The sequence below is a fragment of the Micromonospora sp. I033 genome, from assembly GCF_053890995.1.
The window spans coordinates 1-47,528 of sequence record NZ_JBSSLX010000023.1 but is presented as its reverse complement, the minus strand read 5'-3'; the positions used below and the strand labels follow the sequence as shown (position 1 = coordinate 47,528).

The 47,528-nt window shown below is 73.8% G+C and carries 46 protein-coding genes; 30 read left to right on the top strand and 16 right to left on the bottom strand.

Going from position 1 to position 47,528, the window contains the following annotated elements; genetic code table 11:
• Positions 1-212 (bottom strand): helix-turn-helix domain-containing protein (locus tag ACW0Q9_RS06800; protein WP_456179074.1); only part of this gene is annotated, 212 nt, incomplete at its 3' end.
• A 264-nt stretch (positions 213-476) separates the two neighbouring features.
• Between ACW0Q9_RS06800 and ACW0Q9_RS06795 the strand changes: the two genes are divergently transcribed.
• The 6 genes from ACW0Q9_RS06795 (at position 477) to ACW0Q9_RS06770 (ending at position 5,787) form a co-directional block, all read left to right on the top strand.
• Positions 477-818 carry a hypothetical protein gene (locus ACW0Q9_RS06795; RefSeq protein WP_456179073.1) on the top strand — a complete coding sequence of 114 codons (342 nt, stop codon included), beginning with the start codon at positions 477-479 and terminating at the stop codon, positions 816-818.
• Positions 815-1,240, top strand: a complete 426-nt coding sequence (locus ACW0Q9_RS06790) for a hypothetical protein (RefSeq protein WP_456179072.1) — start codon at positions 815-817, stop codon at positions 1,238-1,240. The genes ACW0Q9_RS06795 and ACW0Q9_RS06790 overlap by 4 nt, the downstream gene beginning before the upstream one ends.
• Positions 1,241-1,581: 341 nt before the next feature.
• Positions 1,582-2,994 (top strand): PhoH family protein, encoded by a 1,413-nt coding sequence (locus ACW0Q9_RS06785; protein WP_456179071.1) that lies wholly within the window; start codon positions 1,582-1,584, stop codon positions 2,992-2,994.
• A 276-nt stretch (positions 2,995-3,270) separates the two neighbouring features.
• Positions 3,271-3,951, top strand: a complete 681-nt coding sequence (locus ACW0Q9_RS06780; protein WP_456179070.1) for an aggregation-promoting factor C-terminal-like domain-containing protein — start codon at positions 3,271-3,273, stop codon at positions 3,949-3,951.
• A gap of 100 nt (positions 3,952-4,051) precedes the next feature.
• Positions 4,052-4,711: a rhomboid family intramembrane serine protease gene (locus ACW0Q9_RS06775; RefSeq protein ID WP_456179069.1), complete on the top strand. Its 660-nt coding sequence runs from the start codon at positions 4,052-4,054 to the stop codon at positions 4,709-4,711.
• Positions 4,712-4,818: 107 nt separating this feature from the next.
• A complete protein-coding gene (locus tag ACW0Q9_RS06770) occupies positions 4,819-5,787 on the top strand; it encodes an NAD(P)/FAD-dependent oxidoreductase (RefSeq protein WP_456179078.1) in 969 nt (322 codons plus the stop codon).
• Positions 5,788-5,802: 15 nt separating this feature from the next.
• On the opposite strand, the gene ACW0Q9_RS06765 is transcribed toward ACW0Q9_RS06770, so the two are convergent.
• Positions 5,803-6,495: a TetR/AcrR family transcriptional regulator gene (locus tag ACW0Q9_RS06765; RefSeq protein WP_456179068.1), complete on the bottom strand. Its 693-nt coding sequence runs from the start codon at positions 6,493-6,495 to the stop codon at positions 5,803-5,805.
• Between the two features lie 135 nt (positions 6,496-6,630).
• Here ACW0Q9_RS06765 and ACW0Q9_RS06760 point away from each other — a divergent pair, with 135 nt between their 5' ends.
• The gene (locus ACW0Q9_RS06760; RefSeq protein WP_456179067.1) at positions 6,631-7,548 is read left to right on the top strand and encodes an NAD-dependent epimerase/dehydratase family protein; all 918 of its coding nucleotides are present in this window, start codon (positions 6,631-6,633) and stop codon (positions 7,546-7,548) included.
• Here the strand turns inward: ACW0Q9_RS06760 and ACW0Q9_RS06755 are convergent.
• Positions 7,517-8,518 (bottom strand): DMT family transporter, encoded by a 1,002-nt coding sequence (locus ACW0Q9_RS06755; RefSeq protein ID WP_456179066.1) that lies wholly within the window; start codon positions 8,516-8,518, stop codon positions 7,517-7,519. The two genes, ACW0Q9_RS06760 and ACW0Q9_RS06755, sit on opposite strands and share 32 nt — an antisense overlap.
• A complete protein-coding gene (gene glpX, locus ACW0Q9_RS06750) occupies positions 8,515-9,546 on the bottom strand; it encodes a class II fructose-bisphosphatase (RefSeq protein ID WP_456179065.1) in 1,032 nt (343 codons plus the stop codon). Before glpX ends, ACW0Q9_RS06755 begins: the two co-directional genes overlap by 4 nt.
• A 159-nt stretch (positions 9,547-9,705) precedes the next feature.
• Between glpX and ACW0Q9_RS06745 the strand changes: the two genes are divergently transcribed.
• The 3 genes from ACW0Q9_RS06745 (at position 9,706) to ACW0Q9_RS06735 (ending at position 12,402) form a co-directional block, all read left to right on the top strand.
• Positions 9,706-10,401, top strand: coding sequence for a DUF4245 family protein (locus ACW0Q9_RS06745; protein ID WP_456179064.1), 696 nt, complete (start codon positions 9,706-9,708; stop codon positions 10,399-10,401).
• A 112-nt stretch (positions 10,402-10,513) separates the two neighbouring features.
• Positions 10,514-11,332, top strand: coding sequence for a hypothetical protein (locus ACW0Q9_RS06740; protein ID WP_456179063.1), 819 nt, complete (start codon positions 10,514-10,516; stop codon positions 11,330-11,332).
• Positions 11,333-11,562: 230 nt separating this feature from the next.
• The gene (locus ACW0Q9_RS06735) at positions 11,563-12,402 is read left to right on the top strand and encodes a hypothetical protein (RefSeq protein ID WP_456179062.1); all 840 of its coding nucleotides are present in this window, start codon (positions 11,563-11,565) and stop codon (positions 12,400-12,402) included.
• Between the two features lie 35 nt (positions 12,403-12,437).
• On the opposite strand, the gene ACW0Q9_RS06730 is transcribed toward ACW0Q9_RS06735, so the two are convergent.
• Together ACW0Q9_RS06730 and xseA are read right to left on the bottom strand one after the other, a co-directional pair.
• The gene (locus ACW0Q9_RS06730) at positions 12,438-12,650 is read right to left on the bottom strand and encodes an exodeoxyribonuclease VII small subunit (RefSeq protein WP_357335205.1); all 213 of its coding nucleotides are present in this window, start codon (positions 12,648-12,650) and stop codon (positions 12,438-12,440) included.
• A 14-nt stretch (positions 12,651-12,664) separates the two neighbouring features.
• Positions 12,665-13,831 carry an exodeoxyribonuclease VII large subunit gene (gene xseA, locus ACW0Q9_RS06725; protein WP_456179077.1) on the bottom strand — a complete coding sequence of 389 codons (1,167 nt, stop codon included), beginning with the start codon at positions 13,829-13,831 and terminating at the stop codon, positions 12,665-12,667.
• Positions 13,832-14,069: 238 nt separating this feature from the next.
• On the opposite strand from xseA, the gene ACW0Q9_RS06720 reads away from it, so the two are divergent.
• Both ACW0Q9_RS06720 and ACW0Q9_RS06715 read left to right on the top strand, forming a co-directional pair.
• Positions 14,070-15,056, top strand: coding sequence for a 4-hydroxy-3-methylbut-2-enyl diphosphate reductase (locus ACW0Q9_RS06720; protein ID WP_456179061.1), 987 nt, complete (start codon positions 14,070-14,072; stop codon positions 15,054-15,056).
• A 41-nt stretch (positions 15,057-15,097) separates the two neighbouring features.
• Positions 15,098-15,502: a hypothetical protein gene (locus tag ACW0Q9_RS06715; RefSeq protein ID WP_456179060.1), complete on the top strand. Its 405-nt coding sequence runs from the start codon at positions 15,098-15,100 to the stop codon at positions 15,500-15,502.
• 82 nt (positions 15,503-15,584) lie between these two features.
• On the opposite strand, the gene ACW0Q9_RS06710 is transcribed toward ACW0Q9_RS06715, so the two are convergent.
• Together ACW0Q9_RS06710 and rmuC are read right to left on the bottom strand one after the other, a co-directional pair.
• Positions 15,585-18,887: a S8 family serine peptidase gene (locus ACW0Q9_RS06710; protein ID WP_456179059.1), complete on the bottom strand. Its 3,303-nt coding sequence runs from the start codon at positions 18,885-18,887 to the stop codon at positions 15,585-15,587.
• Positions 18,888-19,037: 150 nt separating this feature from the next.
• Positions 19,038-20,216 (bottom strand): DNA recombination protein RmuC, encoded by a 1,179-nt coding sequence (gene rmuC / locus ACW0Q9_RS06705; RefSeq protein ID WP_456179058.1) that lies wholly within the window; start codon positions 20,214-20,216, stop codon positions 19,038-19,040.
• Positions 20,217-20,271: 55 nt separating this feature from the next.
• On the opposite strand from rmuC, the gene ACW0Q9_RS06700 reads away from it, so the two are divergent.
• Complete coding sequence (locus ACW0Q9_RS06700) at positions 20,272-21,105, top strand: hypothetical protein (RefSeq protein ID WP_456179057.1); 834 nt, start codon at positions 20,272-20,274, stop codon at positions 21,103-21,105.
• A gap of 63 nt (positions 21,106-21,168) precedes the next feature.
• On the opposite strand, the gene ppc is transcribed toward ACW0Q9_RS06700, so the two are convergent.
• Together ppc and ACW0Q9_RS06690 are read right to left on the bottom strand one after the other, a co-directional pair.
• Entirely contained in the window at positions 21,169-23,955 is a 2,787-nt protein-coding gene (gene ppc / locus ACW0Q9_RS06695; protein WP_456179056.1) for a phosphoenolpyruvate carboxylase, read from the bottom strand.
• 123 nt (positions 23,956-24,078) lie between these two features.
• Entirely contained in the window at positions 24,079-25,116 is a 1,038-nt protein-coding gene (locus ACW0Q9_RS06690) for a hypothetical protein (protein WP_456179055.1), read from the bottom strand.
• Positions 25,117-25,200: 84 nt separating this feature from the next.
• Here ACW0Q9_RS06690 and ACW0Q9_RS06685 point away from each other — a divergent pair, with 84 nt between their 5' ends.
• Positions 25,201-26,241, top strand: a complete 1,041-nt coding sequence (locus tag ACW0Q9_RS06685; RefSeq protein ID WP_456179054.1) for a S66 family peptidase — start codon at positions 25,201-25,203, stop codon at positions 26,239-26,241.
• 12 nt (positions 26,242-26,253) lie between these two features.
• Here the strand turns inward: ACW0Q9_RS06685 and ACW0Q9_RS06680 are convergent, their stop codons facing one another.
• Entirely contained in the window at positions 26,254-27,165 is a 912-nt protein-coding gene (locus tag ACW0Q9_RS06680) for a cyclase family protein (protein WP_456179053.1), read from the bottom strand.
• Positions 27,166-27,332: 167 nt separating this feature from the next.
• Here ACW0Q9_RS06680 and mfd point away from each other — a divergent pair, with 167 nt between their 5' ends.
• From mfd to ACW0Q9_RS06660, 4 genes are all read left to right on the top strand, one after another.
• A complete protein-coding gene (gene mfd / locus ACW0Q9_RS06675) occupies positions 27,333-30,977 on the top strand; it encodes a transcription-repair coupling factor (protein ID WP_456179052.1) in 3,645 nt (1,214 codons plus the stop codon).
• 47 nt (positions 30,978-31,024) lie between these two features.
• Positions 31,025-31,774 carry a hypothetical protein gene (locus ACW0Q9_RS06670; protein WP_456179051.1) on the top strand — a complete coding sequence of 250 codons (750 nt, stop codon included), beginning with the start codon at positions 31,025-31,027 and terminating at the stop codon, positions 31,772-31,774.
• A gap of 2 nt (positions 31,775-31,776) precedes the next feature.
• On the top strand, positions 31,777-32,760 hold the full coding sequence (locus ACW0Q9_RS06665) for a nucleoside triphosphate pyrophosphohydrolase (protein WP_456179050.1): 984 nt from the start codon (positions 31,777-31,779) through the stop codon (positions 32,758-32,760).
• Positions 32,761-32,853: 93 nt separating this feature from the next.
• Positions 32,854-34,473: a DUF885 domain-containing protein gene (locus ACW0Q9_RS06660; protein WP_456179049.1), complete on the top strand. Its 1,620-nt coding sequence runs from the start codon at positions 32,854-32,856 to the stop codon at positions 34,471-34,473.
• 3 nt (positions 34,474-34,476) lie between these two features.
• Here ACW0Q9_RS06660 and ACW0Q9_RS06655 read toward each other — a convergent pair whose 3' ends face one another.
• Both ACW0Q9_RS06655 and ACW0Q9_RS06650 read right to left on the bottom strand, forming a co-directional pair.
• A complete protein-coding gene (locus ACW0Q9_RS06655; RefSeq protein WP_456179048.1) occupies positions 34,477-35,313 on the bottom strand; it encodes an NAD(+) diphosphatase in 837 nt (278 codons plus the stop codon).
• A 41-nt stretch (positions 35,314-35,354) separates the two neighbouring features.
• Positions 35,355-36,047 carry a hypothetical protein gene (locus ACW0Q9_RS06650; protein ID WP_456179047.1) on the bottom strand — a complete coding sequence of 231 codons (693 nt, stop codon included), beginning with the start codon at positions 36,045-36,047 and terminating at the stop codon, positions 35,355-35,357.
• Between the two features lie 267 nt (positions 36,048-36,314).
• On the opposite strand from ACW0Q9_RS06650, the gene eno reads away from it, so the two are divergent.
• Genes eno through ACW0Q9_RS06630 form a run of 4 tightly spaced genes read left to right on the top strand, consistent with a single transcriptional unit; the run spans position 36,315 to position 39,358 of the window.
• Positions 36,315-37,598, top strand: coding sequence for a phosphopyruvate hydratase (eno, locus tag ACW0Q9_RS06645; RefSeq protein WP_456179046.1), 1,284 nt, complete (start codon positions 36,315-36,317; stop codon positions 37,596-37,598).
• A gap of 29 nt (positions 37,599-37,627) precedes the next feature.
• Positions 37,628-38,263, top strand: a complete 636-nt coding sequence (locus tag ACW0Q9_RS06640) for an FtsB family cell division protein (protein ID WP_456179045.1) — start codon at positions 37,628-37,630, stop codon at positions 38,261-38,263.
• Between the two features lie 23 nt (positions 38,264-38,286).
• On the top strand, positions 38,287-38,844 hold the full coding sequence (locus ACW0Q9_RS06635) for a DUF501 domain-containing protein (protein ID WP_456179044.1): 558 nt from the start codon (positions 38,287-38,289) through the stop codon (positions 38,842-38,844).
• Position 38,845: 1 nt separating this feature from the next.
• On the top strand, positions 38,846-39,358 hold the full coding sequence (locus tag ACW0Q9_RS06630) for an amino-acid N-acetyltransferase (RefSeq protein ID WP_456179043.1): 513 nt from the start codon (positions 38,846-38,848) through the stop codon (positions 39,356-39,358).
• A 6-nt stretch (positions 39,359-39,364) separates the two neighbouring features.
• Here the strand turns inward: ACW0Q9_RS06630 and ACW0Q9_RS06625 are convergent, their stop codons facing one another.
• The gene (locus ACW0Q9_RS06625; RefSeq protein WP_456179042.1) at positions 39,365-40,246 is read right to left on the bottom strand and encodes an alpha/beta hydrolase family esterase; all 882 of its coding nucleotides are present in this window, start codon (positions 40,244-40,246) and stop codon (positions 39,365-39,367) included.
• Between the two features lie 99 nt (positions 40,247-40,345).
• Here ACW0Q9_RS06625 and ACW0Q9_RS06620 point away from each other — a divergent pair, with 99 nt between their 5' ends.
• The 4 genes from ACW0Q9_RS06620 (at position 40,346) to ACW0Q9_RS06605 (ending at position 42,949) form a co-directional block, all read left to right on the top strand.
• Positions 40,346-41,332 (top strand): ArsR/SmtB family transcription factor, encoded by a 987-nt coding sequence (locus ACW0Q9_RS06620; RefSeq protein ID WP_456179041.1) that lies wholly within the window; start codon positions 40,346-40,348, stop codon positions 41,330-41,332.
• Between the two features lie 61 nt (positions 41,333-41,393).
• On the top strand, positions 41,394-42,335 hold the full coding sequence (locus ACW0Q9_RS06615; protein ID WP_456179076.1) for a Ppx/GppA phosphatase family protein: 942 nt from the start codon (positions 41,394-41,396) through the stop codon (positions 42,333-42,335).
• A gap of 36 nt (positions 42,336-42,371) precedes the next feature.
• Positions 42,372-42,575: a ribbon-helix-helix domain-containing protein gene (locus ACW0Q9_RS06610; protein WP_456179040.1), complete on the top strand. Its 204-nt coding sequence runs from the start codon at positions 42,372-42,374 to the stop codon at positions 42,573-42,575.
• A complete protein-coding gene (locus ACW0Q9_RS06605) occupies positions 42,572-42,949 on the top strand; it encodes a type II toxin-antitoxin system death-on-curing family toxin (RefSeq protein WP_456179039.1) in 378 nt (125 codons plus the stop codon). The genes ACW0Q9_RS06610 and ACW0Q9_RS06605 overlap by 4 nt, the downstream gene beginning before the upstream one ends.
• An 81-nt stretch (positions 42,950-43,030) precedes the next feature.
• Here ACW0Q9_RS06605 and ACW0Q9_RS06600 read toward each other — a convergent pair whose 3' ends face one another.
• Both ACW0Q9_RS06600 and ACW0Q9_RS06595 read right to left on the bottom strand, forming a co-directional pair.
• The gene (locus tag ACW0Q9_RS06600; protein ID WP_456179038.1) at positions 43,031-43,720 is read right to left on the bottom strand and encodes a hypothetical protein; all 690 of its coding nucleotides are present in this window, start codon (positions 43,718-43,720) and stop codon (positions 43,031-43,033) included.
• 126 nt (positions 43,721-43,846) lie between these two features.
• Positions 43,847-44,476: a LysE family translocator gene (locus tag ACW0Q9_RS06595; protein ID WP_456179037.1), complete on the bottom strand. Its 630-nt coding sequence runs from the start codon at positions 44,474-44,476 to the stop codon at positions 43,847-43,849.
• A gap of 65 nt (positions 44,477-44,541) precedes the next feature.
• On the opposite strand from ACW0Q9_RS06595, the gene ACW0Q9_RS06590 reads away from it, so the two are divergent.
• The 4 genes from ACW0Q9_RS06590 to ACW0Q9_RS06575 form a co-directional block, all read left to right on the top strand.
• Entirely contained in the window at positions 44,542-44,874 is a 333-nt protein-coding gene (locus ACW0Q9_RS06590; protein ID WP_254332588.1) for a PadR family transcriptional regulator, read from the top strand.
• Positions 44,871-45,890, top strand: a complete 1,020-nt coding sequence (locus ACW0Q9_RS06585) for an HAAS signaling domain-containing protein (RefSeq protein ID WP_456179036.1) — start codon at positions 44,871-44,873, stop codon at positions 45,888-45,890. The genes ACW0Q9_RS06590 and ACW0Q9_RS06585 overlap by 4 nt, the downstream gene beginning before the upstream one ends.
• 235 nt (positions 45,891-46,125) lie before the next feature.
• Positions 46,126-46,812, top strand: coding sequence for a dienelactone hydrolase family protein (locus ACW0Q9_RS06580; RefSeq protein ID WP_456179035.1), 687 nt, complete (start codon positions 46,126-46,128; stop codon positions 46,810-46,812).
• 19 nt (positions 46,813-46,831) lie between these two features.
• Positions 46,832-47,528, top strand: a 697-nt coding sequence (locus tag ACW0Q9_RS06575; RefSeq protein ID WP_456179075.1) for a uracil-DNA glycosylase, incomplete at its 3' end; no start/stop codon positions are given.

Here is a 47,528-nt window from a genome sequence, read left to right as displayed (position 1 = left end):
AGCCCCAGCCCCTCGCAGAAGGCGACCACCCGCTCGGCCTCCGGGTCGCTGGCCCAGTCGCCGCGTACCCAGCGGTTGATGGTCTGGCGGGAGACGCCGGTGCGCCGGGAGACCTCGGTGCCGCTCCAGGCCCGCATGGCGCGGGCGTCCTCCAGCGCGCGGCGGACGAAGGTGGCGAAGGCGATCTTCCGTGCGTTGGCGGTCTCGGTCACCCCGTGACGGTACGGCCAGTCGGTCTCGGCGTCGCGTCCCGGCACGCTGCTGTCACGCCGACGTGACGGTGATCCACGATTCTCGGTAAACGATCCAGAGCTGTTCCTGAGGGGTGTCACCCGGGCAGAATAGATGGACGCCAGTACGGCGGTAAACAGACGAAAAGCTGATACTGTCACGCTCATGAGACAACTTACGGTGTGTCACGTGCATGAGACGACGAGTGCTCACATGCGTCACTCCGCGGGTGTCGAGGGGGTCTCGTGACCGAGCTCGCGACCCGTGCGCAGGCCTTCGGCCTGATCGCGGAGGGGGTGACCGCCGGGCTGAGCGCCCCGTGGCGGCTCTACCTCGCCCGGGGCTGCCGCTACCTCTCCCTCAGCGTCGGCGACCGCGACGAGTGGGACGCCTGGCGGACCCACCTCGGCTGTCCCGAGCTGAGCGTCCGGGTCTACGACGCCGGCGGCGAGATCCGCCGTGCCTCGGTGGCCGAGGTGATCGTCGACGGCTGCCGGATCAGCGTCGAGCTGGTCGAGGAGGTCAGCACCGCCGACCTGGAGCGGCTGCTGGTCGTCGACCCCCTGCCCGGGACGGACGAGCGATGAGCCCGTTCCTCGCCGTCGTGCTGGTTCTCGTGCTCGGCTCGACCTGCTACGCGGCGGGCCGCCTGCACGGCCAGCTCAGCTACCGGATCGGCTACCGGTTCGGCTACCGCCAGGGCTACTTCGACGGCGATCGGGGCGCCTGGAACCGACGCCGCCGGGACGCGCAGGCCGCGATCGCCTCGGCGCTGGCCGGGCCGGCCCCGGCCGTGGTGACCGGCCCGGCCGGGCGCGGCACGCCGTTCGCCGGCACCGCCGTCCCCGCCGCGGTCACCGCCCGGGCCACGTCCGCCCCGGCCCTGCGGGCCACCACGACCACCCAGCTCGGGGGGCTGGCCACCCGGCAGGGCACCACCTACACCGGCTCCTCGTTCGGCGCGGCCGGCGGGCCGCGGACCGGGACCCTGGTCCGGCGTCAGGGCTGAGGTCCCCCCAGGCACGGTGTGCCGTCCGCGGCGGACGCGCACCGTCGGAGCCGCCGTCAGACCGGTGACGGCGGCTCCGCCGGCCGGGATGCGCGCAGGGGGCATGCATCCCGGCCGGTTCCGCCGCCGTTCATCCCTCCTTCCGGTGTGATCCACTCGCGCCACTAGCCGACCGCGCCTCCGGCCATTAGCGTCTAGGCATGGCACGGGGTTTTCCCGGGCCAGCCGGACAGCCCGGACCTGCGACCTCGCGCACGGGGCCCGCATCCGACCCCGTGTCCCACCGGGCACCGGAAGAGGCGGAACTCGGGTGGCCGGGTGCCCATCCGCGGAGCAGGCCTGTGACCACTCGCCGTACCCCCGCCGGTGCCGACCAGACCCCGGCCGCGACCGCCACGACCCGCCGGACCACCCGCAGCCGTCGCACGGCCGCCGCGTCCGCCGGCACCGAGGAGCCCCGACCAGCCGGCCCAGCCTTCGTCCTGGACACGTCGGTCCTCCTCTCCGACCCCGCGGCCTTCCACCGCTTCGCCGAGCACGAGGTGGTGCTGCCGCTGGTGGTCATCTCCGAGCTGGAGGGCAAGCGCCACCACCCCGAGCTGGGCTGGTTCGCCCGGCAGTCGCTGCGCATGCTGGACGAGCTGCGGGTGCGGCACGGCCGGCTGGACCGGCCGGTGCCCGCCAACGACCAGGGCGGCACCCTCCGGGTGGAGCTGAACCACACCGACGACGGGGTGCTGCCGCCCGGGTTCCGGAACGAGTCGAACGACGCGCGGATCCTCTCCGTGGCGCTCAACCTCGCCGCCGAGGGGCGCGAGGTCACCCTGGTCAGCAAGGACATGCCGCTGCGGGTGAAGGCGGCCTCGGTCGGCCTGCGGGCCGACGAGTACCGGCACGGCCAGGCCAGCGACCCGACCTGGACCGGGATGGCCGAGCTGGAGCTGGCCGAGGAGGAGATCGGCCGGCTCTACGCGGGGGAGACCCTCGACCTCGACGCCGCCGCCGGCCTGCCCTGCCACACCGGCCTGGTGCTGCACTCGGCGCGGGGCTCGGCCCTCGGCCGGGTGCTGCCGGACAAGACCGTCCGGCTGGTCCGCGGCGACCGGGAGGCGTTCGGCGTGCACGGCCGCTCGGCGGAGCAGCGGGTCGCGCTCGACCTGCTGCTGGACGAGTCGATCGGCATCGTCTCGCTCGGCGGCCGGGCCGGCACCGGCAAGTCCGCGCTGGCGCTCTGCGCCGGCCTGGAGGCGGTGATGGAGCGCCGCCGGCACAAGAAGGTCGTCGTGTTCCGCCCGCTGTACGCGGTCGGTGGCCAGGAGCTGGGCTACCTGCCCGGCTCGGAGTCGGAGAAGATGTCGCCCTGGGCCCAGGCCGTCTTCGACACCCTCGGCTCCGTGGTGCACGAGAACGTGCTGGAGGAGGTCACCTCCCGGGGCCTGCTGGAGGTCCTGCCGCTGACCCACATCCGCGGCCGGAGCCTGCACGACGCCTACGTCATCGTCGACGAGGCGCAGTCGCTGGAGCGCGGCGTCCTGCTCACCGTGCTGTCCCGGATCGGTCAGGGCTCCCGGGTGGTGCTCACGCACGACGTGGCCCAGCGGGACAACCTCCGCGTCGGGCGGCACGACGGGGTGACCGCGGTGATCGAGGCGCTGAAGGGTCATCACCTCTTCGCGCACGTCACCCTCAGCCGTTCGGAGCGTTCTCCCATCGCCGCGATGGTTACCGATCTGCTGGAGGACATCCCGCTCTGAGGCTGGCCTTTGCCCTGATTTGCGGGCATTAATTGTGTGGCGCAGATCACAATTGGCGTCCTTGGTTTCCCATCGGTCTCACTGTGCGCAATGGTGTCCATCGAGCGCCTCAGCACCACCAAGATCGTCGAGCATCATTCGCCACGGCACGGCGGAGGGCCACGAACACCGGTGCGTCGGCTGCGACCGCGAGGGTCGGGGCGCTCACGGCGCCGCCGCGGCCGCTCCTGGGCCACGCGTCGCGCCGTGTCCTTGCCCCCGACGAAGGGACACTTCGTGAGTCGGCTGTGGAGCCGGTTCGGTGCCCGTACGGCCGCTGTCGCGCTGCTCTCCGTGGGCGTCGCCGGCGGCTTCTATCTGGGCGAAGACCGACAGACCCAGCAACAGGGCCTGACCGCGCAGGTCGGCCTGGAGGTCGACCGGACGGAGTACGCGTACCAGCGCGACCTCCAGGCCGAGCACCGCCTGGAGTCGGCCAAGCAGCGGGCCGCCGAGTACCAGGCGAAGCTGCGGGCCGCGGCGGCGGCCAAGGAGGCCGCCGAGCGGGCCAAGCAGGCCGAGGCGGCGGCCGCGTCGCGCAAGAAGGAGCGCGAGGCCGCGGCGAAGGCGGAGGCCAAGCCGTACGACGGGCCGATCCCGGCCTCCTGCGAGGAGTTCAGCGGCAACCGCAAGATCGGTTGCGCACTCATGATCGACGAGGGTTTCGGCATCGACCAGTTCCCCTGTCTGGACAAGCTCTGGACCAAGGAGAGCGGCTGGAACCACAAGGCCTACAACGAGGGGTCCGGCGCGTACGGCATCCCGCAGGCCCTGCCGGGCAGCAAGATGGGCTCGGTGGCGGACGACTGGAAGACCAACCCGGCCACCCAGATCAAGTGGGGCCTCGGCTACATCGAGGGCCGGTACGACAACCCGTGCGGCGCCTGGCAGCACTCGCAGAGCACCGGCTGGTACTGATCGGACACTGACGGCGGGGCGTGCGGAGATTCGCACGCCCCGCCGTCGTCATCTCCCGCTCGGGTGGCAATGCGCGGCGATTGCTGATAGCTGTTGACGGGTGACCTGGCATGACGGCCCGACGGGCGGCGACCCGCACCGGTTCGGCACCGAGGCGTTCTACGCCGCGCTCGGCCGCGCCTTCGTCGCCATGTGCGCGGTCGTGCCGGTGCTCTTCCTCGTCGAGGCCGTCGACGTCGGCCTGCGCGCCGACCTCGACGTCACCGCCGGCATCATCCCGCACCACATCCAGGGGCTGGACGGCGTGTTCTTCTCGCCGTTCCTGCACGCCGGCTGGAACCACCTCTACAGCAACAGCATCCCGCTGATCCTGCTCGGCACCTTCGTGCTGGCCGCCGGCACCCGCCGGTTCCTCTGGTCGACGCTTGTCATCATCCTGGTCAGCGGCCTCGGGGTGTGGTTCACCGGCTCGCCCAACTCGGTGGTGGTCGGCGCGAGCGGGGTGATCTTCGGCTACCTCGGCATCCTGCTCACCCGCGGCATCGTCGAGCGGAGCTGGTGGAACTTCGCCGTGGTGCTCCTGGTCGGCCTGCTCTACGGCTGGCAGTTGCTCGGCATCCTTCCCACCGACGAGCGCATCTCCTGGCAGGGGCACCTGTTCGGGCTGCTCGGCGGTGCCGTCGCGGCGATCCTGTTCCGCCGCCGGGCCGAGAGCGCGGGGCGGGACCCGCTCGGGACACCGCCCGTCACGCTGCCCTGACGGCACGTCCACCGGCCGGCGGGACGTGCTTGCCCGCGGCCACCGGCCCGCCTACCGTCGGGATCAGCACGCGTTGATCCCCTGGCGAAGTGACGGGACGGTACGCCATGCGCGAGGTCGATGTCGCCGTGATCGGGGCCGGCCCCGCCGGGCTGTTCGCCGCCTACTACGCCGGGTTCCGCGGGCTCTCCGTGGCGGTGATCGACGCGCTGCCCGAGCCGGGCGGTCAGGTCACCGCCATGTACCCGGAGAAGCTGATCCTCGACGTCGCCGGGTTTCCCGCCATCAAGGGGCGGGAGCTGGTGGCCAACCTGGTCGCCCAGGCCGCGCCGTTCCGCCCGGAGTACCTGCTCGGGGTGCGTGCGGAGAAGCTGTCGTACCTGGACGGGCGGCCGGTGCTCGGGCTGGCCGGCGGTGACCAGCTGCGCTGCGGCGCGGTGCTGGTGACCGGCGGGCTGGGCAGCTTCACCCCCCGGCCGCTGCCGGTGGCGGACAGCTTCGTGGGCGCCGGGATCGTCTACTTCGTACCGCAGCCGACCGAGCTGACCGGCCGGGACGTGCTCATCGTGGGCGGCGGCGACTCCGCCTTCGACTGGGCGGTGACGCTGGCCCCGATCGCCCGCTCGGTGACCCTGGTGCACCGGCGGGACCGGTTCCGGGCGCACGCCTCGACCGTCGACCGGGTGCGCGCCCTGCCGGTGCGGATCGTGGTCAACGCCGAGGTGAGCCGGCTGCACGGCGAGGACCGCGTCACCGGCGCCGAGCTGACCGTGCGCGGCGGCGCGGTGGAGACGCTGCCGGTGGACACCGTGGTGGCCGCGCTCGGGTTCACCGCCGACCTGGGCCCGCTCGCCGAGTGGGGCCTGAACCTGGACCGGCGGCACATCGTGGTCGACAGCGCGATGGCCACGAATCTGCCCCGGGTCTTCGCGGCCGGGGACATCACCGAATATCCGGGGAAGGTCCGGCTGATCGCCACCGGCTTCGGCGAGGCGGCCACCGCGATCAACAACGCGGCGGTCGTCATCGACCCGACGGCGCACCTCTTCCCGGGCCACTCCTCAGACGGCACCTGACCGGCGACGCCGGGCTCAGGCGGCGGGCAGGCCGATCAGGTCGGCCATCAGGCCGGTCTGGTGGTCGAAGTACTCGTCGCGGTGCGGCAGGGCCCGGTTGATCCGGCCGAACAGCTCGAAGCTGATCAACCCGAAGAGCTGGGTCCAGCCGGCCATGCCCCGGGCCAGCAGCGCGGGCGGCAGGTCCATGGCGAGCAGGGCGGCCAGCTCGGCCACGTCCGACCGCAGCGGTTCGGGCAGCTCCTCGCCCGACGGGTCGAGCCGGCCGGCGGCCACCCCGTCGCGGAGGATGCCGACCAGGGTCACCGGGGGGCGCTGGGCGGGTGCCACGGTGTCGTCCGGGGCCGCGTAGCCGGGGACCGGGCTGCCGTAGAGCAGGGCGTACTCGGCGGGGTGGGCCAGCGCCCAGGCCCGGGCGGCCCGGCACGCGGCGTGCCAGCGCCCGCGCAGGTCGGCCCGGTCGACGCCGGCGTCGGCCGCCTCGACCGCGTCGCCGAGCGCCTCGTACGCCTCCAGGATCAGCGCGGTGAGCAGGTCGTCGCGGCTGGGGAAGTAGCGGTAGATCGCCGAGGAGACCATGCCGAGGTCCCGGGCGACGGCGCGGAGCGAGAGGTTCGCGCCGTCGGTGGCCAGGTGGCGCCGGGCGACCGCCTTGATCTCTTCGATCATGCCGGCGCGGACCCGGGCGCGGAGCGAGGGAACGACCATGGCTCCACTCTGCCACGAAGAGAGCGGCAGTCACAACCGAGAGCACCGCTCTTGACGAAGTGGCCCAGCATTGGGCATGCTCTGTTGCGAGAGCGGTGCTCTCACATTGGATCCCTGCTTCGAAGGGTGGCCCTCATGGCCCTGCACGTGATCGTCGGCGCCGGACCCGTCGGCACCGCCACCGCTCGCCTCCTCGCCGAGCGCGGCGACCGGGTGCGGGTGGTGACCCGCCGCGGCACCGGACCCGCGCACCCGGCCATCGAGCGCGTCGCCGCCGACGCCGCCGACGCGGAGCGGCTGACCGCGCTGACGCAGGGCGCGGTGGCGTTGCACAACTGCGCCAACCCGGCGTACCACCGGTGGCCGCTGGACTGGCCGCCCCTGGCCGCCGCCCTGCTCACCGCCGCCGAGCGGACCGGCGCGGTGCTCGCCACCGTCGGCAACCTCTACGGGTACGGCCCGGTCGATGCCCCGATGACCGAGGCGACCCCGCTCGCCGCGACCGGCACGAAGGGGCGGGTGCGCAACCGGATGTGGGCCGAGGCGCTGGCCGCGCACCGGGCCGGCCGGGTCCGGATCACCGAGGTCCGCGGCTCCGACTACCTCGGCGCGGAGGGGACCTCGCTGGCCATGATGGTGCTGCCCCGGGTGCTCGCCGGGCAGCGGTCGTTCCTGCCGGTCGACTGGGACGCCCCGCACACCTGGACGTACATTCCCGACGTCGCCCGTACCCTGGTCGCCGCCGCGACCGACGAGCGGGCCTGGGGGCGGGCCTGGCACGTGCCCAGCGCGCCCGCGGTGACGATGCGGGACCTGGCCGGCCGGGCGGCGGCCCTGGTCGGGGCGCCCGCGCCGCGGCTGATCCGGATGCCGTACCCGGTGCTCTGGCTCGGCGGGCTGACCAACCCGTTCGCGCGGGAACTGCGGGAGACCGCCTACCAGTTCGCCCGCCCGTACGTGCTGGACTCGACCGCCGCCACCGCCACCCTCGGCGTCGAGGCGACGCCGCTGGACCGGGCGGTCAAGGAGACGGTGGCGGCGCTGCGGGGTTGACCGGGCGCGGGGGCGGCCCGACGGCGGCGACGAGCACCGCGACCAGGGTCAGCGCCGCCCCCAGCAGGGTGGTCGGCGTGGGGTGTGAGGCGGCGGTGGGCAGCAGCACGTCCAGCAGGACGGCGCCGACGATCTGCCCGGCGATGGTGGCCAGGCCGAGCAGCAGCACGCCGGTGAACCGGACGATGGCTGCGGCCAGCGCGATGAACACGATGCCGATGGGGCCGCCCAGGTAGAGCCACGGCTCGGTCGGGAAACCGCCGGCCGGGCGGCCCCGGACCGCCATCTCCACGGCGAGGGTGGCGAGCAGCGCCACCGTGCCGACGGTGAAGTTGACAAGCGTGGCGGTGAGGGCGCTGCCGGCGGCCCCCCGGACCCGGCCGTTCACCGCCTGCTGCCAGGCGATGCCCACCCCGGCGGCCAGCGGCAGCAGGGCCAGCGCCAGGGCGCCCGGGTCGCCGAGCCGGTCGCCCACCGCCAGCAGCACGGCCAGCACGGTGAGCACCGCGCCGACCAGCCGGTTCGGGGTGATCGCCTGCCGCCCGGTCGGGCCGACGCCGGCGCGGTCGACCAGCAGGCTGCTGCCGGACTGCCCGGCCACCACGGCGACCGTGAACACGGCCACGCCGAGGGTGCCGATGGTGAGGCCCTGGGTGGCGACCAGGAAGGCGCCGCAGACCCCGCCGAGGCACTGCCACGGTCGCAGCGAGCCGTCCCGGAGCGCTTCCCGCAGGGCGGCCAGCCCCCGCCGGCCACCGGGGGTGGCGGGGACCAGCACCAGCAGCACCAGCAGGCCCAGGCCGAACGAGACCACCGCGGCGGCGATCCCGTCGGCCAGCCGTACGCCGAGTTCGCCGTTGATCCGGGACTGGACGGCCACCGCGACCCCCGAGGCGGTGGCCAGCCCGGTGCCGGCGACCCGCCGCGTGGTCGACAGCGTCGGGGGCGCCGCCGTCCCGGTTGCGGTCACTCCTGCTCGGCCAGGGGGCGCCCGTCGAAGTCGACCGCCGAGTAGAGCGCCAGCTTCTCCAGCCGGTGGTAGGAGTCGATCACCCGGATCGTGCCGCTCTTGGAGCGCATCACGATCGACTGGGTGTACGCCCCGCCGGCCCGGTAGCGCACGCCGCGCAGCAGGTCGCCGGAGGTGACGCCGGTGGCCACGAAGAAGCAGTTGTCGCCGGTGACCAGGTCGTCGGTGAAGAGCACCCGGTCCAGGTCGTGCCCGGCGGCCAGCGCCTTCTCCCGCTCCTCGGCGTCCTTGGGCCAGAGCTTGGCCTGCATCATGCCGCCCATGCACTTCAGCGCGCAGGCCGCGGTGATGCCCTCCGGGGTGCCGCCGATGCCCATCAGCACGTCGACGTCCGACTCGCCCCGGGCGGCCGCGATGGCGCCGGCGATGTCGCCGTCGGAGATGAACCGGATGCCCGCCCCGGTCCGCCGGATCTGCTTCACCAGCTCGTCGTGGCGCGACCGGTCCAGCACGCAGACCGTCACCTCGGCGGGGTCGGTGCCCTTGACCTTGGCGATCCGGCGGATGTTCTCGGCCACCCCGGCGTTGATGTCGACCACGTCGGCGTACATCGGGCCGACGGCGAGCTTCTCCATGTAGAAGACGGCGCTCGGGTCGAACATGGCGCCCCGCTCGGCCACCGCGAGCACGGCGAGCGCGTTGGGCATGCCCTTGCTCATCAGCGTGGTGCCGTCGATCGGGTCGACCGCCACGTCCACCTCGGGACCCGTCCCGTCGCCGACCTCCTCGCCGTTGAAGAGCATCGGGGCGTTGTCCTTCTCGCCCTCGCCGATCACCACGACACCGCGCATCGGGATCGAGTTGATGAGCTTGCGCATGGCGTCGACGGCGGCCCCGTCGCCGCCCTCCTTGTCGCCCCGGCCGACCCAGCGGCCGGCGGCCATGGCCGCGGCCTCGGTCACCCGGACCAGATCGAGGGCGAGGTTACGGTCGAGATCCTGGGGGGTCCGCGTCCTGGTGGTTGTCATGACGGCTTCCTCCTCGCGACGTTGCGGGGTGGACCGGCGGGTTGCGGCCGTCGCCGCCGCCGGCTTTGTCGCTGATCCTCACACGATCGCAGGTTCGACGCCGGAGCGGGGCGGAGGAGGCCAGGATCACGTCACCCGGACGGCTGCGAGAATGGCCGGGTGGAACCCGCACAGCCTGCCGACCGCGTACCGACCGACGCCACCCCGCCCGACGGCCAGCCGCCGGTGCGGCCGGGGGCCGCGGCGAGCCTGCCGGCCGGGGAACCGGCCCTGGTCGAGTCGACCGCGGCCGCGCCGCCGGCCGACGCCGGGGAGCAGCCCGCGCCGCCCCCGCGGAAGGAGAAGGCCCGGTCCGAGCGGTCGCCGAAGGACATGGCGCTGTCGCTGCTGGTGCTGCTGGTCCCGATCGCCCTGCTGCTCGCCTTCTACCGGGGCTTCCTCGGCGGGGACCAGCCGGTCACCGTCGACCCGGCGCCCGCCGTCGAGCAGGCCCGCGCGGCCAACGCCTTCCCGGTCGCCGTGCCGCACGACCTTGGCTCCGACTGGCGTACGGTCAGCGCCCGCTACCAGACCGAGCCCGGCGGCGGGACGCTGCGCCTCGGCTACCTCACCCCGGAGGGCCGGGGCGCCCAGCTGGTGCAGAGCAACGTGCCGGCGGAGAAGCTGCTGCCGGCCGAGCTGAGCGGCGGCCAGCCGCAGGGTGCGGTCGACCTGCCCGGCGGGGCGAGCTGGCAGCGGTACACCGCCCGGGGCAACGAGCAGGCCCTCGTCCTGCTGGAGCCGAACCGCACGGTGATCGTGGTCGGTGACGCCGGGGAGGCGGAGCTGCGCGAGCTGGCCACCAAGCTGCGCTGAACCGCTCCCGCCCTCGGTGTCCCCCGCGGCCGGTGCCGGTCCGCTACGCTGCCCGGGCCCGACAAACCGGTACGCGTGACGCGTCCCGGACAGCAACCGGAAAGAGATCGACGTGAACATTCGACGGTGGAGCGTCGGCGTCCTCGCCGCCGCCCTGTTCGTCCCTGGTCTGGCCGCCTGCAAGACCGAGGCCGACTCGCCGACCGCCGACAGCAAGTCCACCGCCCCGGCGGTGCCCGCGGACCCGAAGGAGGCGCTCGCCGCCTCCACGAAGGAGATCCAGAAGGGCAACTTCAGCTTCGCCATCAAGGGCGGCGAGTTCAACGGGGACGGCAAGGTGCACATGCCGTCCAAGAGCGCCGAGATGAAGATGTCCAGCGGCGCGGCCGCCGCCGACGAGATGTCGATGACCATGCACATGGTGTTCATCGACACCGACAGCTGGCTCAAGCTCGACCTGGACGGCGCCATGGCCGACGCCATCCCGGGCTTCAAGGCGACCAAGGGCAAGTACCAGCACCTGGACCGCACCAAGATCAAGGACGCGGACGAGCTGAACTTCGACTTCAGCGACGTGGACCCGGCCGGCAGCGACAAGATGATCAAGGCGATCACCGACGTCAAGAAGACCGGCGAGGGCACCTACGAGGGCACCATCGACGCCACCAAGGCCGCCGACTCGGACCTGCTCGACGCCGAGACCGTCAAGGCCCTCGGCACCAAGGCCAGCGCCGTGCCCTTCACAGCGAAGCTCGACGCCCAGGGCCGGCTGAGCGAGTTCGCCGTGCAGGTGCCGGCCGCCGGCGCCGCCGAGGCGCAGACCATGACCGTCACCTACGCCGACTACGGCACCGCCACCGCGGTGCAGGCCCCGCCGGCCGCCCAGGTCGTCGAGGCGCCCGCCAGCCTCTACGAGATGTTCAAGGGCTGATCCGGGAGCGGTCGGGGACGTCGTGCGGCGTCCCCGACCGCCCACCCCGGTGACCTTCGCACCGGACAGGGATTGCGGAACACCGCTTCAGGGAACAGATGGGGGCACGAGCCCGCCGGGGCCGACCCACACCGGCCGGACCGGGCTCGTGCGCCGGAGCCGGCGTCCGGGCTGCGGCGCCCCGACTCCGGCACCTCCGTGGGCCGGACGACCCACCTGGAGAGGTTGACGTGAAGATTCGACGCTTCAGCGCCACCGCGTTCGCCGCGGCGCTGCTCATCCCCGGCCTGGCCGCCTGCAACGACAACGGAACCGCCGGCACGGGCGCCTCCGCCACCCCGGCCGCCTCCGGCAGCATCGCCCCGAGCGGCACGCCCGGCGGCGACGCCAAGCAGGCCCTGCTCGACTCCACCAACGCGATCCGCGACGGGAACTTCCGGTTCACCATGGCCGGCGCGGGCTCCACCGCCGAGGGGCAGGTGCACGAGCCCAGCCAGAGCGCCGAGATGCGGATGACCATCGGCGACCCGTCGTCGGACCTGATGATGAAGCTGGACCTGATCCACTACAAGCCGGACAGCTGGGTCAAGCTGGAGCTGGGCGGCAAGGCCGCCGCCAGCGTGCCCGGGCTGAAGAACCTCAACCTCGGCAAGTACCAGCACCTGGACCAGACCCGGATCCAGGGCAACCGGGCGCTCGGCTTCGACTTCGACCAGGTCGACCCGGCCGGCAGCGCGGTGCTGACCCAGGGCATCACCGAGGTCCGGCAGACCGGCGACGGCGCGTACGCGGGCACCGTCGACGTGTCGAAGGCGGCCGAGGCGGGCTCGCTCGACCCGGCCGTGATCACCGCGCTCGGCGCCCAGGCCCAGTCGGTGCCGTTCACCGCCAAGGTCGACCCGCAGGGCCGGCTCAGCGAGCTGGTGCTCCAGATCCCGGCCGCCGGGCAGAGCGCCGCGCAGGACGTGAAGATCACCTACACTGACTACGGCAACGCCGCCGCCGCGCAGAAGCCCCCGGCCGACCAGGTCGTCGAGGCGCCGGCGGAGTTCTACAACCTGTTCAAGTGACCGTGCCGGCGGGGCGGCTCCGGCCGCCCCGCCGCTCAGTCCTCGGCGCGCTGCCGGGCGGCGTCGATCCGGGCCCGGGCCCCGTCCAGCCAGCGCTGGCAGATCCCGGCGAGCTGCTCGCCGCGCTCCCAGAGCGCCAGCGACTCCTCCAGCGAGGTGCCGCCCGCCTCCAGCCGCTCCACCACCGAGGCCAGCTCGGCCCGGGCCTGCTCGTAGCTGAGCTGCTCGTCCTTCTTGGTGTCAGTCATCGGGTCCCATTCCATCAGCCGTCCACGGTGGCGGTCAGCTCGCCCTCGGCGAGGCGTACCCGCAGCGGGTCGCCCTTGGCCACCTCGGACGCGGCGCGGACCACGTGGCCGTCGGCGCGCTGGACGATCGCGTAGCCCCGGTCGAGGGTGGCCGCGGGGGAGAGGGCGCGCAGCCGCGCCAGGGTGTGCCGCAGGTCGTCGCCGGCGGCGCCGAGCCGGTGGTCCAGGCAGCGGCCGGCCCGGTCGCGCAGCGCGACCACGTCCGTGACGCGCTGGTCGACCATCACCTGCGGGCGGGCCAGCACCGGCCGGGAGCGCAGCAGGTCGAGCCGGTGCTGCTCGCGGTCGACCAGGTTGCGCACCGCCCGCTCCAGCCGGGACCGGGCCTGGCCGATGAGGCGGACCTCCTCGGCGAGGTCGGGCACGATCCGCTTGGCCGCGTCGGTCGGCGTGGAGGCACGCACGTCGGCGACGTAGTCGAGCAGCGGCGTGTCGGTCTCGTGGCCGATCGCGCTGACCACCGGCGTGCGGCAGGCGAAGACCGCCCGGCAGAGCGCCTCGTCGGAGAAGGGGAGCAGGTCTTCGATGCCGCCGCCGCCCCGGGCGATGATGATCACGTCGACCGCCGGGTCGGCGTCGAGCACCCTGAGCGCGCCGACGATGTCGGGCACCGCGCTCGGCCCCTGCACGGCCACGTTGACCGTGCGGAACTCCACCGCCGGCCAGCGGCGGCGCGCGTTGGTCAGCACGTCCCGCTCGGCGGCCGAGGCGCGGCCGGTGATCAGCCCGATCCGGCCGGGCAGGAACGGCGGCCGGCGCTTGCGGGACCGGTCGAAGAGCCCCTCGGCGGCCAGCAGCTTCTTGAGCTTCTCCAGCCGGGCCAGCAGCTCGCCCAGCCCGACCTGGCGGATCTCGTCGGCGCGCAGGCTGAGCGTGCCCCGGGCGGCGTAGAACTCGGGCTTGGCGTGCAGCACCACCCGGGCGCCCTCGCGCAGCTCCGGTGCGCCCGCGTCGAGCACGTCGCGGTTGGTGGTGACGGTCAGGCTGAGATCCGCCGAGGGATCACGCAGGGTGAGGAAGACGGTGCTCGCCCCCGGCCGCCGGCTGATCTGCGCGACCTGCCCGTCCACCCAGACCCACCCCAGCCGGGCGATCCAGGCCCCGATCTTCTGGCTCACCACCCGGACCGGCCACGGCTCCTCGGACGTGCTCCGCTCCCCCTCGCTCACCCGCCCACCCTAAGCCCCACCCCCGACGACCCCGCGTCGATCATGAGGTTGACGGCGGTGTCGATCTCCGGAAGTGCCGCCAACCTCATGATCGGCGCGAGTCGGGCGCCCGGTGGGCCGAGTGCGTGGCCCGGTTGTGGTACGGGTCGCAGCCGCTGCCCCGGGGAAAGCCGGCACGTACGATGGTCGGGTGACTGAGGCTGAGACGACTCCCCGGACCGGCAAGCGCGTGCTCCTGGCCAAGCCCCGCGGCTACTGCGCGGGCGTGGACCGGGCGGTGCAGACCGTCGAGGAGGCGCTCAAGCTCTACGGCGCGCCGATCTACGTCCGCAAGCAGATCGTGCACAACAAGCACGTGGTGCGGACGCTGGAGGCCAAGGGCGCGATCTTCGTGGAGGAGAACGAGGAGGTGCCGGAGGGCGCCACCGTCATCTTCTCCGCGCACGGTGTGGCCCCCGAGGTCTACGAGCAGGCCCGGGCGCGCTCGCTCAAGGCGATCGACGCGACCTGCCCGCTGGTCACCAAGGTGCACCAGGAGGCCCGGCGGTTCGCCGCCGAGGACTACGACATCCTGCTGATCGGCCACGAGGGGCACGAGGAGGTCATCGGCACCGCCGGTGAGGCGCCCGCGCACATCCAGCTGGTGGACGGCCCCGACGGCGTCGACAAGGTCACCGTGCGCGACCCGGAGAAGGTCGTCTGGCTCTCCCAGACCACCCTCTCGGTCGACGAGACCCTGGAGACCGTGGCCCGGCTCAAGCAGCGGCTGCCGCTGCTCCAGTCGCCGCCCAGCGACGACATCTGCTACGCCACCTCCAACCGCCAGCACGTGGTGAAGGAGATCGCCCCGGACTGCGACGTGGTGCTCGTGGTCGGCTCGCGCAACTCCTCCAACTCGGTCCGCCTCGTCGAGGTGGCGCTGGACGCCGGCGCCCGGGCCGGCTACCTGGTCGACTTCGCCCACGAGATCGACGACGCCTGGCTGGCGGGGGCCCGCACCGTGGGGCTGACCTCGGGCGCCAGCGTGCCGGACGAGCTGGTCCAGCAGGTGCTCGCGCACCTGGCCGAGCGCGGCTTCGCCGACGTCGAGGAGATCACCACCGCCAACGAGCGGCTGACCTTCTCGCTGCCGCAGGAGCTCAAGCGGGACCTGAAGGCCGCGGCGGCCCGCGGCTGACCGGCCGGAACGAAACCCCCGCCGACCGCGTCCAACCTGTCATGAAGACTCCTCGGACAGTGCTCGTCGCCCTGCTCGCCGGCGCGGTGCTCTCCGCCTGCGCCGGGCCGGGCACCGAGCCCGCCGGCCCCAGCCCGACGGGAGCCGCCCCGGTGACCAGCCAGCCCGACCCCGTGCCCAGCGTCAGCCCGAGCCGCCCGGATCCCACCTGGAAGGGCGGCCCGTCGAAGCCACCCGGCCCCGGGGCCACCACCCTCACCGGGACGATCCGCGCCGGCGTCGAGCCGAACTGCCTGCTCATCGACGACAACCTGCTGATCGGTGGCCCGCGCGACCTGCTCCGCCCCGGCGTTCGCGTGGAGGTCACCGGGCGCCCGGAGCCGGGCATGATGACCACCTGCCAGCAGGGCACCCCCTTCGTCGTCGAATCCGCCCGCCGCGCCTGACCCGCACGCCCCGGGAAACCGGGCCGGGAAACGGAGGAGCCCCGCCCCCCGGATGGGGGACGGGGCTCCGGACGTCAGCGGGTCAGTTGACCGCACCGATCTCCACCGAGCCGCGGCCGACGACCGCGCCCTCGACGGTGGTGACGGCCAGGTCACCGTAGAGCTCCCGGCCGGCGGCCGGGGTGGACTGGGCGGTCACCGTACCGGTCAGGGTGGCGGTGGCGCCGTTGGCCAGGGCCAGCGGGGTGCTGGGGGCGGAGAGCGAACCCAGCGCCGGTGCGGCGAACGAGTCGCGGTAGTCGTACGCGGTCGTCGGGTCGCTCACCGCGTAGCCGTCCACGACCACCCGGTAGGTGCCGGCGGCCGGGTTGGCCAGGGTGACCGCCTCCTCCGAGTCGCCGTCGGCCGACTGGCCCACCCGGGTCGCGCCGAGGAAGACCGACAGGTCCAGGTCGGCGCTCAGGTCGGACGGGTTGCCGATCCGGGCGGTGAACGAGGTGGCCCCCGCCGGGACGTCCACGGTGTATTCCTGGCGACCGCCCTGGGCGATGCTCGGCCGTTCGGCGTGCACGCTGGCCAGCGGACCGCCGACGCCGGTCACCTGGACCGGACCGAAGGTGTTGGTCAGGCCCCAGCTCACCTCGGTCGGGGTGCCGGCCTTCACCGACGGCAGCTCGACCACGGCCGGCTCGACCGTGACGCCCTGCACCCGCGCCTGGAGCTGGAACGGGTTGTCCAGCGCCGGCGAGGTGCGCCGGGCCTCCACCTCGATCTCCCAGACGCCCGGGATCGGGTTCTGGTAGTCCCGCTCCTGCGGCTTGCAGGCGGCGGCGTCGGAGAAGTTGGTGTAGCAGGCGGTGCTCGCGGTGCTCTCGACCGGCACGCCGTACGGGTTGATGGCGATGAACCGGGTCTGCGAGCCGGTGGCGATGCCGGAGAGGTTGACCTGGAGCGCGCCCGCGCCCTCCGGAACCGTCACGAAGTACGAGGTGAAGCTGTTCCGCTCGACCGAGCCCTCGGCGGAGAACGAGTAGGCCGGGGCGGAGACCGCGGTCGAGGCGACCACGACGGTGGCGACCTCGAAGTCGACCACCGAGGTGGCCGGGTCGTCGACGGTCATGAGCGCGCCGTGCGCACCGGCGGTCAGCGGCTTGGCCTTCACCTTGACGGTGACGGTCTTGTTGAGCGGCAGCCACACGACCTGCGGGGCCGAGAAGGTGCCGTCGTTGCCGCGGAACGCGACAGTGTGCTGCAGGCCCTTGTTCGGGCCGCTGGTGCGGGTCAGCTTGACGTCGTAGTAACGGCTCTCCTTGACCTTCTGCCCGCCCTCACCGGCCGCGCAGCGGTTGTAGATGCCGGTGCCCACGTTCGGGTTCGGCTCGAACTCGCCGGTGTCCTTGTTGTACTTCGTCAGGTTCTCCGACAGCTCGGTGCAGACCGGCGCCGCGGAGGTGTAGGTGCGGGTCTGCACGCCCGCGGCCAGCAGGCCCCACGCGCCCGCCACGTTGAACATGCCGTAGCCCTGCGCGTACGTCGGAACGCCCGCGATCGGCTTGGCGGAGGTGTAGATGGCCCGGCGCAGCGCGGCCGGGGTGACGCCCTTGTCGCTCGCCTTGGCGGCCGAGAGCAGCAGCGCGGCGGCGCCGGTGGCCTGCGGCGAGGCCATCGAGGTGCCGTTCAGCATCTGGTAGCCCGGGGGCAGCGGGTAGCCGGCCTCGGGAACCGGGTTGCCGGCCTGCCAGGTCGGCGCCGTGGAGATGGCGGAGCCGGGGGCGGTCACGTTCGGCTTGAAGCCGCCGTCCTCACGCGGACCGCGGGACGAGAAGTTGAACAGCGCGTTGTCCTTGCGGACCACCGAGCCGTAGTTGGCCAGCCAGGTGTCCTTGCTGATGTTCGCGGCGACGCTGACCACGTTGCTGGCGACGGACGGGTCGCCGATGGTGTTCAGGCCCGGGCCGGAGTTGCCGGCCGAGATGAACATCTGCACGCCGTAGGTGTCGATAAGCGTGTTGTAGAGGTTGGCGCGGGCGTTGGAGCCGTCGTTGAGCGCCGGCAGGCCGCCGATCGACATGTTGACCACGTCGACCTTGCGGTTGACCACCAGGTCGACCATGCCGGTGGTGAGCGCCGCGGCCGTGCAGCCGCCGCCCCACGAGCAGGCCCGGGCGGAGACCAGCTTGGCGCCCGGGGCGGCGCCGTCGAAGGCGCTGTTGCCCAGCATGTCGTTGGCGGCGGTGATGCCGGCGACGTGGGTGCCGTGGGTGCTCTCGATGATGCCGATGTTGACGTAGTCGTAGTAGGGGCCGGCCTGGCCGTCGGCCGGCGTGATGTCCACGTTCCGGCGGTACTCGACCACGAACGGGATCTGCTCCCGCACCGCGGTGGCCGGGTTGTCCGTGCCGAAGTGGCCGACCTGGAACTTCTCCTTGTACGGCCGCATCGGCTCGTCGTCGGTGAAGTCGTTGTTCTGGTTGGCGTCGACCCGGATGTCGCCGTTCACGGGGTTGTAGAGGATGCCCCAGAAGTCGGTGGTGTCACCGTCGCGGTTGACGTCGCCCCGGGCGTCGCTGCCCGCGGTGATGTTCTCCCGGAAGACGTTGAACTTGTAGGAGCCGGTCGGCGCGGTCCAGGTGCCCAGCGTGTTGGTGAACGAGGGGCCGGCCACGTCGCTGGCCATCGCGCGCCAGGTGGCGTCCTCGAGCGGGTCCGTTGCGGTGACCCAGTCGACGATCTTGCGCTCGCCCGTGGTGGTCTTCTGCAGCGCCGGCTGGTCCAGGTCCACGCCGGAGTCCATGATGCCGATGGTGACGCCGCGGCCGTCCCACTCCGGGTGCGCGGCCTTGAAGGCCTCCGCGCCGGTCTCGTTGGTCGGCATGTACGGGTTGACCGCACCGGTGTCGGCGCCCGGGCCGGCCAGGGTCTCGCCCTGCTCGGCGGTCTTCGCGCCGGCCGGGGCGGCCTCGGGGGCCGGGTCGGGCAGCTTGATGGTCTCGTCGAGGTCGACGGCGGAGACGCCGGGGAGCGTCGCGGCCTTGAGGACCTTCGCGGTCGGGACCCTGGCCAGCAGGTAGCCGACCTGGTCGTAGCGCTGGCTCACCGAGGCGCCCAGGCCGGCCAGCCCGTCGGCGACCTTCTTGGCCGAGCCCTTCTTGGCGGCGATGATCAGGGTGACGGTCGGAGCGTGCTTCGCCTCCGCCTCGTCCAGCAGCTTGGCGTCGTGGGCGCCCAGCGTCTCGGCGGCGGTCGGCTGCGAGGCGTCGGGTGCGGCGGCGGGGGCTGCGCTCGCGGTTGCGGCGCCACCCCCGACGGTCATGGCGCCGGCCGCCAGGACCGAGGCGAAGAGCGCGGCGGAGGTACGCCGGCTCCGGTTGCGGGGTTGACTCACGTTCTCTTCCTCCAGAGAACAGGGCCCTACTCAAGAAACAGGGCACACGTGACAGCGATCCTTCGGGCTGGCCCGGTCGGTGTCACTACTCCGAAGTAGGTTGTGACCAGTCCGTGACTCGGATCGGTCGTCATCGTCACGTGCCGTGTGTCAACCGTCGATGCCCGCCGGCCGTTCGGCCGATGTGGACACACCCTCCACCAGCTCCGGGGCCTGCGGCTGGCGGGGCGCCAGCTCGACCTGCGCCGGGGCGGCCAGCTCCTGGTCGGAGACGCCCAGCTCGGCCAGCTTGCGGGCGCTGACCAGCACCCGCGCCTCCAGCGAGCCGACCGCCCGGTTGTATGCGGTGACCGCGCCGCTCAGCGCGCCGCCGAGCTTGCCGACGTGATCGCCCAGGGTGGACAGCCGCCCGTAGAGCTCGCGGGCCAGCGAGTGGACGGTGGCCGCGTTGCGGGCCAGCGCCTCCTGCCGCCAGGAGTAGGCCACCGTGCGCAGCAGCGCCACCAGGGTGGCCGGCGTGGCCAGCACCACGTTGCGGGCGAAGGCGTGCTCCAGCAGCGACGGGTCGCGCTGCAACGCCACGTCGAGGAACGGGTCGGCCGGCACGAACAGCACCACGAACTCGGGGGTCTGGTCGAACGCCGCCCAGTAGGTCTTGGCGGCCAGGCCGTCGACGTGAGCCCGCAGGTGCCGCGCGTGCGCGTCGAGGTGGGTGTCCCGCCCCCGCTCGTCGCGCGCCTCCATGGCGGTCAGGTAGGCCTCGAAGGGGGCCTTGGCGTCGACCACCACCGTCCGGCCGCCGTGCAGCCGGACCACCAGGTCGGGGCGGACCCCCTGGTGGTCGGTGGCGGCGGTGACCTGCTCGTTGAAGTCGCAGTGCTCCAGCATGCCGGCCGCCTCGACGATCCGGCGGAGCTGGTGCTCACCCCAGCGGCCGCGCACCTGCGGGGCGCGCAGCGCCGCGACGAGCTGCTTGGTCTCGGTGCGCAGCTCGCCGGAGACCGCGCTCATCGAGCGCACCTGCTCCCGCAGCTCGGCGTAGGCGTCGACGCGGTCCCGCTCCAGCTCGGCGACCCGCTGCTCGTAGCGGCGGAGGGTGTCGTGCAGCGGGGCCACGGCCCGGGCCACCGCCTCCTGGGACTGGGCGGTCGCCTCGTAGCTGAGCGCCCGCATCGACTGTTCCAGCCGCCCCTCGCCCTCGCGGGTGGCGGCCAGGGTCGCCTCCAGCCGGGCGATCTCCGTCGCCGTGCGGGACCGGGCGGCCAGCCAGCCCACCGCGCCGCCCGCGGCGAGGCAGAGCACCACCACGGCCAGCGTCGAGAAGCTCATGCCGAAGAGCTTGCCAAACGGGTACGACGTGCGCCCGCTGGGTACGTTCGAGGTCATGGAGGTTGCCCTGTGGGTGGTCCTGATCCTGATGCTCGGAGGTGCGCTCGTGATCTGGCGGTGGTTGAGCGGGTCCCGGCGGTCCACCGAGCTGGCCGACGCGCGCGCTGAGGCACAGCGCTGGTACGAGCGGCTCGGCGGGCAGCTGATGAACCTGCAGGGCGACGCCCCGGCGGTCCGCCAGGCGCTGGCCGACGCGGGCGAGCGCTACAACGCCGCCGGTTCCCAGCTGGAGCAGGCGAGCACCCCGCACCAGTTCGCGCTGGCCCGGGAGACCGCGCTGGAAGGGCTGGCGTACATCCGGGCGGCGCGCACGGCGATGGGCATCGACCCGGGCCCGGAGCTGCCGCCGCTGGCCGCCGCCCGGGGCGCGGGCATGCTCACCAAGGAGCGTGAGGTCAACGTGCAGGGGCAGACCTACCGGGCCGGCCCCCAGCCGGGAAACCAGACTCCCTACTACTATCCGGGCGGAAACTGGCAGGGCCGCCCGGTGCCGGCCGGCTGGTACTCGACGCCGTGGTGGAAGACCGCGCTGGGCACCGGGGCCGGCGTGCTCGGCGGCATCCTGATCGCCGACGCGCTCTTCTCGCCCGCCTTCGCCGACCCGGGCTACGGCTACGAGGCCGGCTACCAGGAGGGCTTCAACGACGGCCAGGACCAGGGCGGCGACGGCGGCGACCAGGGCCAGGACTACGGCGACCAGGGTCAGGACTTCGGCGGCCAGGGCGACTACGCGGCCGGCCAGGGCGACTACGGCGGCGGGGACTTCGGCGGCGACTTCGGTGGAGGCGATTTCGGCGGCGGTGACTTCGGTGGTGGCGGCGACTGGTAACCCGCCGCGCGGATGACGAAGGCCCCGGTCGGCGCGACCGGGGCCTTCCTCGTCGGACCGGGGTCAGCCGGTGTTGCGCATGCCGGCGGCGATGCCGTTGACCGTCGTCAGCAGTGCCCGCTCCAGCGCCGTGCCGTCGTTGGGGGCGCGGCGGCCGCCGGGCGCGGTGGCCACCGCGCGGCCCGCGGCGCCGGAGTCCCGGTACTGGCGGAGCAGCGCCACCTGGAGGTGGTGCAGCGGCTCCAGGTAGGTGTCCCGCACGGCCAGGGTGCGCTGGAGCACGGGCGAGTTGTCCAGCAGGGCCGGCGAGGCGGTGACCGCCAGCACCTCCTGCTTGGTCAGCTCGTACTCCTGCTCGATCTTCTCGAAGATCGGGTGCAGCTTCTTCGGGACCAGCGTCTCCACGTAGCGCCGGGCGATGGTCAGGTCGGTCTTGGTCAGCATCATCTCGACGTTCGACAGGAACGTGCGGAAGAAGTGCCAGTTCCGGTTCATCTCGGCCAGCACGTCCTCCAGCCCGGCCGCCCGCGCGGCGGCCAGGCCCGAGCCCACGCCGAACCAGCCGGGCACGATCTGCCGGGTCTGCGTCCAGCCGAACACCCAGGGGATGGCCCGCAGGCCGGACAGCCCGGCGCCGGTGTTCGGCCGCTTCGCCGGCCGGGAGCCGATGTTCAGCGCGCCGAGCAGCTCGGTGGGGGTGGAGGCCCAGAAGTAGGCCGGCAGGTCCGGGTCCTCGACGAGCGACCGGTAGGACCGGAAGGCCGACTCGGAGACCACGTCCATGGTCGCGTCCCAGCGTTCCAGCATCTCGGCCGGCTGGCGGGGCGCGGTGTGCAGCAGCGTCGCCTGGAGCACCGCCGCCACGGTCAGCTCCAGGTTCTCCCGGGCCAGCGCGGGCAGCGTGTACTTGTCGGAGATGACCTCGCCCTGCTCGGTGACCTTGATCGCGCCGTCGAGCGTGCCGTACGGCTGGGCCAGGATGGCCTCGTGGGTGGGGCCGCCGCCCCGGCCGACCGTGCCGCCCCGGCCGTGGAAGAGCCGCAGGTGCACGCCGTGCCGGGCGGCCACGTCCCGCAGCGCGCGCTGGGCCCGGTGGATGGACCACTGGCTGGTGGTGATGCCGGCCTCCTTGTTGGAGTCGGAGTAGCCCAGCATCACCTCCTGCACGTCGCCGCGGGCCGCCACCAGCGCCCGGTAGGCCGGCAGGGACAGCAGCTCGTCCAGCAGTTCGCCGCCGGCGTTCAGCTCGGCCGGGGTCTCCAGCAGCGGCACGAAGCCGATCCGGGCCCGGCCGCTGTGCGCGTCGACCAGGCCGGCCTCCCGGGCCAGGACTACCGCGGCGAGCACGTCGTCCACACCGAGGGTCATCGAGATGATGTACGACTCGATCACCTCGGCGCCGAACCGGTCCTGCGCCTCGCGGATCGCCCCGAACACGTCGAACGTCTTCTGCGCCGCCTCGGTGAGCGGGCTGTCCAGGGTGGAGAGCGGCCGGCGGCCGGCCAGCTCGTCGGCGAGCAGCTTGGTGCGCTCCAGCCGGGTCAGCGACGGGTAGTCGGACACCTCGCCGACCGCCGCGTAGAGCTGGGCGAGCACCGCGTGGTGCGCCTCGGCGTGCTCGCGGACGTCCATGGTCGCCAGGTGCAGCCCGAACGCGGAGACCGTACGGATGGTCGAGGCGAGCCGGCCCACGGCGGTGAGCTGCCCCGAGTTGCGGGCCAGCGAGGCGCGCAGCAGCTCCAGGTCGGCGATCAGCTCGGCCGAGCCGCGGTAGTCCCGCCCCGGCACGTGCGGGGTGCCGGCGCGCAGCCGCTCCCGGGTGTTGGCCAGCTTGGCCTTCACGCACCGCGCCTTGAGCCGGTAGGGCTCCTCGGCGTTGACCCGGCGGAACCGGGGCGCCACCTCGGGCAGCGCGTCCAGGTCGGTGGCGAGGCTGGCGGAGAGGTCGAGGGAGACCGCGCGCAGCCGGCGCGACACGCTGACCTCGTTGATCAGCTGGTCCATGGCCTTCTCGGTGGCCTCGATGCCGTGCTCGTGCTGGATGCGCAGCACCTCGCGGGTGACCGCCGGGGTGACGAACGGGTTGCCGTCCCGGTCGCCGCCGATCCAGGTGCCGAAGGTCAGCGGGCGGGCGGTCGGCGAGGTCTCCACGCCGAGGGTGCGCAGCGTGTCGGCGAGGTCGTCGAGGACCTGCGGGGCGGCCTCGGCGTGCAGGTCGCGCAGGTAGTAGATGGCGTTGCGGGCCTCGTCGGTCGGGTCCGGCCGGTCCAGCCGCAGCTCGTCGGTCTGCCACATCAGGTCGAGCAGCTCGGCCAGGCGCCGGTTGGCCGGCCCCTCGTCGCTGGCGCCGTAGAGGATGGCGTTGGCGGTCTCGGCGTCCAACTCGTCGGCGACCGCGCGCAGCTTCGACAGGATGGACCGGCGGGCCGCCTCGGTGGGGTGGGCCGTGAAGACCGGGCGTACCGCGAGCCGGCGGGCCGCGGCGGCGATCTCCTCGGCCGGCACCCCGCGCTCCGCGATCATCTTGGCCGCCTGGTCCAGCCAGCCGCCGTGCATGGCCCGCCGCCGCCGCAGGTCGCGGGCCCGGTGCACCTGTTCGGTGATGTTGGCCAGGTGGAAGTAGGTGGAGAAGGCCCGAGCCAGCTTGGTGCCGGTGGTGACGTCGAGCCCGGCGAGGCGCTGGGCGGCGGCCGGCGGATCGGAGCGGACCTGGGCGCGGATCTCCTCGACCAGGTCGAGCAGCGGGCGGCCCTCCTGCCGGGCGAGGGTCTGCCCGAGCAGCGTGCCGAGGCGGCGGATGTCGGCCCGGAGAGCGGCGTCGGGGCCGTCGTGGTCGTGCTGGTCGGTCACGGTGCGCTCCTTACGCGAGTACGAAGGACAGCGCTGTCCGACTCCCTGGATGGTATCCGCGCGGACGCCGGCGGCAGGAGGGGGACCGCGTGATGATCTGCACTCCGGGACGGACCGGGCGGCTCAGCCATCGGCAGCCGGTGCGAGGGGGCGGGCGCGGCCCGCGCGCCGGTGCGCCCGGAAGATCGTGGCGGTGACCAGCCCGAGGAGCCCGAGCAGGGACCAGAGGGTCAGCCCGGACAGCGTCCAGACCATCGAGCGGCGGTCGAAGTAGACCGCCGATTTGATCAGGTCGGTGGACAGACCTGTCGCGTTCCACCGGTGCATGCCGCGCAGCCAGGCCGGCAGGAACTCCGGGGCGTAGATGCCGCCCGAGCCGGGGTTGCCGAGCACCACCAGCAGCAGGATCACGATGCCGGTGCCGAGCAGCCCGAGCCACGCCTGCACGGCGGCGGCCACCATGGCGGCGGCGAAGACGGCCAGCGCGCCGACCGCCGCCACCGCCGGGATGTCGTGGTGCCAGACGTCGAGCACCGGGCCGACGACGGCGGCGCCGACGATCCCCAGCACGACCGAGTAGACCGCCAGGGCGGCGATCCGCAGCCCGGCCCGGGGCAGGCTGACCGGGGCGGTGCCGATCCGCAGGCCCAGCGCGGTGGAGGCCAGGTAGCCGCCCAGCACGTAGCCGACCGCCAGGTAGAAGGGGACCAGGCCGCGCGGGTCGGTCGGCTGCACCGGCACCTCGTCGGTGACCTGGATCGGCAGGTTGGCCTGCCGGGCGGCCTGACCGAGCACCTGGGTCACCAGGTCGGTGGCGGCCGGGGCGGAGGCGCTGGCGGTGGCCAGGCGCAGGCCGTTGTCCGGGCCTGAGGTCAGCACGGCGTACACCTCGCGGGCGGTCAGGCCGTCGTCGGCGGCGCCCGGGTCGTCGTACTCGACGGGTTCGATCTTGTCGGTGCGCTGGCGGACGGCGGCCAGCACGGCCTGGGCGCGCTGGTCGCCGAGGACCACCCCGACGGGCACGTCGTGGGGCCGGGGCTGGTGCAGCGCGCCGACGTAGGCGGCGATGAACGCGGTGGCCAGGACGAGCGTGCCGAGCAGCAGCGCCGCCGTGCGGGGCAGCCACTCGCGTACCGGAAGGACCCGCTCCGCCTCGTCCACGCGCTCAGCCTATTGCCCGCAAATGCCCGGCTCGGGCGGTTTCCCCGGCCCGAATTCGCTGGCCCGGCCCGATAACTTCGGATCATGACGTTGCCCAGCTATCCCCCCAAGCCGAAGCCGGGCGACCGGGTCGCGGTCGTCTCGCCCTCCGCCGGCCTGCCGGGTCTCTTCCCGCACGTGTACGAGCTGGGCCTGCGCCGGCTCCGCGACGAGTTCGGGCTGGAGCCGGTGGAGTATCCGACCACCCGGCAGATGGGGGCCGACCCACGGGACCGGGCGCGCGACCTGACCGCCGCCTTCGCCGACCCGAGCGTCACCGCGGTGCTCGCCACGGTCGGCGGGGACGACCTGGTCACGGTCACCCCGTTCCTGGACGACGCGGTGCTGCGCGCCAACCCGAAGCCCTACTTCGGCTACTCCGACAACACCAACGTCCTCAACCACCTCCACCGGCTGGGCATCGTGGCCTACCACGGCGGATCGGTGCTGGTGCACCTCGGCCGGTCCGGCGCGCCCCACCCGCTCACCTTCGACTCGCTGCGGGCGGCGCTGTTCACCTCCGGCTGGTACGAGCTGACCCCGGCGCCGGAGTGGGGCGACGAGCCGCGCGACTGGCGGGACCCCGCGACCCTCGCCGACGAGCCGGTGATGTTCCCCGGCGAGGGCTGGCGCTGGCACGGGCCGGCCCGGGTGGTCCAGGGGCGCACCTGGGGCGGCAACCTGGAGATCCTCCACTGGCTGATGGCGACCGACCGGGTGCCCTCGGCGGCCGAGCTGGCCGGGTCCGTGCTGGTCGTCGAGACCTCCGAGGAACTGCCCAGCGCCCAGGAGGTCTTCCGGATCGTGCGCAACATGGGCGAGCGGGGGCTGCTCGCCGCCTTCCCGGCGATCGTGGTCGGCCGGCCCAAGGCGTGGGACTTCGACCGGCCGCACACCCTGGACGAGCGTCTGGCCTGGGGCGAGGCGCAGCGGGAGGCGATCCTCCGGGCGCTGGCGCCGTACGCCGACGACCCGGTGGTGGTCTTCGACGTCGACCTCGGCCACACCGACCCGCAGCTGATCGTCCCGTACGGCGGCGAGATCCGGGTCGACGCCGTCGCGCGCCGGATCGCCGTGCGCTACTGACCGACCCGGCGGTCAGCCGTCGACGGTGGCGAAGGCGCGGACCGGGAAGGTGCCCATGCCGGCCACCCGGGGCGGGGCGGCGGTGAACCGGAAACCCTCCGGGGGTAGGGCGGCCAGGTTGGTCAGGTGCTCGACGATCGGCACCCCGGCGGCCAGCAGGCTGCTGTGCGCGGGGCGCTGCCCGGCCGCCGCCGGGGTCATGTCGTCGATGTTGATCGAGTCGATGCCGACCAGCGCCGCCCCCGCCTCGACCAGCCAGTCCGCGCCGTCGGCGGTCAGGTGGGGCGCGTCGGGGCCGGCGTACCGGTCGGTGCCGAAGTGCGCGTCCCAGCCGGTGTGCAGCAGCACCGCCCGGCCGGCCACCTCGTAGGGGGCGAGCAGCAGCCGGTCCACCGCGCGGGTGCCGGCGGGGACCCGGACCACCACGCCGGGCAGGTCGGCGAGGCGGTCCAGCGGGACCCCGGTGAGGTCCGGCCCGTCCGCCCAGCGGTGCGCCGGCGCGTCCACGTAGGTGCCGGTGTTGGCGATCAGGTCGATCCGGGCGACGTGGAACTCGACGCCCGGCGCGTACCGCTCCCGGGAGGCCTCGCGGGTCAGCCAGTCGGTGATCCGGGGCGGCTGCCAGCCGGGCAGGGTGACCATGCCGTCGGTGATCACGTGGCTGAGTTCGACGAGCCGCCGTCCGCCGGCCGCCGCGGCGGCCACCCCGCGACCGCCCTTGTGCGGCTCCTCGACGACCGTCCGGTTGCTGATCCGCACCTCGCCGACCATCAGCAGCCCGAGGTGCCGGACGAGGAGCGCGGCCAGCTCGTCGTCGGTGATCTCCGGGCCCGGGATGTCCAGCCGGAACCCGTCGGTCCGCAACCCGCCGCCGTTCGCGAAGATCACCTCGGCGTCGAACACCGCCCGATACTCACCCGTCATGGGCCTCACCGCACCACGCCGGCCGCGACCCCGTCAAGATCGATCCCAGGGCCCGCGGCTGAGGCCCGGAATGTCCGGGGAGCGGGATAGGCTCGAACGGTGCCACCCCCCGTCCGCACCGGACGCGGGGTCGTCGCCGTGCGCCGACCTCCTGGAAGTGATCGCAGATGCTCACCGGACTCTTCTCCGCCGCCCTGGCCGACCCCGGGCTGGCCCGGGCGCGTGACCTGGCGCGCTCCGGTGCCGCCCAGGTCGACGGCCTCGACCTCACCGCCCCCGCCGCGCTGCGCCCGTTCGCCGTCGCCGCCGTCGCGGCCGACGAGCCGGCCGGCGGCGCGGGCCGGCCCGTCCTCGCCGTGACGGCCACCACCCGCGAGGCCGACGACCTCGCCGCCGCGCTGGGCAGCCTGCTGCCCCCGGAGCAGGTGGCGGTCTTCCCGTCCTGGGAGACGCTGCCGCACGAGCGGCTCTCGCCCCGCTCCGACACCGTCGGGCGGCGGCTGGCCGTGCTGCGCCGGCTGGCCCACCCCGGCTCGGCCGACGCGCACGGGCGCACCGGCCCGCTGCGGGTCGTCGTGGCGCCCGTCCGGTCCCTGCTCCAGCCGCAGCTCAAGGGGCTCGGTGACCTGGAGCCGGTGCAGCTCGCCGCCGGTGACGAGGCGGACCTGGAGGAGGTCGCCCGTCGGCTCACCGACATGGCGTACGCCCGGGTCGACCTGGTCACCAAGCGCGGCGAGTTCGCCGTGCGCGGCGGCATCCTGGACGTCTTCCCGCCCACCGACGAGCACCCGTCCCGGGTCGAGTTCTGGGGCGACGAGGTGGAGGAGATCCGCACCTTCGCCGTCGCCGACCAGCGCACCATCGAGGGCGTCCCGCAGCTCTGGGCGCCGCCCTGCCGCGAGCTGCTGCTCACCCCCGGGGTGCGCAAGCGGGCCGCCGCGCTCGCGCAGGAGCACCCCGAGCTGGCCGAGATCCTCGACAAGCTGTCCGAGGGCATCCCGGTCGAGGGGATGGAGTCCCTCGCCCCGGCGCTGATCGGCGCCGACTCGATGGAGCTGCTTGTCGACTGCATGCCGGCCGGCACCCACGTGCTGCTCTGCGACCCGGAGCGGATCCGCACCCGCGCGCACGACCTGGTGCGTACCTCCGATGAGTTCCTCCAGGCCAGCTGGGCCGCGGCCGCCGTCGGCGGCCAGGCCCCGGTCGACCTCGGCGCCGCCGCCTTCCGGACCCTGGCCGACGTACGCACGGCGGCCCGCGCCCTGCGCCAGCCCTGGTGGACGCTCGCCCCGTTCGGCCTGGCCGAGGCCGACGCCGCGCCCGCCCGGCAGCCCTGGGAGGACGAGCCCACCGAGGTCGACGTCACCCCGGACGACGCCATCGCGGTGACCCTGGCCGCCCAGCCCGCCCCGCTCTACCACGGCGAGACCGCCCGGGTGGTCGACGACCTGAAGCGCTGGGCCGGCGAGGGCTGGTCGATCGCGCTGGTCTTCGAGGGGCACGGCCCCGCCCAGCGGGCCGTCGAGGTGCTCCGCGACGCCGGCCTCGGCGCCCGGATGACCGAGGAGGTGCCGGCCGCGCCCACCCCGGGCGAACTGCTGGTCTCCTGCGGCTGCCTGACCGCCGGCTTCGTCGACGAGGCGTCCCGGTTCGTGCTGCTCACCGGCAACGACGTCACCGGCGGCCGGGGCACCTCCACCCGCGACATGCGCAAGATGCCGAGCCGGCGGCGCAACACCATCGACCCGCTGGAGCTGAAGGCCGGCGACCACGTGGTGCACGAGCAGCACGGCATCGGCCGCTACGTCGAGCTGGTGCAGCGCACGGTCAACGGGGCCAGCCGGGAATACCTGGTCATCGAATACGCGCCGAGCAAGCGCGGCCAGCCCGGCGACCGCCTCTTCGTTCCCACCGACCAGCTCGACCAGCTCTCCCGCTACGTCGGCGGTGAGCAGCCCACCCTGCACAAGATGGGCGGCTCGGACTGGCAGAAGTCCAAGGCCCGGGCCCGCAAGGCGGTCCGCGAGATCGCCGCCCAGCTGATCCAGCTCTACGCCGCCCGCAAGGCGTCCAAGGGGCACTCGTTCGGCCCGGACACCCCGTGGCAGCGGGAGCTGGAGGACGCCTTCCCCTGGCAGGAGACGCCGGACCAGCTCGCCGCCATCGAGGAGGTCAAGCGGGACATGGAGCAGACCGTCCCCATGGACCGGCTGATCTGCGGCGACGTCGGCTACGGCAAGACCGAGATCGCGGTCCGGGCGGCGTTCAAGGCGGTGCAGGACGGCAAGCAGGTGGCCGTGCTGGTGCCCACCACCCTGCTGGTGCAGCAGCACTACAACACCTTCGCCGAGCGGATGAGCCAGTTCCCGATCACCATCCGGCAGCTCTCCCGGTTCCAGACGCCCAAGGAGACCGAGCGGACCCTGGAGATGGTCGCCGACGGCACCGTCGACATCGTCATCGGCACCCACCGGCTGCTCCAGTCGGCCACCCGGTTCAAGCAGCTCGGGCTGGTCATCATCGACGAGGAGCAGCGCTTCGGCGTCGAGCACAAGGAGCACCTGAAGACGCTGCGCGCCTCGGTCGACGTGCTGGCCATGTCGGCCACCCCGATCCCGCGCACCCTGGAGATGGCGATCACCGGCATCCGGGAGATGTCCACCATCGCCACCCCGCCGGAGGAGCGGCACCCGGTGCTCACCTTCGTGGGGGCGTACGACGACCGGCAGGTGGCCGCGTCGATCCACCGCGAGCTGCTCCGCGACGGGCAGGTCTTCTACCTGCACAACCGGGTGGAGTCGATCGACAAGGCGGCCCGCCGGATCCGCGAGCTGGTGCCCGAGGCCCGGGTCGCGGTGGCGCACGGCCAGATGGGCGAGGAAGCGCTCGAGAAGGTGATGGTCGGCTTCTGGGAGAAGGAGTTCGACGTCCTGGTCTGCACCACGATCGTGGAGTCCGGCATCGACATCCCGAACGCCAACACCCTCATCGTCGAGCGGGCCGACCTGCTGGGCCTGGCCCAGCTGCACCAGATCCGCGGCCGGGTGGGCCGGGGCCGGGAGCGGGCGTACGCCTACTTCCTCTACCCGTCCGACAAGCCGCTCACCGAGAACGCCCACGAGCGGCTGGCCACCATCGCCCAGCACACCGAGCTGGGCGCCGGCATGTACGTGGCCATGAAGGACCTGGAGATCCGGGGCGCCGGCAACCTGCTCGGCGGCGAGCAGTCCGGGCACATCGAGGGCGTCGGCTTCGACCTCTACGTCCGGATGGTCGGCGAGGCGGTCTCCGCGTTCAAGGGCGAGCACACGGAGGAGGAGGCCGAGGTCAAGGTGGATCTCCCGATCGACGCGCACCTGCCGCACGACTACGTCGGCGTGGAGCGGCTGCGCCTGGAGATGTACCGCAAGCTGGCCGAGGCCCGTGACGAGGAGCGGCTGCGCGAGGTGGTCGCCGAGATGACCGACCGCTACGGCGAGCCGCCCGCGCCGGTGCAGAACCTGGTCGCGGTGGCCCGGTTCCGGCTGCTGGCCCGGCGGTACGGCCTCACCGACGTGTCGATGCAGGGCAAGCACATCCGGTTCGGCCCGCTGCCGCTGCCCGACTCGAAGCAGCTCCGGCTCAAGCGCTACCACCCGGACTCGGTCTACAAGCAGGCCCTCGACCAGGTCAGCGTGCCCCGGCCGAGCACCCGCCGGGTCGGCGGCGAGCCGCTGCGCGACCAGGCCCTGCTGGAGTGGTGCGCCCAGCTCCTGAAGGATGTCCTGGGGGAGCCGGTCGCGGCGCAGCCGGCCGGGGCGGGCGCCCGGTGAGGTGGGCGGCGTCACAGCCGCGTACCGGCCGTGAGAGAGTGACCGGCATGCGTGCTCGCCGTCTTGTCGCCGTCGCCAGCGTGGCGGTCGGCCTCGTCGCCCTCACCGGTTGCCGTACCGAGCCCGGGGTCGCCGCCTACGTCGGTGACCACCGGGTCACCGAGGACCAGGTCACCTCGATCCTCGACGAGATGCGGGCCGGCCTCGCCGCCTCGCCGGCCACCGCGGAGCAGGCCCCCGCGCTGCTGCCCGGCCGGGACCAGGTGGTGGCCACCCTGGTGCTGCGGGACGTCTGCCGGGACCTCTCCGCGGACAAGGGCTACCAGCCGCAGGCCCAGGTCAGCCCGGCGCAGGTCGCCCAGCAGACGAGCCTGCCGGCGGACGCCGCCTACCCGCAGCGGGTGGCCGAGCTCTACACCTGCATGTCCGGGGTGCCGGCCGGGGAGCAGGCCGCTCCCACCCAGGAGGAGCTCGCCGCGGTGATCGCGGCCGGCCGCTCCAGCGGCGACATCCCGGCCACCGTGAGCGACGAGGAGGCCGCCGGCCAGCTCGACGGCGCCCAGCTCCGGTCCGCGCTGGCCACCCGCAAGGTGCTCGCCGACGCGATCGGCGGCTACGACGTCTCGGTGAACCCGCGTTACCGCCCGCTGCTCTTCCCGCTGCTCAGCTTCAAGGGCGGCCCGGCGGTCTCCGTGCCGCTGGGGGAGCCCGGCTCCGCGGTCACCGAGGTCTCCACCCCGGAGCCGGAGTCGACCGAGCCGGGGCCGGCCGAGCCGAGCGCGTCGGTGGCGCCCTGAGCATGACCGCGCGCATCGTCCTGCTGGTCACGTCGCCCCGGCTGCCGGCCGGCCTGCTGACCGCGCCCGCCTGGGACGCCGTACGCTCCGCGCCGGTGCTCGCCGGCGCGGAGAGCGAGCTGGCCACGGCGGTCCGGTCGACGGGCGCCGAGGTCACGGTGGTGACCGAGGGCGCCACGCAGGCGTTGCTCGACGCGGCGGCCGCGCACGGCAGCGCGGTGTGGCTGGCCGGCCCGGCCGGCGACGAGGCGCTCGCCCGCGAGCTGGGGCTGCGGCTGGCCCGCCAACCGGGCCTCGCCGAGCTGGAGCTGATGTACGGCTCCTGGGACCCGCCGGGGGCCCGGCTGCTCGACGCGGTGGAGGTGATGGACCGGCTCGCCTCGCCGGGCGGGGATCCGTGGAAGCGGGCGCAGACCCACCGCAGCCTGGCCGGCTTCCTGATCGAGGAGTGCTACGAGGCGTACGACGCGATCAGCGCCGACGACACCGACGCGCTCCGCGAGGAGCTGGGCGACGTGCTGCTCCAGGTGCTGCTGCACGCCCGGCTGGCCGAGGACCTGCCGGAGGGGAAGCGCTGGACGGTCGACGACGTGGCCGGCGGCCTGGTCGACAAGATGGTCCGCCGCAACCCGCACGTCTTCTCCGGTGAGCAGGCCGGCTCGATCGAGGAGATCGAGGCGAACTGGGAGCGGATCAAGCGGGCCGAGAAGACCCGCGAGTCGGTGCTGGACGGCATCGCGTTGAGCCAGCCGGCGCTCGCCCTGGCCGCGAAGATCCTGGACCGCGCCGGCCGGATCGGCCTGGCCGTCCCGCCCCCGCTGGCGGAGTCGCAGGTCGACCCGGAGGCACGACTCGGCGCGAGCCTGCTCGCCACGGTCGCCGCCGCCCGCCAGGCCGGCATCGACCCCGAGGCGGCCCTCCGCCGCGCCACCCTGGCGTACGCCGACGCCGTGCGCGCCGCCGAACGCGCCGCGCCGAACGGTTGATCATGAGGTTAGCGGTGCGGAATGTCCGTTCCGGCACGGCTAACCTCATGATCAACGGAAGGTCGGTCCGGGAAGATCGGTAGGGTTTCCGGCATGGAGCCGTTTGTGCCGCTCGCTGAGCGGATCGTCGAGGCGTTGCTGGAGAGCCGGCCCGGGCTGGCCACCTCGGCCGGGGACCACCGGTACGACGACCGGCTGCCCGACCTCTCCGCCGACGCCCTCGCCGCCGATCAGGCGATGCTCAGGGACGCGGCCGACGCGCTCTCCGAGATCGACCCCGACTCGCTCGACGTCGAGGAACGGGTCGACCACGCGCTGCTCAGCAGCATGGTCGACCGCGGGCTGTTCGAGGCGACCGAGATCCGCGGCCACGAGTGGGACCCGCTGCGGCACAACCCCGGTCCGCTGCTGCACGCCCTCATGGCCCGGCCGTACGCGCCGGTCGAGGAGAGGCTGACCCACCTCGCCGGGCGGCTCGCGGCCGTACCCGACGCCCTGGCGACCGCCCGCGCGACGCTGCGCGACATGCCGCGGATCCACGCCGAGACGGCGGTCGGGCAGTTCACCGGCACGGCGGCGCTGATCCGCGACGAGGTGCCCGCGCTGCTCGCCGAGGCGCCCGCGCTGCACGACCGGGTGGAGCCGGCCGCCACCGCGGCGATCGCCGCGCTGGAGGAGTTCGTGGCCTGGCTGCGCATCGGTCTGGCCACCGACGCCGGGCCGGGGCGCGACCCCCGGCTGGGCCGGCGCCGCTGGGAGGCGCGGCTCTGGCACACCCTCGACACCGAGCTGAGCGCCGCCGAGGTCCAGCGCCGCGCCTGGGCGAACCTCGACCGGGTCACCGCCGAGATCCGCGCGGCGGCCGTCGAGCTGGTCGGCGGCCCGGCCGACGACGAGACGGTACGCCGGGCGCTGGACCTGCTCGCCGCCGAGCACCCGGACGACGCCACCATCGTCGACCTCGCCTCGGTCACGCTCGACGAGGCGAGCGACTTCGTCCGGGCCCACGACCTGATCAGCCTGGTCGACGACCCGTGCGTGATCCAGGAGATGCCGGAGTTCGCCCGCGGCGTGGCGGTGGCCTACTGCGACTCGCCCGGCCCGCTGGAGACGGCGGACGTGCCGACCTTCTACTGCATCGCGCCCACCCCGGCGGACTGGCCGGCGCAGCGGGTCGAGTCGTTCTACCGCGAATACAACGACCACATGATCCGCAACCTGACCGTGCACGAGGCGATGCCCGGCCACTTCCTCCAGCTCGCGCACGCCCGCCGCTACACCGGCCCGACCCGGGTCCGCGCGCTCACCGAGTCCGGGGTGTTCATCGAGGGCTGGGCGGTCTACACCGAGGAGCTGATGGCCGGGCTCGGCTTCGGCGGGCTGCCGGTCCGGCTCCAGCAGCTCAAGATGCAGCTCCGGATGACCATCAACGCGCTGCTCGACCAGCTCGTGCACTGCGAGGACCTGCCCGAGTCCGAGGCCATGGCGCTGATGACCGGGCGCGGCTTCCAGGAGGAGGGCGAGGCGGCCGGCAAGTGGCGGCGGGCGCTGCTCACCTCCACCCAGCTCTCCACCTACTTCGTCGGCTACAGCGAGATGGCCGACATCGCCCGCGCGCGGCCGGACGGGGTGTCGACGCGCGACTGGCACGACGCCATGCTGGCGCACGACTGCCCGCCGCCCCGCCACCTGCGGACCCTGCTGGGCGTCTGAGCCTCAGCGCGATCCGGCGGCGACCGCGTCGACCAGCCAGCGCGACAGGGAGTACGCCGGGGGCAGCTCCGCCGGCAGCGCGTCCACCGGGAACCAGCGCGCCTCGGTCAGCTCCTTCGGGTCGACCACCGGCTCGGCCGCCTGGTCGGCCACGGTGGCGGTGAAGCCGGCGAGCAGGGTGCCCGGGCCGGACATCGCCCAGGGCTGGCTGTCCACGTAGGCGGGTCGCCCGATGGCCAGCCCGACCTCCTCGGCGACCTCCCGGTGGGCGGCCGCCTCCAGCGACTCGCCCGCCTCCACGAACCCGGCGACCAGCGCCCACAGCCCGGTCGGCCCGTACGCGTGCCGGACCAGCAGCAGCTCGTCGGGGCCACCGGCCGGGCCGGGGCGGGTGATCGCCACCAGCACCGCGACGGAGAGCGGCACGAACACCGTCAGGTCGCAGGCGGGACAGCGCCGTGCGGTCTCGCCCGGCACGTCCACCAGCTCGGTCCGGCACGCTCCACACCACCGGTGCGTACGCCGCCAGGTGACCACCGCGAGCGCCCGCCCGGCCAGGTCGGCCTGTGGTCCGGGCAGCTCGGCGGCGAGGCCGCGCCAGCCGCGCCAGCGATCCGGCGGCGCCTCGGGGTCGGCGGCCTCGGCCGCCCAGGCCGGCACCCCGTCGAGCGTGCCGACCGGCACCCAGTCGAGGCCGGCGGGCAGCTCGCCCACCCGGGGAAACCGCCCGTCGGCGCCGGTCAGCAGCCTGCGCCCGGCCACCGCCAGGGCGAGGTCGTCCGGGTTCGGCGGCCGGCCGTGGTCGGCGGCGGGGAGGAAGCCGGCCGGTCGCGCCGGCACGCCGGCCTCGCGCGGCGCGGGGGTTCCCGGGCCGCCGGGGCTCACGACGTGGTCGGGCGGCGGTCGACCACGCCCGCGCCGGCCGGCACGTCGAAGGCGGCCGACTCGACCGCGTCGGTGTAACGGCTCAGGGTGATCTCCGCCGGCTTGCCGTCGAGGTTGCCGGTGAAGCTGCCCAGCACCCCCTCGCTGGTCACGCAGGCGTCGAAGCGGTCGCCGGCCCGGGTGACGTCGACGCAGGTCGCGTGGTGCCCGGCCAGCGTGGTGTCGCTCTGCTCGATGGCCGCCTGGGGGTCCAGCGCCGCTTCGGTGAGCAGCCGGATCACCGCCGGTGGGGTGACCAGGCCCTGCTTGCGCGCCTCGCCGTAGACGATCACCGAGGGCTTGCCGGCGGTCAGCACCGGTGGCGACACCGTGCAGGAGGTGCGCCCGGCCGTGTTCGCGCACCGGGTCACCGCCTCCTGGGTCACCGTGATCTTGCCGTCCGGCCAGGTGTAGGAGGAGCGCAGCGGCTCCTCGGTCTGTGCGATCGAGGCGGTCCGCCCGCCACTGAGCTGGTATTCGGCGGCCCAGGTCCGCTCCAGCGCCCGGTCCATCCGGGCGGTGAGGTCGTTGACCAGGTCGGCCCGTGCGAGGGCGACCCCGGTGTCGTCGAGGGCCTGGCAGCCGGTGACCGAGAGCGACGCGATGGCCGAGGCGGCGAGCACGCGGAAAGTCGTCGAGGCGGCGGGCATGGTGCCCAGCCTTGTCGATCGACGCAACCTCTCGCAAACCCGTTGTCGGTTGAGGCCGGCTAATCCGGGAATGTCCGTGTCACCCTCCGTCGTGGCCGGCATTCACGTGAGGATCCGCGTGGGGCGAGGTCCCTCGCGTTCAGTCACCGGGTGCCGCCCCGACGCAGGTACGCGCGGGCGGGGACCGATACGCTGCGTTCAACACCTGCCTCAGCCGCACCGTCGCGGCCCATACCGGACCGGAACACACAAACGAGGAGCGACTCAGTGGCAACCATCGAGGGAATCGTCGCCCGGGAGATCCTGGACTCGCGGGGCAACCCGACGGTCGAGGTCGAGGTCGGGCTCGACGACGGCACGATCGCCCGCGCCGCGGTGCCGTCCGGCGCCTCCACCGGCGCCTTCGAGGCGATCGAGCTGCGCGACGGTGACAAGGACCGCTACCTGGGCAAGGGTGTCGAGAAGGCCGTCGCCAACATCGAGGACAAGATCGTCGACCAGCTCATCGGGTACGAGGCCAGCGAGCAGCGGCTGATCGACCAGAAGATGATCGACATCGACGGCACGGACAACAAGGCCGAGCTGGGCGCCAACGCCATCCTGGGTGTCTCGCTGGCCGTGGCGAAGGCCGCCGCGGGCAGCGCCGAGCTGAGCCTCTTCCGCTACCTGGGCGGCCCGAACGCGCACCTGCTCCCGGTGCCGATGATGAACATCCTCAACGGCGGCGCGCACGCCGACTCGAACGTCGACATCCAGGAGTTCATGATCGCGCCGATCGGCGCGCCCACCTTCCGGGACGCGCTCCGCTCCGGCGCCGAGGTCTACCACGCGCTCAAGTCGGTGCTGAAGAAGAAGGACCTGTCGACCGGCCTCGGCGACGAGGGCGGCTTCGCCCCGAACCTGCCGACCAACGCCGCCGCGCTCGACCTGATCGCCGAGGCTGTGGAGAAGGCCGGCTACCGGCTCGGCACCGACATCGTCTTCGCGCTCGACGTGGCCGCCACCGAGTTCTTCGACAACGGCAGCTACACCTTCGAGGGCAGCGCGAAGAGCGCCGAGGAGATGAGCAACTACTACACCAAGCTCGTCGGCGACTACCCGATCGTCTCCATCGAGGACCCGCTCTCCGAGGACGACTGGAGCGGGTGGGCCACCCTCACCGCGGCGCTCGGCGACCGGATCCAGATCGTCGGCGACGACCTGTTCGTGACCAACCCGCAGCGCATCGCCCGGGGCATCACCGAGAAGGCCGCCAACGCCGTGCTGGTGAAGGTCAACCAGATCGGCTCGCTCACCGAGACCCTGGACGCGGTGGACCTGGCCCACCGGGCCGGCTTCACGTGCATGATGAGCCACCGCTCCGGCGAGACCGAGGACACCACCATCGCCGACCTGGCGGTCGCCACCGGCTGCGGCCAGATCAAGACCGGCGCCCCGGCCCGCTCGGACCGGGTCGCCAAGTACAACCAGCTCCTGCGGATCGAGGAGGAGCTGGCCGACGCGGCGCGGTACGCCGGCGCCGGCGCGTTCCCGCGCTACCGTTCGGCCTGAGCCGAGAGCTCCGGGGGAGGGGTGTGACGATGCAGCAGCGCCGCACACCGGGTGGCCAGCGGCCCGCCCGTCGGCCGGGTCAGGCCGGCCGGCCGGGCGGGGGCCGGGTCCGGTCGTCGGTCCGCGACACCGGCGTCCGCGCCGAGCCGCGCGCCGCCGGCCGGTCGCCCGGCGCCACCCGCGCCACCGAGGGGGTACGCTCCGCGAGCCGCCCCGCCGCGGCCCGGCGTACCGCGGCCGGTGGCACGGTCAAGCGGCTCACCGCACCCCAACCCCGGCGCTTCACCGGGCGCGCCACCGTGCTCTTCGCGGTGCTGATCGCGCTCGCCCTGGGCTACACCTATCCGGTCCGGGTCTACCTGGACCAGCAGGCCGACATCGAACGGATGGAGGCGTCCCAGGCCGAGCAGCGCCGGGAGATCGAAAGACTCACCATCGAGGCCGAGAAGTGGCAGGACCCGGCGTACATCGAGACGCAGGCCCGGGAACGGTTCTTCATGGGCCGGCCCGGCGAGACGCTGCTGGTGGTGCTCTCCGACCCGGAGGGGGCCGCCAAGGACGCCGGCAAGGGCGCGAAGCCGGGGCCGCCGAAGCCGCCTGATCCCTGGTACGACACCCTGTGGTCGAGCGTGCAGGCGGCCAACGCCGAGCGCCCCGACAAGTGAGCACCGGAACGGGAGAGGCACCCTTGAGCGTCGTACCACCGCAGGATCCGGCGGCGGAATCCGTACCCCTGCCGGAGCGCCAGCCGGCCACCGAGGCCGACCTGGCCGCGGTGGCCGCGCAGCTCGGACGCCCGCCCCGCGGCACCCGGGCGGTGGCCCACCGGTGCCCGTGCGGCCTGCCCGACGTGGTGGAGACGACGCCCCGGCTGGCCGACGGCACGCCCTTCCCGACGCTGTTCTACCTGACCTGCCCGCGGGCCACCGCGGCGTGCAGCCGGCTGGAGTCCGCCGGGCTGATGAAGGAGATGGCCGAGCGGCTCGCCGAGGACCCGGAGCTGGCCGCCCGCTACCGGGCCGCGCACGAGGACTACCTGAGCCGCCGGGAGGCGATCGGCCAGGTGCCGGAGATCGCGGGCATCTCGGCCGGCGGCATGCCGGGGCGGGTCAAGTGCCTGCACGTGCACCTCGGGCACGCGCTCGCCGCCGGGCCGGGGGTCAACCCGTTCGGCGACGAGACCCTCGCCCTGGTGGAGAAGTGGTGGGCCGCCGGCCCCTGCGTGGACGTGCCCGCGGCGGAGTGAGATGACCGCCGCCGACGAGATCGTGGTCCGCCGCGCCCGCACCTCCGACGTGCGCGGCATCCGGCGCCTGGTGGACACCTACACCGACGACCGGCGGCTGCTCAGCAAGGCCACCGTCACCCTCTACGAGGACGTGCAGGAGTTCCGGGTGGCGGTGACGCCCGACGGCACCGTGGTCGGCTGCGGGGCGCTGCACGTGATGTGGGAGGACCTCGCCGAGATCCGCACGGTGGCGGTCGACCCGTCCTGCCGGGGGCACAAGATCGGGCACCGGATCGTCGGCGAGCTGATCGACGCGGCCCGCGAGCTGGGCGTCGCCCGGATCTTCGTGCTCACCTTCGAGACCGGGTTCTTCGGCTCGTTCGGCTTCCACGAGATCGACGGCGCCCCGGTGCCGCAGCCGGTCTACGAGCAGCTGCTCCGCTCCTACGACGAGGGCGTCGCGGAGTTCCTCGACCTGGAGCGGGTCAAGCCGAACACCCTCGGCAACAGCCGGATGCTGCTGCGCCTCTGATCCGCCTCAGGCGCGTCGCGGGTGGGCCGCGAAGAACTCCAGGATCAGGTCGGTGGCCGTGATGCCGGCGTTCGGGGCGGCGAGCTCCCCCGACGTGGCGCCCGGCCAGGAGTGACCCATCTCGGGGAGGCTCCACACGGTCACGTCGCTGCCGTCGGCGCAGCGCGCGTCGGCCCGGCTCAGTCCGGCGGGGACCGCCGGCTTCCTCCCGGTCACCGGCCGGCAGCCGAGGCGTCGCTGCCAGGTGCGCAGCCCGTCGTGGAAGATGCCGGCGTACCGGTCCTGCCCGCCGACGAAGGTGATCACCGAGACCGGCCGCTTCGGCACGTAGCTGTCCGGCTCGGTCAGCGGGCCGCTGTAGCCGCCGCTGACCACGCCGATCGCCGCGAACAGGCCGGTGGCCTCCACCGCGAGGCGGAAACTCAGGTCACCGCCGTTGGAGATGCCGGTCAGGTAGACCCGGTCCGGGTCGGCCCGCCACGTGTCGACCAGGTGACGGGTGAGCGCGCTGAGGAACCCGACGTCGTCCGCGGACCCGCAGCAGATCAGCGCGTTGAAGCCTCCGTGCCGCCCGTCCGGGTAGGCGACCAGGAAGTTCTCCCGGTCCGCGCGGGCGTTGAGGCCGGTCAGCTCCCGCATCCCGGCTCCGCTGCCGGGAAAGAAGTGCAGCGCGATGACCAGCGCCGCGGGGCGCGCCGGGTCGTACCCGGGCGGGGCGTGCAGCAGGTAGCTGCGCTCCATCCCGCCGTGGCTCAGTTTCAGCTCGTGGTCCCCGGCGGCCGGCCGTTCGGCGGGCGCCGGCGTGGCCTCCTGCTCGCCCTTCCCGCCGCACGCCCCGCCCGTCAACGCCAGGACCAGTCCCGCCAGCACCGCGATCGTCCGCCGCACGCCCCGCCCTCCCCGTGGCTGACCTTGCTCCACCGTCGGTTCCGGGACCCGAGCCGGTCAACCCTTTCGGTCCTCGCCGAAGCCGGGCACGCTGCTCCCATGCTGCGGCTGCACCTCGGACCGGCGGACCTGTGCCGGGTACGGTTCGTCGACCGCCTGCACCCGGTCGGCACCGCGATGCTGGCCTGCCAGGCGCTGCACGATCCGGCCACCGCCGCCATGGCGCCGGACCTCGTCGCGGCGGCGGGCACGGCGACCTCCGCACGCGGGGTGCGCGCCGCCGTCGCGTCGCTGCGGCACCTGCTGCCGGCCCGCGGCCGGCTGCCCGACTTCCTCACCCCGTTCGACGGGCTGGACTCGGTGGCCGCCGGCCTCGCGGCGATCCGGTCCACCCCCGCCCGCCGGGTCCGGCGGGAGGTCGCCGTGGCCTACGCCGAGGTCCCCGCGACGCCGCTGCGGCGCGGTTTCGCCGCCGCCGACCCGACGGTGCTCGACCTGTTCGGCCGGGCGCTCGACACCTGGTTCGGTGCGGTGCTGGCCCCGCACTGGTCCACCCTGACCACCGTCCACCAGCGGCAGTTGGCCGACGCCGCGCACCGGCTGGCCCGGCGCGGCCTGGCCGGCCTCTTCGACGGGCTGCACCCGGCGATCCGGTGGCGGCCACCCGTGCTGGAGGTGCGCACCTGGTGGAGCGGCGAGGTGACCGGCACCGGCGAGGGGATGGTGCTGCTCCCGTCGCCGGTGGCCGGCCCGCTGCCCCGGGTCCTGGTCGAACCGGGCCGGCCGGTCCTGCTCGTGTATCCCGCCGCGATGCCGCCGCGGGCCGCCGCGCCGGCCGCCGACCCGCTCGCCGGCGTGCTGGGCACCACCCGCGCCGCGGTGCTGCGGCGCCTCGCCGAGCCGGGCCCGCACACCACCACGGCGCTCGCCCGAGACGTCGGGGTCAGCCTCTCCTCGGCCTCCGAGCATGCCACCGCGCTGCGCGCCGCCGGCCTGGTCACCACCGAGCGCGACGGCGGCGCGGTCCGCCACCGCCTGACCCCGCTCGGCGCCCACCTCCTCGGTTGCCCCCCGGTCGGCGACTGAGCCGGCCGGTGGCGGTGCCGGTCGGTCGGGCTGCCGTAGGGTGGCAGCCGTGACGACTCGTGTGGCCGCCATCGACTGCGGGACCAACTCGATCCGACTGCTGGTCGCCGACCTGCCCGACCCGTCCGCCGGGCCGCAGGCCCCGCTGGTGGACCGGAGTCGCCGGATGGAGATCGTCCGGCTGGGCCAGGGCGTCGACAAGACCGGCCGGCTCGCGCCCGAGGCGATCGAGCGGACCCGCGTCGCGCTCGCCGACTACGCGGCGGAAATCGAGAAGCTGGGCGCCGAGCGGGTCCGGATGTGCGCCACCTCCGCCTCCCGCGACGCCTCGAACGCCGCCGACTTCCGGGCCATGGTCGAGCAGACCCTCGGCGTGGCGCCCGAGGTGGTCACCGGTGACGAGGAGGCCCGGCTCTCCTTCACCGGGGCGGTCCGCGGGCTGCCCGCCGACGCCGAACCGCCGTACCTGGTGGTCGACATCGGCGGCGGCTCGACCGAGTTCGTGGTCGGCACCCGCGAGGGCGGCGTCCAGGCGGCGATCTCGATGGACATCGGCTGCGTCCGGATGACCGAGCGCCACCTGCACGGCGACCCGCCCGGCCTGGACGAGGTCGCCGCCGCGCAGGCCGACATCGCGGTCGCGGTGGACCGGGCGCTGACGGCGGTGCCGGGGCGGGAGGCGGCCACCCTGGTCGGGCTCGCCGGGTCGGTCACCACCGTGGTCGCCATCGCCCAGGGGCTCCAGGAGTACGACCCGGCGCGCATCCACCACGCCCGGGCGTCGTACGACCAGGTCGCCGACGTCACCGCCGACCTGCTGGGCAGGACCCGCGAGCAGCGGCTGGCCATCCCGGTGATGCACCCCGGCCGGGCCGACGTGATCGGCGCGGGCGCGCTTGTGCTGCGGGTCATCATGGAGCGGGCCGGGATGTCCTCGGTGGTCGCCTCCGAACACGACATCCTCGACGGCATCGCCTGGAGCCTCGCGGAGACCCCGGTCTAGGTGGTTTCCCCTGGGTGCGGCCGGTATGATTTCCATATGGTCACCACGGTCAATCTGCCTGACGGGCTGCACGAGCGGCTCAAGCAGCTCGCCGACCAGGAGCACCGGTCGATGAACGCCACCATCGTCGTGGCGGTCGAGGAGTACGTCTCGGCGCGCAGTCGTCACGCCCGGGTGCGGGACCTTGCGCGAGAGGTCGCCGAGCGCGACGCCGAACTGTTGCGGCGGCTGGCGGAGTGATCAACTACCTCGAGGTCGACGACCTCGTGGAGATCGCCTCTGTCGTGCTGGGTGACACGCCGCAGGTCCGTGACTTCGGTCTGCTCTCGTCCGCGGTGGTCCGCCCGGCCACCGTGGCGTTCGGCCAGGAGGCCTACACCGATCTCTGGAGCAAGGCCACGGCGCTGCTCCACTCGGTCTGCATGAACCACGCGCTGATCGACGGGAACCATCGTCTCGCCTGGGCGGCGGCGCGGGTGTTCCTGGCGCTCAACGAGGTGCCGATCCAGGGTGTCGACGTTGATGAGGCCGAGGCTCTCGTGATGTCGGTGGCCGCTGGCACGCTGACCGAGGTCCCCGACATCGCCCGCGAGCTTCGCAAGCTCTATGTCTGATCCATCAGCACGGATTCTGTCGCAGATGCCGGTGGTGAGCTGACTCAGAGCGCCGCGTCGGCGCGGTGAGCCGTCGACGGTTCACCGCGGACGCTGGCGCGGCCAGTCCGACGACCGCCCGGACCTGACCCCGGAGCCGCCCGACAGCAGCCCGGCCCAGTCCGAACGGCCGGCCCACGTCGAATCGCCTGCCCCGGCGGAACCGCCGGCCCGGACCAGTTCCGGCTCGGGCGTGCTGCGCGGCGTGCTCAGCCCGAGGCCGTCCACGCCCAGCGGGCGGTCCCGTGGGGTTGCGGGCGGGAGGATCTCGTCCGCTTCCAGCGACGCGGGGGTGTCGTCCGCGGGCTGCGGCCACCGCTGCCAGCGGCGGACGCTCACGACCCCGACGAGGAGCAGCGAGCCGACCAGCAGTGTCGTTCCGGTCCGAAGCGGGGCCGCCAGGTCGACCTGGTGGCCGCTCAGGGTCAGCTTGTGGTCGAACAGATTGGTCACGCTGGTCGGGCTGACCAGCAGGCCCAGGTAGCTGGCCGAGTAGACCAGGCCGGTCAGCGCCGCGCCCAGCGGGGAGAACCGGAGCGTGGCGATGAGTCCGAGCACGATCCCGGCGGCGGCCAGCACCAGCGCGGGTCGGACGAAATCACCGCTGTCCAGTGCGCCGCCGTCCTGGGCGGCGGCGAACGCCCGCTCCGACCGGTCCTGACCGAGGGCGAAGAGAATCCAGGCCAGCGGACCGACGATGGCCGCGGCGAGCACGGTTCCGAGGTGTCGCATCCGGGCAACGTACCGACGTTCCGCGAGGATGAGAGGGCCTCATAAGCGAAAATTAAGTCAATGCGCACGCGGTGGCCCGGTGGGGCGCCCCGGAGCGGGTCGCGGACGGTGACGTGCCCGGCAGGGTCAGACGCGTTCGGTGGCGAGGCGGGCACCGAAGCCGAGCAGCGCCACGCCGGTGAGCCCGTCCAGCCAGCGCCGGACCCGCCGCCGGGACAGCAGCTCCCGGGCCCGGTCCAGCGCCGCGACCAGCACCAGCAGGTAGACGAGGCCGAGCACCGCGTGGCTGAGCGCGAAGGCGAGCAGCGCCCCGACCGGCGCGGCGCCGCCGACGAACTGCGGCAGCACGGCCAGGTAGAAGGCCAGCACCTTCGGGTTGGTGACGTTGGACAGGAAGCCCTGCCGGAACCCGGCCAGCGCCTGCCCGGGCGCGACCGCGGCGTCGCCGGCCAGCGGCGGGTAGTCACCGCGCCAGGCCGACCGCCAGGCCTGCACCCCGAGGTACGCCAGGTACGCCACGCCGGCCCAGCGGATCGCCTCGAACAGCGGCTGGGAGCGGACGATGAGCGCGCCGAGCCCGGCGGCGGCGGTCACCCCCTGCACCGCGTTCGAGGCGGTCACGCCGATGGCGCTCCACCTGCCCCGGCGCCGGCCGGCGGCCAGCGTGTTCCGGGTGACCACGGCGAAGTCCGGCCCCGGGATGAGGATCAGCACGGTGGCGAAGATCAGGAACGACGCGTAGCTGCTCCACGACATGCCCCGAGCCTACGCAGCTACCATGTGCTTGACGGTACTACGCAATCCACACTAGTGTGCGGAGCGTGGATACGACGCAGCTCCTCAAGGGCGTGCTCGACCTCGCCGTTCTCGCCGTGCTCAAGGACGAGGACGGCTACGGTTACGACATTCTCCGCCGGCTGCGCGAGGCCGGCCTGGAGGAGGTCGGCGACGCCTCGGTCTACGGCACCCTGCGCCGGCTCTTCGCCGCCGGCCTGCTGACCACCTACGTGGTGCCGAGCGAGTCCGGCCCGCACCGCAAGTACTACTCACTCAACGCCGCCGGCCGGGACCAGCTCACCCGCTCCGGCAAGACCTGGCGCTCCTTCGCCACCACCATGGACGCACTGCTCGACGATCGGGGGATGGCGGCATGACCGTCACTGGGCAGGAGATCGCGGACTACGTCGACCGGGTGCGGGCCGCCCTGGCCGACCTGCCGCCCACCGTTCGGGACGAGTTGACCGAGGACCTGCCGGAGCACCTCGCCGAGGTCGCCGCCGAGGCCGACGGCACGCTTGTCGACCGGCTCGGCGAGCCGGAGGCGTACGCGGCCGAACTGCGGGCGGCCGCCGGGGCCGGGGTGGGCGCCGGCCCGGGGCGCCGGAGCCGGCGACTGGCCGCCGCCCAGGCGCGCGCCGGCACCCAGCTGCGCGCCCTCGACAGCCAGCTCGGCCCGCTGCTCGGGCAGTCCTCGGTGAGCGAGTTCCTCCGCCCGCTGCGCCCCGCCTGGTGGCTGCTGCGCGGCTGGCTCGCGGCGCTGGTGATCTCGGTCGTGCTCCAGGAGCCCGCCGGATTGCTTCCCCGGCTCGACGGCAGCGTGCTGGCCGGCCTGTTCCTGCTCGCCGGCACGGTCCTCGCCTCGGTCTGGCTGGGCCGACGCTCACCCGGCCTCCGGGGCTGGCCGCGGCGGCTCACGCGACTGGGCACCGCGGCGCTGCTGATCTTCTCCTTCGGTGTGCTGGTCAACGTCGACCAGCACGCCAGCTCCGACCCGTTCGGCAGCTACCAGGAGGTCTCGGTCGGCGACCGGTACGACCGGGTGGAGGACGTCTTCGTCTACGACCAGGAGGGGCGGCTGGTCCGCAACGCCCAACTGTTCGACCAGAACGGCGTGCCGATCCGGCTCGGCTGGCCGACCTGCCTGGACGCGAGCGGCAACATGCCCCCGCCGCGCAACGCCTACCCGTACTGCCCCGACCGGGCCCCCTTCGGAGCGCCGGCGCCGGCCCCGGCCGCGCCGACCCTGAGCGCCCCACCCGCGCCGGGCGCGAGCACCACCTCCGAGCCCAGCGCGAGCGCGACCCCGGAGCCGAGCGCGAGCGCCACCACCGGGCCGACCCCGAGCCCGTCGGTGACGCCCGGCGAGAGCACGCCGACGCCGACCCGCTGAAGCCCACCCCGAGGGGCGCCCGCCGACCGGCGGGCGCCCCTCGGCATGTCCATGGTGGAGGAGTGGACCCACCCGGGAGCCCGTCCCGTTCGCCTCCCGGACCGGGAGGCGAACGGGAGGTGAATGCCACTGTTCTTTCGTCTTCCCCGGGCCGGTGAGCGCGTGGCACGCTACCCGCACGTAACACCCACTGTGCGACCAGCCAACGATGACTGACCGCTAGGAGGACGGGACCATGGGCGAGATGGTGAGCTTCACCGGCAACGGGGGGACGAGCGAGGGGTATCTCGCGATACCCTCCGGCGGTGCGGCCAGCCCGGCGGTCATCGTCATCCAGGACTGGTGGGGCCTGGTGCCCCACGTCCGGGCGGTGGTGGACCGCTTCGCGGAGGCCGGCTTCGTCGCCCTCGCGCCCGACTTCCGGCACGGCGGCCCGGCCAGCAAGCCGAGTGAGCCCCGGCAGATGTTGAACAGCACCCAGATGGACGAGGCGGCGAGCGACATCGCGGCCGCCGCCGAATACCTCGCCAACCGGACCGAGGTCGCCGGCAAGGTCGGCTGCGCCGGGTTCTGCGCCGGCGCCAGCCTGGCGCTCTGGTCCGGCACGTTCTCCGAGCGGATCGTCGCCACCGCCGGCTTCTACCCCCGGCTGCCCTGGGAGGGCATGCGCACCGACTGGGCCGACTACGCGGGCAAGGCGGCGCTCATCCACTGCTCCGAGGCGGACGGCCTCTCCGCCGCCGACGGGGTGCAGGGCGTACGCCGGGCCATCGAGGCGGCCGGCGGCACCTGCCAGACCTACGACTACCCGGGCACCGCCCACGCGTTCTTCAACGAGGACCGGCCGGAGCACTTCGACCAGCGGGCCGCCGCCACCGCGTGGGCCCGCACGCTGGAACTGTTCCGGGCGAAGCTTGGCTGAGCCGCGTACCCCCGCCGAGGTGGTCGCCCGCGCCGCGCGGGCGACCGACCTGGCCGACCTCGACGGCGCGGTGAGCAACTGCTTCGCCTGCCCCCGGCTGGTCGTCTGGCGCGAGGAGGTGGCCCGGGTCAAGCGGGCGGCCTTCCGCGACCAGGACTACTGGGGCCGGCCCGTCCCCGGCTTCGGCCCGCCCGACGCGCGGATCGGCATCCTCGGCCTGGCGCCCGCCGCGCACGGCGGCAACCGCACCGGCCGGATCTTCACCGGGGACCGCTCCGGTGACGTGCTCTTCGCCGCGCTGCACCGGGCCGGGCTGGCCAACCAGCCGACCAGCGTGTCCGCCGACGACGGCCTCGCCCTGCGGCACACCCGCATCTTCGCCGCCGTGCGCTGCGCCCCGCCGGACAACAAGCCCACCCCGGCCGAGCGGGACACCTGCGCGCCGTGGCTGCACCGCGAGGTCGCGCTGATCCGGCCCACCCTGCGCGTCGTGGTCGCGCTGGGCGCGTTCGCCTGGGCCGCGTGGTGGCCGGTGCTGCGCCACGTGTACGGACAGCGCCCGCCCACTCCGCGACCGGCCTTCGGCCATGGGGCACACTGGTCCGGCACGTCCGCACCGGCGCTGCTCGGCTGCTACCACGTCAGCCAGCAGAACACCTTCACCGGGCGGCTGACACCAGCGATGTTGGACGACGTGTTCGCCCGGGCGAAGGACC

Coding starts and splice junctions, on each gene's coding strand:
- ACW0Q9_RS06660 (WP_456179049.1), top strand. CDS start 32,854: ATGGAGCCGTTTGTGCCGCTCGCTGAGCGGATCGTCGAGGCGTTGCTG.
- ACW0Q9_RS06585 (WP_456179036.1), top strand. CDS start 44,871: ATGACCGTCACTGGGCAGGAGATCGCGGACTACGTCGACCGGGTGCGG.
- rmuC (WP_456179058.1), bottom strand. CDS start 20,216: ATGAGCTTCTCGACGCTGGCCGTGGTGGTGCTCTGCCTCGCCGCGGGC.
- ACW0Q9_RS06770 (WP_456179078.1), top strand. CDS start 4,819: ATGCGCGAGGTCGATGTCGCCGTGATCGGGGCCGGCCCCGCCGGGCTG.
- ACW0Q9_RS06630 (WP_456179043.1), top strand. CDS start 38,846: ATGACCGCCGCCGACGAGATCGTGGTCCGCCGCGCCCGCACCTCCGAC.
- ACW0Q9_RS06595 (WP_456179037.1), bottom strand. CDS start 44,476: ATGTCGTGGAGCAGCTACGCGTCGTTCCTGATCTTCGCCACCGTGCTG.
- ACW0Q9_RS06700 (WP_456179057.1), top strand. CDS start 20,272: ATGGAGGTTGCCCTGTGGGTGGTCCTGATCCTGATGCTCGGAGGTGCG.
- ACW0Q9_RS06600 (WP_456179038.1), bottom strand. CDS start 43,720: ATGCGACACCTCGGAACCGTGCTCGCCGCGGCCATCGTCGGTCCGCTG.
- ACW0Q9_RS06715 (WP_456179060.1), top strand. CDS start 15,098: ATGAAGACTCCTCGGACAGTGCTCGTCGCCCTGCTCGCCGGCGCGGTG.
- ACW0Q9_RS06580 (WP_456179035.1), top strand. CDS start 46,126: ATGGGCGAGATGGTGAGCTTCACCGGCAACGGGGGGACGAGCGAGGGG.
- ACW0Q9_RS06765 (WP_456179068.1), bottom strand. CDS start 6,495: ATGGTCGTTCCCTCGCTCCGCGCCCGGGTCCGCGCCGGCATGATCGAA.
- ACW0Q9_RS06610 (WP_456179040.1), top strand. CDS start 42,372: ATGGTCACCACGGTCAATCTGCCTGACGGGCTGCACGAGCGGCTCAAG.
- ACW0Q9_RS06640 (WP_456179045.1), top strand. CDS start 37,628: ATGCAGCAGCGCCGCACACCGGGTGGCCAGCGGCCCGCCCGTCGGCCG.
- ACW0Q9_RS06790 (WP_456179072.1), top strand. CDS start 815: ATGAGCCCGTTCCTCGCCGTCGTGCTGGTTCTCGTGCTCGGCTCGACC.
- ACW0Q9_RS06650 (WP_456179047.1), bottom strand. CDS start 36,047: ATGCCCGCCGCCTCGACGACTTTCCGCGTGCTCGCCGCCTCGGCCATC.
- ACW0Q9_RS06680 (WP_456179053.1), bottom strand. CDS start 27,165: ATGACGGGTGAGTATCGGGCGGTGTTCGACGCCGAGGTGATCTTCGCG.
- ACW0Q9_RS06670 (WP_456179051.1), top strand. CDS start 31,025: ATGCGTGCTCGCCGTCTTGTCGCCGTCGCCAGCGTGGCGGTCGGCCTC.
- ACW0Q9_RS06685 (WP_456179054.1), top strand. CDS start 25,201: ATGACGTTGCCCAGCTATCCCCCCAAGCCGAAGCCGGGCGACCGGGTC.
- ACW0Q9_RS06620 (WP_456179041.1), top strand. CDS start 40,346: ATGCTGCGGCTGCACCTCGGACCGGCGGACCTGTGCCGGGTACGGTTC.
- glpX (WP_456179065.1), bottom strand. CDS start 9,546: ATGACAACCACCAGGACGCGGACCCCCCAGGATCTCGACCGTAACCTC.
- mfd (WP_456179052.1), top strand. CDS start 27,333: ATGCTCACCGGACTCTTCTCCGCCGCCCTGGCCGACCCCGGGCTGGCC.
- ACW0Q9_RS06665 (WP_456179050.1), top strand. CDS start 31,777: ATGACCGCGCGCATCGTCCTGCTGGTCACGTCGCCCCGGCTGCCGGCC.
- ACW0Q9_RS06730 (WP_357335205.1), bottom strand. CDS start 12,650: ATGACTGACACCAAGAAGGACGAGCAGCTCAGCTACGAGCAGGCCCGG.
- ACW0Q9_RS06760 (WP_456179067.1), top strand. CDS start 6,631: ATGGCCCTGCACGTGATCGTCGGCGCCGGACCCGTCGGCACCGCCACC.